The sequence below is a fragment of the Bacillus multifaciens genome, from assembly GCF_030756675.1.
GTDB classification, from domain to species: Bacteria; Bacillota; Bacilli; order Bacillales; family Bacillaceae_G; genus Bacillus_A; species Bacillus_A multifaciens.
Genome location: NZ_JAVBXD010000037.1, coordinates 1 through 44,047, shown reverse-complemented (window position 1 = coordinate 44,047; position 44,047 = coordinate 1). Strand labels below are relative to the sequence as shown.

General features: G+C 35.3%; 41 protein-coding genes and 2 pseudogenes. 8 read left to right on the top strand and 35 right to left on the bottom strand.

Translation table 11 applies throughout. From position 1 onward, the window contains the following. Nucleotides 1-116: 116 nt before the first annotated feature. From Q9306_RS19625 to Q9306_RS19565, 13 genes are all read right to left on the bottom strand, one after another. Nucleotides 117-1,145 (bottom strand): oxidoreductase, encoded by a 1,029-nt coding sequence (locus Q9306_RS19625; RefSeq protein WP_306201517.1) that lies wholly within the window; start codon nucleotides 1,143-1,145, stop codon nucleotides 117-119. A gap of 141 nt (nucleotides 1,146-1,286) precedes the next feature. Beyond that, the gene (locus Q9306_RS19620; protein ID WP_090913370.1) at nucleotides 1,287-1,988 is read right to left on the bottom strand and encodes an ABC transporter ATP-binding protein; all 702 of its coding nucleotides are present in this window, start codon (nucleotides 1,986-1,988) and stop codon (nucleotides 1,287-1,289) included. Nucleotides 1,989-2,051: 63 nt separating this feature from the next. Next, nucleotides 2,052-2,828 (bottom strand): ABC transporter ATP-binding protein, encoded by a 777-nt coding sequence (locus tag Q9306_RS19615; RefSeq protein ID WP_306201514.1) that lies wholly within the window; start codon nucleotides 2,826-2,828, stop codon nucleotides 2,052-2,054. A gap of 10 nt (nucleotides 2,829-2,838) precedes the next feature. Continuing rightward, nucleotides 2,839-4,122 (bottom strand): branched-chain amino acid ABC transporter permease, encoded by a 1,284-nt coding sequence (locus Q9306_RS19610; RefSeq protein WP_306201511.1) that lies wholly within the window; start codon nucleotides 4,120-4,122, stop codon nucleotides 2,839-2,841. A gap of 9 nt (nucleotides 4,123-4,131) precedes the next feature. Further along, nucleotides 4,132-5,118: a branched-chain amino acid ABC transporter permease gene (locus Q9306_RS19605; protein ID WP_306201509.1), complete on the bottom strand. Its 987-nt coding sequence runs from the start codon at nucleotides 5,116-5,118 to the stop codon at nucleotides 4,132-4,134. A 66-nt stretch (nucleotides 5,119-5,184) separates the two neighbouring features. Next, nucleotides 5,185-6,393, bottom strand: coding sequence for a branched-chain amino acid ABC transporter substrate-binding protein (locus tag Q9306_RS19600; protein WP_306201507.1), 1,209 nt, complete (start codon nucleotides 6,391-6,393; stop codon nucleotides 5,185-5,187). 143 nt (nucleotides 6,394-6,536) lie between these two features. After that, entirely contained in the window at nucleotides 6,537-8,960 is a 2,424-nt protein-coding gene (gene parC, locus Q9306_RS19595) for a DNA topoisomerase IV subunit A (protein WP_306201505.1), read from the bottom strand. Nucleotide 8,961: 1 nt separating this feature from the next. Continuing rightward, nucleotides 8,962-10,926 (bottom strand): DNA topoisomerase IV subunit B, encoded by a 1,965-nt coding sequence (gene parE / locus Q9306_RS19590; RefSeq protein ID WP_306201503.1) that lies wholly within the window; start codon nucleotides 10,924-10,926, stop codon nucleotides 8,962-8,964. A 525-nt stretch (nucleotides 10,927-11,451) separates the two neighbouring features. Beyond that, nucleotides 11,452-11,865, bottom strand: a complete 414-nt coding sequence (locus tag Q9306_RS19585) for a CoA-binding protein (protein ID WP_306201501.1) — start codon at nucleotides 11,863-11,865, stop codon at nucleotides 11,452-11,454. Between the two features lie 72 nt (nucleotides 11,866-11,937). After that, on the bottom strand, nucleotides 11,938-13,146 hold the full coding sequence (locus tag Q9306_RS19580) for a S1C family serine protease (RefSeq protein WP_306201499.1): 1,209 nt from the start codon (nucleotides 13,144-13,146) through the stop codon (nucleotides 11,938-11,940). 177 nt (nucleotides 13,147-13,323) lie between these two features. Beyond that, on the bottom strand, nucleotides 13,324-14,001 hold the full coding sequence (locus tag Q9306_RS19575) for a response regulator transcription factor (protein WP_020061945.1): 678 nt from the start codon (nucleotides 13,999-14,001) through the stop codon (nucleotides 13,324-13,326). 15 nt (nucleotides 14,002-14,016) lie between these two features. Then, complete coding sequence (nrdG, locus tag Q9306_RS19570; RefSeq protein ID WP_306201496.1) at nucleotides 14,017-14,469, bottom strand: anaerobic ribonucleoside-triphosphate reductase activating protein; 453 nt, start codon at nucleotides 14,467-14,469, stop codon at nucleotides 14,017-14,019. Further along, the gene (locus Q9306_RS19565; protein ID WP_306201521.1) at nucleotides 14,466-16,322 is read right to left on the bottom strand and encodes an anaerobic ribonucleoside triphosphate reductase; all 1,857 of its coding nucleotides are present in this window, start codon (nucleotides 16,320-16,322) and stop codon (nucleotides 14,466-14,468) included. Before Q9306_RS19565 ends, nrdG begins: the two co-directional genes overlap by 4 nt. 261 nt (nucleotides 16,323-16,583) lie before the next feature. On the opposite strand from Q9306_RS19565, the gene plsY reads away from it, so the two are divergent. Together plsY and Q9306_RS19555 are read left to right on the top strand one after the other, a co-directional pair. Further along, the gene (gene plsY / locus Q9306_RS19560) at nucleotides 16,584-17,177 is read left to right on the top strand and encodes a glycerol-3-phosphate 1-O-acyltransferase PlsY (protein WP_306201494.1); all 594 of its coding nucleotides are present in this window, start codon (nucleotides 16,584-16,586) and stop codon (nucleotides 17,175-17,177) included. Between the two features lie 108 nt (nucleotides 17,178-17,285). Then, entirely contained in the window at nucleotides 17,286-17,576 is a 291-nt protein-coding gene (locus Q9306_RS19555) for a HesB/YadR/YfhF family protein (RefSeq protein ID WP_306201493.1), read from the top strand. Nucleotides 17,577-17,601: 25 nt separating this feature from the next. Here Q9306_RS19555 and Q9306_RS19550 read toward each other — a convergent pair whose 3' ends face one another. After that, a complete protein-coding gene (locus Q9306_RS19550) occupies nucleotides 17,602-18,021 on the bottom strand; it encodes an acyl-CoA thioesterase (protein ID WP_306201491.1) in 420 nt (139 codons plus the stop codon). Between the two features lie 110 nt (nucleotides 18,022-18,131). Between Q9306_RS19550 and Q9306_RS19545 the strand changes: the two genes are divergently transcribed. Continuing rightward, on the top strand, nucleotides 18,132-19,421 hold the full coding sequence (locus Q9306_RS19545; protein ID WP_306201490.1) for a glycoside hydrolase family 18 protein: 1,290 nt from the start codon (nucleotides 18,132-18,134) through the stop codon (nucleotides 19,419-19,421). Between the two features lie 17 nt (nucleotides 19,422-19,438). Here the strand turns inward: Q9306_RS19545 and tlp are convergent, their stop codons facing one another. The 5 genes from tlp to Q9306_RS19520 form a co-directional block, all read right to left on the bottom strand. Next, entirely contained in the window at nucleotides 19,439-19,672 is a 234-nt protein-coding gene (gene tlp, locus Q9306_RS19540; protein ID WP_306201488.1) for a small acid-soluble spore protein Tlp, read from the bottom strand. A 105-nt stretch (nucleotides 19,673-19,777) separates the two neighbouring features. After that, complete coding sequence (locus tag Q9306_RS19535) at nucleotides 19,778-19,912, bottom strand: acid-soluble spore protein N (RefSeq protein ID WP_098918370.1); 135 nt, start codon at nucleotides 19,910-19,912, stop codon at nucleotides 19,778-19,780. 42 nt (nucleotides 19,913-19,954) lie between these two features. Then, a complete protein-coding gene (locus Q9306_RS19530) occupies nucleotides 19,955-20,098 on the bottom strand; it encodes an FbpB family small basic protein (RefSeq protein ID WP_020061954.1) in 144 nt (47 codons plus the stop codon). Between the two features lie 108 nt (nucleotides 20,099-20,206). Beyond that, nucleotides 20,207-21,097, bottom strand: coding sequence for a 3'-5' exonuclease (locus tag Q9306_RS19525; protein WP_306201483.1), 891 nt, complete (start codon nucleotides 21,095-21,097; stop codon nucleotides 20,207-20,209). A gap of 281 nt (nucleotides 21,098-21,378) precedes the next feature. Then, nucleotides 21,379-21,954, bottom strand: a complete 576-nt coding sequence (locus Q9306_RS19520; RefSeq protein WP_306201481.1) for a TlpA family protein disulfide reductase — start codon at nucleotides 21,952-21,954, stop codon at nucleotides 21,379-21,381. A gap of 368 nt (nucleotides 21,955-22,322) precedes the next feature. Between Q9306_RS19520 and Q9306_RS19515 the strand changes: the two genes are divergently transcribed. Beyond that, nucleotides 22,323-22,802: a hypothetical protein gene (locus Q9306_RS19515; RefSeq protein WP_306201479.1), complete on the top strand. Its 480-nt coding sequence runs from the start codon at nucleotides 22,323-22,325 to the stop codon at nucleotides 22,800-22,802. A 239-nt stretch (nucleotides 22,803-23,041) separates the two neighbouring features. On the opposite strand, the gene Q9306_RS19510 is transcribed toward Q9306_RS19515, so the two are convergent. From Q9306_RS19510 to Q9306_RS19480, 7 genes and pseudogenes are all read right to left on the bottom strand, one after another. Next, complete coding sequence (locus Q9306_RS19510; RefSeq protein WP_306201477.1) at nucleotides 23,042-23,548, bottom strand: GNAT family N-acetyltransferase; 507 nt, start codon at nucleotides 23,546-23,548, stop codon at nucleotides 23,042-23,044. A gap of 63 nt (nucleotides 23,549-23,611) precedes the next feature. After that, a complete protein-coding gene (locus Q9306_RS19505; protein ID WP_306201476.1) occupies nucleotides 23,612-24,283 on the bottom strand; it encodes an HAD family hydrolase in 672 nt (223 codons plus the stop codon). Between the two features lie 30 nt (nucleotides 24,284-24,313). Further along, nucleotides 24,314-24,790: a histidine phosphatase family protein gene (locus tag Q9306_RS19500; protein ID WP_306201474.1), complete on the bottom strand. Its 477-nt coding sequence runs from the start codon at nucleotides 24,788-24,790 to the stop codon at nucleotides 24,314-24,316. A gap of 64 nt (nucleotides 24,791-24,854) precedes the next feature. After that, complete coding sequence (iscB, locus tag Q9306_RS19495) at nucleotides 24,855-26,102, bottom strand: RNA-guided endonuclease IscB (protein ID WP_306201472.1); 1,248 nt, start codon at nucleotides 26,100-26,102, stop codon at nucleotides 24,855-24,857. Nucleotides 26,103-26,355: 253 nt separating this feature from the next. Continuing rightward, a pseudogene (locus Q9306_RS19490) lies at nucleotides 26,356-26,436 on the bottom strand (histidine phosphatase family protein); the annotation flags it as partial. Between the two features lie 63 nt (nucleotides 26,437-26,499). Next, nucleotides 26,500-26,850 carry an SH3 domain-containing protein gene (locus Q9306_RS19485; RefSeq protein WP_306201470.1) on the bottom strand — a complete coding sequence of 117 codons (351 nt, stop codon included), beginning with the start codon at nucleotides 26,848-26,850 and terminating at the stop codon, nucleotides 26,500-26,502. A gap of 136 nt (nucleotides 26,851-26,986) precedes the next feature. Next, a complete protein-coding gene (locus Q9306_RS19480) occupies nucleotides 26,987-27,547 on the bottom strand; it encodes a hypothetical protein (protein WP_306201468.1) in 561 nt (186 codons plus the stop codon). 446 nt (nucleotides 27,548-27,993) lie between these two features. On the opposite strand from Q9306_RS19480, the gene Q9306_RS19475 reads away from it, so the two are divergent. Beyond that, a complete protein-coding gene (locus Q9306_RS19475) occupies nucleotides 27,994-28,629 on the top strand; it encodes a CPBP family intramembrane glutamic endopeptidase (RefSeq protein WP_306201466.1) in 636 nt (211 codons plus the stop codon). Nucleotides 28,630-28,849: 220 nt separating this feature from the next. On the opposite strand, the pseudogene Q9306_RS19470 reads toward Q9306_RS19475, so the two are convergent. From Q9306_RS19470 to Q9306_RS19460, 3 genes and pseudogenes are all read right to left on the bottom strand, one after another. Further along, nucleotides 28,850-29,164 (bottom strand): annotated as a pseudogene (locus Q9306_RS19470) (GNAT family N-acetyltransferase); the annotation flags it as partial. A 685-nt stretch (nucleotides 29,165-29,849) separates the two neighbouring features. Beyond that, nucleotides 29,850-30,410, bottom strand: a complete 561-nt coding sequence (locus tag Q9306_RS19465) for a class I SAM-dependent methyltransferase (RefSeq protein ID WP_306201464.1) — start codon at nucleotides 30,408-30,410, stop codon at nucleotides 29,850-29,852. 913 nt (nucleotides 30,411-31,323) lie between these two features. Continuing rightward, nucleotides 31,324-32,343, bottom strand: a complete 1,020-nt coding sequence (locus Q9306_RS19460) for a zinc-binding alcohol dehydrogenase family protein (protein WP_306201462.1) — start codon at nucleotides 32,341-32,343, stop codon at nucleotides 31,324-31,326. Nucleotides 32,344-32,667: 324 nt separating this feature from the next. On the opposite strand from Q9306_RS19460, the gene Q9306_RS19455 reads away from it, so the two are divergent. Further along, nucleotides 32,668-33,294, top strand: a complete 627-nt coding sequence (locus tag Q9306_RS19455; RefSeq protein WP_306201460.1) for a class I SAM-dependent methyltransferase — start codon at nucleotides 32,668-32,670, stop codon at nucleotides 33,292-33,294. A gap of 157 nt (nucleotides 33,295-33,451) precedes the next feature. Here the strand turns inward: Q9306_RS19455 and Q9306_RS19450 are convergent, their stop codons facing one another. Next, nucleotides 33,452-34,732 carry an L-cysteine desulfidase family protein gene (locus Q9306_RS19450; RefSeq protein WP_306201458.1) on the bottom strand — a complete coding sequence of 427 codons (1,281 nt, stop codon included), beginning with the start codon at nucleotides 34,730-34,732 and terminating at the stop codon, nucleotides 33,452-33,454. A 1,343-nt stretch (nucleotides 34,733-36,075) separates the two neighbouring features. After that, nucleotides 36,076-36,849, bottom strand: a complete 774-nt coding sequence (locus Q9306_RS19445) for a Cof-type HAD-IIB family hydrolase (protein WP_306201456.1) — start codon at nucleotides 36,847-36,849, stop codon at nucleotides 36,076-36,078. Nucleotides 36,850-37,187: 338 nt separating this feature from the next. Here Q9306_RS19445 and Q9306_RS19440 point away from each other — a divergent pair, with 338 nt between their 5' ends. Then, nucleotides 37,188-37,586, top strand: a complete 399-nt coding sequence (locus tag Q9306_RS19440) for a hypothetical protein (RefSeq protein ID WP_306201454.1) — start codon at nucleotides 37,188-37,190, stop codon at nucleotides 37,584-37,586. A gap of 99 nt (nucleotides 37,587-37,685) precedes the next feature. On the opposite strand, the gene Q9306_RS19435 is transcribed toward Q9306_RS19440, so the two are convergent. From Q9306_RS19435 to Q9306_RS19425, 3 genes are all read right to left on the bottom strand, one after another. Further along, the gene (locus Q9306_RS19435) at nucleotides 37,686-38,888 is read right to left on the bottom strand and encodes an L-lactate MFS transporter (protein WP_306201451.1); all 1,203 of its coding nucleotides are present in this window, start codon (nucleotides 38,886-38,888) and stop codon (nucleotides 37,686-37,688) included. Nucleotides 38,889-39,025: 137 nt separating this feature from the next. Continuing rightward, on the bottom strand, nucleotides 39,026-39,766 hold the full coding sequence (locus Q9306_RS19430) for a LytR/AlgR family response regulator transcription factor (protein ID WP_306201519.1): 741 nt from the start codon (nucleotides 39,764-39,766) through the stop codon (nucleotides 39,026-39,028). Then, nucleotides 39,744-41,510 (bottom strand): sensor histidine kinase, encoded by a 1,767-nt coding sequence (locus tag Q9306_RS19425; RefSeq protein ID WP_306201449.1) that lies wholly within the window; start codon nucleotides 41,508-41,510, stop codon nucleotides 39,744-39,746. The genes Q9306_RS19430 and Q9306_RS19425 overlap by 23 nt, the downstream gene beginning before the upstream one ends. A 319-nt stretch (nucleotides 41,511-41,829) precedes the next feature. Between Q9306_RS19425 and Q9306_RS19420 the strand changes: the two genes are divergently transcribed. Beyond that, nucleotides 41,830-42,633, top strand: a complete 804-nt coding sequence (locus tag Q9306_RS19420; RefSeq protein ID WP_306201447.1) for a hypothetical protein — start codon at nucleotides 41,830-41,832, stop codon at nucleotides 42,631-42,633. 300 nt (nucleotides 42,634-42,933) lie between these two features. Here Q9306_RS19420 and Q9306_RS19415 read toward each other — a convergent pair. Continuing rightward, nucleotides 42,934-44,047: sigma-E factor regulatory protein RseB domain-containing protein (locus Q9306_RS19415; RefSeq protein WP_306201445.1), on the bottom strand; the 1,114-nt coding region annotated here is incomplete at its 5' end.

Here is a 44,047-nt window from a genome sequence, read left to right as displayed (position 1 = left end):
CATCGCTCCTTTGCATCTTTTTTATCAGTGTTGACAGATAAAAAGATGTTCAGACACAAAAACAGGCTGTGGAGAAGGCTTTCTCCACAGCCTGAGAGTCAGTGTATACACTGACTCTACCATTTCACTATAATTCCTTGCTGACTACTTTGTAAGCAAGCCGTAATAACACGAATGACATTTAGAGCTTCCTCTGCTGTAACAGGCGGCATTTCTCGGTTCATTATTGCGTCTCGGACACCTTTATAATAGTTCTCATAACATCCTATTTCTGTTGGAACACGAATCTCTTGTTCCTCTGTAGAAAGAACAGCATACATAGGCATAGCATCTTCTCCATATCCTTCATCACCAGGTTTCTTTCCTGCCTTTAGCTGTTCTTCTTGAGAATCCATTCCATATTTAACAATCGATCCTTTCTCACCGTGAATGCTAAAATGCGGTCCTGCATATTTAACGTGACTACCACTATGAAGAATTACACGCATTTCTTCATAAGAAAGAATAATATGAAAATAATCATCTATTTGCGCTCCTGGACGTTGATTGACAACATCTGCATAAACTGCTTCCGGCATTCCAAATAAATGTAACGCTTGATCTATAAGATGTGAACCTAAATCAAACAGTATTCCTGATCCTGGCAATTTGTGTTCTCTCCAACGATCGCGAACATGTGGACGAAATCTATCAAAATGAGCTTCATATGTAAAAATTTTACCAATTTTATTATCTTGTAACAGTTTATGAATTGTTCTGAAATCGTTATCAAAACGGCGATTATGATATACACTTAACACAACGCCATGCTGCTTCGCTAATTCTATCAATTCTTCTCCTTCTTCAATAGAAACAACAAAAGGTTTTTCAACGACAACATGTTTACCATGCAATATTGCCTTTTTTGTAAATTCAAAATGCGTCGTGTTAGGTGATGTAATGATGATAAGATCAATGTTTTCTTGCATAACAAGCTCATCGATTGTTGTCACAACTTCTACATGTGGAAATGATGCTTTTACTTTCTCTTCTTGTGAAGATACAATCGCACGGATTTCGTAGTCTTCGATTGTTTGCAACAGAGGAATATGGAAGGTTGTACTAGAAAACCCGTAACCTACAATCCCAACACCTATTTTGTTCATAAAACCCCTCCAAATTATGTATAGACTATAATGAATTTTTATTATATCAACTTATCTTATTTCTACATAATGTTTTGCTTTTTATAATGGCAACATAGATGAACATGCCAAAAAGCTACCCTACCTAGGGTAGCCCTCATATTACGCTAAATACGCTTCTTTCACAAATTCATTATGCAGCAATGATTTCCCTTCTCCTACCATTTTAATTTCTCCTGTCTGAATCACATAGCCACGATGTGCAATTTGCAATGCTTGATACGCATTTTGTTCAACAAGTAGAATCGTCATTCCTTCTTTATTCAGCTCTGAAATAATTTCAAAAATTTGCTCAACAATAATTGGCGCAAGCCCCATTGAAGGCTCATCTAACATAAGTAAATGCGGCCCGCTCATGAGCGCACGTCCAATTGCAAGCATTTGCTGTTCACCACCACTCATCGTACCGCCCTTTTGCTCTAGTCGTTCTTTTAACTTTGGAAAATAGTGAAAGGTACGCTCCATCCGTTCCTTCACTATTCTCTTATCCTTTACTGAAAATGCTCCCATCTCCAAATTCTCTTTTACTGTTAGGCGTGAAAAAATACGGCGTCCCTCTGGTACATGAGCAATTCCGGATAAAGCTGTTACGTGCGGAGATTGTTTCGTAATTTGTTTACCCTCAAACGAAATTTCTCCTGACTTCGGTATAACAAGGCCACTAATCGACTTTAATGTTGTTGATTTTCCAGCTCCATTGCATCCGATAAGTGTTACAATTTCGCCTTTTCCTACAGAAATATTAACGCCTTTTAACGCGTGAATCCCACCATAATACGCATTTATATTTGTAAGCTCTAGCAAAATACTCCCCCCTTTTTTATCTTTTTCGAACGATTTTTTATCAATTTTTTATTTTATTCCGTATTACTTCTCTAACACGGCACTTTTCCCTAAATACGCTTCAATAACTTTTGGATTGTTACGAATATCTTCCGGGCTTCCTTCTGCAATTTTTTCACCGTGATCTAATACAATGATATGCTCAGAAATCTCCATGACAAGTTTCATATCGTGTTCAATTAATACAATTGTAATGTCCAGCTCTTCACGCATACGATAAATAAGAGCTGTTAATTCTTTCGTTTCTTTTGGATTCATTCCGGCTGCTGGCTCATCCAATAGTAATACTTGCGGTTTCGCCGCAAGAGCTCTAGCAATTTCAAGGCGACGCTGTGCCCCGTACGATAAATTTTGCGCTTCTTCATTTAATAAGTGCGCTAAACCAACATAATCTAGAAGCCCATATGCTTTTTGCTGCGCTCGTTCTTCTTCTCTTGTTACTCCTGGCAAATGCAACAAAATCCCCAAAAGATTACTTTTCAAATGATTGTGAAGTCCTACCATTACATTTTCAAGTACCGTCATATTGTTAAAAAGACGAATATTTTGAAACGTACGAGCAATACCATGCTTTGAAATATCATGCGGCTTCAAACCAGTTATCCTTTCTTCTCCAAGGAGAATGTCACCTTCATCTGGCTTATACACACCTGTTATCATATTAAAAAACGTCGTTTTCCCTGCTCCGTTCGGTCCAATTACTGCTGTAATCGATCCTTTTTTTACTTTCATATCAACACTTTTCACTGCAACAAGTCCGCCAAACCGCTTCGTAATATTTCGAACTGTTAAAATCGTCATATTCTCACCCCTAAGCTTCAAATACATTCTCTTTTTGTGTTTGCGATTCGATTTGTTTTATCCCGCCTTTTTTCAGCTGCTCTTCATTAAATTTCCGATTTTTTGCAGGTATGAGTCCTTGTGGTCGATATAAAGCAAATAAAATTAAAATTCCACCAAAGATGAAGCGCTGCATTTTAGCTGGAGAAAGTGCATCCGGAATTGCAATCGTTCCACTTAGATTTAATTGGTTTAACCAGTTTGTTAATTCAGTAAGTACTTGTAAATTTAAAATTGTCATAACAGCTGCTCCCAAAATAACCCCTGGTACACTCCCCATACCACCAAGCAACACCATAACAAGAATCGTAATCGACTCTAGTAATGTAAAACTTGTTGGATCGACAAAAGTTTGTTTTGCTGCAAAGACAACACCCATCATTCCAGAAAATGAAGCACCAATTGCAAACGCTAACAGCTTTGTTTTCACAAGCGGAATTCCCATCGCTTGAGCTGCAATTTCATTTTCACGAACTGCCTTCCACGAGCGGCCTATTTTTGAAAACTCTAATCGTTTTACAATAAAGATTACGAGTAGTAAAATACAAAGCACAATGTAATACACTTGACTCGATTGCAAAAATGTAAATCCAAATAAAGAAGGTGGTTTTACAGAAGATAAACCCATTGCACCGTTCGTAATATTGACCGGTTTATCTAAATTATTAAAAATAATACGGATAATCTCCCCAAATCCAAGTGTCACAATCGCTAAGTAATCACCTTTCACACGCAACACCGGGATGCCTAGTAGGACCCCAAACACTGCCGCAATAAAACCGCCTAGTAAAATAAAAATCCAAAAACTTTCTCCTGACAATGGGTAATGACCAAATGGCATAAAGTTATTTGCTTGCACTGTTGCAAAAATACCATATGTGTAAGCTCCAATTGCAAAAAAAGCAACAAACCCTAAATCTAGCAATCCAGCAAAACCGACAACGATATTTAACCCCAGCGCCATTGCAATATAAATTCCAACTAATGTTGCCACTTCCATATAAGACTGATAAGCAGGGCCACCGCTTGCTGTGAAGGGAAGTAATATAATTAACACAAATAACCCTATTAACCACTTCCATTTACTGTGTAAATTTGTGTAATACAATAATAAAAGAGACAATAGTAATAGAAGAAATGCCGTTACTGACTTTTGTGCAAAATATAAACTTGCAGCAGTTATACCCAAATAAAGGACTAACAGTATAAGTTGCAACTTCGTATTATTCCTTATCATTTCTAACCGTTTTGTCATTATAATCACCTACACTTTCTCGGCAACTGCTTTGCCGAAAATGCCTTCTGGTTTAAAAATTAAAACGAGAATTAAAATTCCAAAGGCAAAAACATCCTTATATTCAGCTCCCAATATTCCAGAAGATAAAATGGATAAATTTGCAGCCGCGAACATTTCTAGCAGTCCAAGTAATATACCACCCACCATCGCACCTCGAATATTACCAATCCCCCCCAAAACAGCTGCCGTAAAAGCTTTTAATCCTAAAATAAATCCAATATACGGATCTATTGTTCCATATTGCACAGCAAACAGTACACCTGTTGCTCCGCCAAGTGCTGAACCGATAAAAAACGTAAGAGAAATTACCTTGTTCACATTTACTGACATTAATGAAGTAGTATCACGATCTTGTGCAACAGCGCGCATCGCCATTCCCCATTTTGTTTTATTGATGAAAAAGTCTAAAGAGAGCATCATAATAACCGCAAGAACGAGTAGAATAAGTGACGATGTTTTAAGCTTGGCATTATTAAAAGAAGACATAATTGCTGAAGCCTGTACTGTAATTTGATCATTGAATAAAGTAGGACCTGTTATAATGTAATTTCCTTTTTTTAATTCAGCAATAAAGCGAACGATATCTTGCAGTAGAAAAGAAACACCAATTGCTGTAATTAACGTAATCAGTTTCGGTGCTTTTCGAAGCGGTCGATACGCAACCCTTTCAATGCCCATCCCAAGAAAACCCGTTATAAGAGAGGTTACAACTAAAACAAGTAACAATGCTAACAGAGCTGGCATAACCGTCATCCACCCAAATCCCATAAAAACAAGAAAAATTGTTGTACCAATAAAAGCGCCCGTCATAAAAATTTCTCCATGAGCAAAATTAATAAGTTCTAATATCCCATATACCATCGTATATCCTAATGCAACAACCGCATACACTGCACCAAGTGTTAATCCGTCAATTAGCACTTGAGGAAGGGTATGCATTATTTCTCCGAACATAGAAATTCCTCCCCTTTACTTTTCTCTAAAAAAGGTACGGAACATAAGCACCGTACCCATATCACCTTACTTTTTCTCTACTTCTCCTTCTTGTCTTCCTGGATATTTTTGCTCTGCAAATTTATAAATATATACTTTTGCAAACTTATTATCCCCCTTGCTATCAAATCCTACTTTTGTTACCGCTCCTTCAAAACTATTTGTTTTCCGAACAGTGTCACGCACTTGTTCCCTTGTTGGCATTTTGTTGTTATTTGCTTTAATCGCATCTTTCATTCCTTGCAGGAGTACACCCGCAGCATCATATCCATAAGCCGAATATCCTTCTACCTCTTTATTAAATTTTCTCTTATAATCATCTGCAAACTTCTTTCCTTTTCCCGTCGTTTTCGGGTCAGCAGCGATAGAAGTGTAATACGTATTCTCAATAGAATTACCTGCAATTTCTACCATCGTTGCTGAATCCATACCATCACCGCCCATAAACGGAACCGTAAGACCTTTTTCACGCGCTTGCTTCACTAACAGTCCACCTTCTGCATAGAGACCACCAAAATAAATTAAATCCGGTTTTTTCGCGAGTACTTTATTTAATACACCATTAAAATCTTTCTCCCCAACCGTAATAGATTCATAACCTGCTATGGTTCCACCTAATTTTTCAACTTCTGTTTTAAATGCTTTAGCTAAACCTGTTCCATAAGCTGTTTTATCATCAATAATAAAAACGCTTTTTGCCTTTAATGTTTTCAATGCAAACTCTGCCCCAGCAGGACCTTGAAAATCATCTCTTGTACATATACGATTTACTATTTTCAAATTACGATCCGTTACTTCAACAGCAGTATTTGTAGGTGATACCATAACAACATTATTTTTTTCATACACTTCAGAAGATGGGATTGCAACTCCTGAATTCATATGTCCAACGACACCGAGTATTTCTTTATCGGCACCAATAATCTGTGCGTTTGCAACACCTTTTTTCGGATCCGCTTGATCATCATATGGCACAAACTTTAGTTCATACCCTAATTTTTTAAACTCTTCTTTTTGTTCTTCTATTTTCAATTGTGCACCAAGTTTAATTGCTTCTCCTTGCGTTGCAGAACCACCAGAAAGCGGTGATTGCGTTGCTATTTTTATGACTTTTCCACCACCGCCACCCGTACTTGCTGTATCGGTATTACCAGTTGTTTTATCGCTGCATCCTGTTAATAAACCAAACATACACACCGCCGATAGAAAGAAAGCGAAATTATTCTGTTTTCTCACTCATACACCTCCGAATTTTTATTTTTCTTAATTTTTAAAATATTTAGTTAAATAATAATAGAAGTGTTTTATTTGTACAACTACTATTCCTCATACAAATTTAGACAAAAACGCCCGACTTATTATATAAGTCGGGCGTCTTCTTACTGTTCTTTTTTCTGCGGCCACGTTTCGACAACAAGACCAACATCACTTACATCTATTAATAAACTTCCGTTACTATAACGATCTTTATTCCGAAGTGTTTGCGGATCAATTTCTTCTATCATTTGTTTTTCTGTCCGCATACACACAATTTCATCATCTCGAACGACTTCCACACCGACAATGCGATATGGATTCTTTTTCAATTCTTTAAAGATAACAAGACCTCGTTTTGCTCTTGTCGATTTTTCAATTTCTGCTGCTTTTAATCGTTTTACCGCACCTCGTTGCGTAACTAGAACGAGCTGATCTTTCTTATGATTTATAGGAAGACCGCTTGCAACAAAGTCATCCTCTTTCAAATTCATTCCTTTTACACCAGCTGCCCGTACACCAACTGGGCTTACTTCTTCTTCACTGAAAACAAGTGCATAGGCACCGTGCGTAGCAAGAAGAATATCTTGCGTTCCATCTGTAACAAAAATATCGACGACTACATCATCTTTCTTTAAATTAACCGCGACAAATGCACGTGAATAACGCTGCACTTTATATTGATTCAATTCTGTTTTCTTAATCATGCCATTTCTAGTGACAAACGTAATAAATCGCTTTTCTTCCTCAAAATTCGGAACAACAGTTGCAAAGACGAGCGTTTCATCACGGTCAAGTGAGACTATATTCGCGACGTGCTGTCCTAGGTCTTTCCAACGAATATCTGGCATTTCGTAAACTGGAAGATAAATATAATTTCCTTTATTTGTAAATAAGAGAATTGTCGCGGTTGTATTTGTATCAAAGCGTTCGAGTAAGATGTCGCCCTCTTTCATACCGAAGTCTTTTCCGTTCGATGCATTATGCGAGCGCCAACCAGTTCGCTTTACATATCCTTCTTTCGTTACAGTAACGATGACATCTTCATGTGGAATCATCACTTCCACATCAATTTTAATTTCTTCAATCTCCTCTTCAATTACAGCACGACGATTATCACTATACGTTTTCTTTACTCTCTTTAAGTCCGATTTAATCACTTGAAGAAGTCTTTTTTCACTTTGTAAAATCGCTTGTAATTCTGTAATTTTCGTTTGTAGCTCTTCAGCCTCTTTTTCTAACGCTGTAATATCTGTATTTGTTAAACGGTACAATTGCAATGATACAATTGCTTCTGATTGTGCTTCTGTAAAGGAGAATCTTGCACTTAAATTATTTTTCGCATCACGTTTATCTTTAGAAGCACGAATTGTTTCAATGACTTTATCTAAGATTGATAAAGCTTTCATCAAACCTTCCACGATGTGCTGACGATTTTCCGCTTTTCGCAATTCATACTGCGAACGACGTGTTACAACCTCTTTCTGATGTCCAATATATGCATCTAAAATCTTTGGTAACGTCATTAATGTAGGACGGCGATTATGAATCGCTACCATATTGAAGTTATATGGTATTTGTAAATCTGTATTTTTATATAAGTAATTTAAAATACCTTCTGCATTTGCATCTTTTTTCAATTCGACAACAATACGAAGACCTGTACGATCCGTTTCATCACGAACTTCAGCAATTCCATCTAATTTTTTATCTAAGCGCAACTCATCCATTTTCTTTACAAGATTTGCTTTGTTTACTTCGTAAGGAATTTCAGTAATTACGATTTGCTGTTTCCCACCACGAATCGTCTCAACTTCCGCTTTTCCGCGGATGATAATTTTCCCTTTTCCTGTTTCATACGCCTTCTTAATCCCATCAAGCCCTTGGATAATCCCCCCTGTCGGGAAGTCTGGCCCTTTAATCAGCGTTAATAAATCGTCTACAGTACTGTTTGGTTGATCAATGCGCATCATCGTCGCATCGATAACTTCTCCAAGATGATGCGGTGGAATTTCTGTTGCATAACCAGCTGAAATTCCCGTAGATCCATTCACTAAAAGATTTGGAAACATAGCAGGTAGTACAACTGGCTCTTCACTTGTATCATCAAAGTTTGAAACAAATTCCACTGTTTCTTTATCAATGTCACGTAATAACTCAGAAGCAATTGGTGATAAACGAGCCTCTGTATAACGCATCGCCGCTGCTGGATCACCATCAACACTACCATTATTTCCATGCATTTCAACTAATACATTTCGTACTTTCCAATCTTGACTTAAACGTACCATCGCTTCATACACGGACGAATCACCATGCGGGTGATAGTTACCAATTACGTTACCAACTGTTTTGGCTGATTTACGAAACGGTTTATCATTTATATTTCCTTCTACATACATGGAATATAAAATACGACGTTGTACCGGCTTTAAGCCATCGCGTGCATCTGGAAGCGCACGATCTTGAATAATATATTTACTGTAACGTGCAAAGCGGTCACCAAGCACGTCTTCAAGTGGGAGGTCATGAAATTTCTCTGCTTGCATGTTATTCCACCTCCGTTGCCATAATCATTTCATTTTCTAAAATGTTACCTTCTTCTTGCATACCAAATTGAACATTACGCTCAATCCATTTACGACGAGGCTCTACTTTATCCCCCATCAATGTAGCAACCCGGCGATCTGCTCGTGAAGCATCATCAATTTTAACGCGAATTAACGTGCGCGTCTCTGGGTTCATCGTTGTTTCCCATAATTGGTCCGCATTCATTTCACCAAGACCTTTATAACGCTGTAGAATATAACCTTTTCCGACCTTTTTCGTGACACCATCTAGCTCTTCATCAGACCAAGCGTATTCAATGACTTCACTTTTTCCCTTTCCTTTACTCACTTTATATAAAGGAGGAAGTGCAATAAATACTTTACCTGCCTCAATTAGCGGCTTCATATAACGATAGAAGAATGTTAATAATAGCACTTGAATATGCGCACCATCTGTATCAGCATCGGTCATAATCACGACTTTATCATAGTTAATATCCTCTACAGAAAAGTCCGTTCCAACACCGCCACCAATTGCATAAATAATCGTATTGATTTCTTCGTTCTTAAAAATATCCGCAAGCTTTGCTTTTTCCGTGTTAATTACTTTACCGCGCAGCGGAAGAACAGCTTGGAAACGACGATCACGGCCTTGCTTTGCAGAACCACCTGCAGAATCGCCCTCTACTAAATATAGCTCGTTCTTTTGCGGATTACGTGATTGTGCTGGTGTCAACTTACCACTTAACGTTCCTTCTGAACGCTTTTTCTTCTTACCGCTTCGTGCTTCTTCACGCGCTTTTCTTGCTGCTTCGCGTGCTTGCGCTGCTTTGACTGCTTTCTTTACAAGAAGCGTTGCCACATCTGGATTTTCTTCTAAAAAATACGCTAAATGCTCTGATACAACAGCATCAACTGCTGAACGTCCTTCACTTGTTCCAAGTTTCCCTTTCGTTTGCCCTTCAAATTGAAGCAACTCTTCTGGAACACGAATGGAAACAATTGCAGCTAACCCTTCACGAATATCCGTTCCTTCTAAATTTTTATCTTTCTCTTTTAACAAAGAAACTTTGCGTGCATACTCGTTAAAGACACGAGTCATCGCAGTTTTAAACCCCGCTTCGTGCGTACCGCCATCTTTTGTACGTACATTATTTACAAAGGATAGAATGTTCTCAGAATACCCATCATTAAATTGAAAAGCTAATTCCGCTTCTATACCGTTTTGCTCTCCAGTAAAATATACAACCGGGTGTAAAGAGTCTTTCTCTTCGTTTAAGTATGAAACAAACGCTTCAATTCCCGTTTCATAATGAAAAACATCTTCCAAATCGTTACGTTTATCTTGAAGGACAATTTTCATACCTTTTAATAAAAATGCTGATTCACGTAATCTTTCGCATAACGTTTCATAGTTATAATTCGTTGTGCTAAAAATTGTTCGATCTGGTTTAAAATGAATGGTTGTCCCAGTATCTCTTGCTTTCCCAATTTTCTCAAGCGTTGTAACTGGAACACCGCCATTTTCAAAGCGTTGTTCATATACGTAACCATCTCGTTTAATTGTAACAACAAGCCATTCAGACAGTGCGTTTACAACCGAAGCACCAACACCGTGTAAGCCTCCGCTCGTTTTATAACCGCCTTGTCCAAATTTACCACCAGCATGAAGTACAGTTAAAATAACTTCTGGTGTAGGTTTTCCAAGCTTATGCATTCCTGTCGGCATACCGCGCCCTTTATCTACTACACTTATACTATTATCTTTATGTATAATCACTTTAATTTCATCGCCAAAACCCGCTAATGCTTCATCAACGGAATTATCTACGATCTCATATACTAAATGATGTAATCCACGGCTATCCGTACTCCCAATATACATACCCGGGCGTTTACGAACGGCTTCAAGCCCCTCTAGCACTTGAATTGCATCTTCATCATATTGAAACTGACGCTTAGCCAAACTCCTTGCCCCTTCCTATCCAAAAATCAGAACATATGTTTCTTATTATAGAATAACGCCTTTCCCTTACTTTTGGCAAGTCACGTTATGTCTTTTATATACTATTTTCATAAGAAAAATCCTTGTTTGTCACAAGGATTCCTCTACGCTACTATTTCAGAAAAGTAATCGTTTGTCAACGAAACATGGATATGTATTCCAAAACAACTACATACTCCACCATTTTAAAATCAACAAAATGATAATCATCCAAAATGGAGTGACAAGCAGCAATCCCCAAAAACAACCTTTAAAAAACTTCATGATGAACACCTCGTCCATCTGCTTTTCCCTATTATATGAATAGGAGCCTAATAAACTTCACAATTTATACTTATCCCGCATTAACGGGCAGTAATACTCTCACCTCAAAATTCAGCGAAAGCAAAAAAAGTTAGGTGGGAGATAAACTGCCCGTAAAAGCCCGATTGGTTCAACTAATAATCAGTGGGGGATGAAGAAAACCCCACTGATTAAAGTTTCACTTTATCTTGTCATTGCGTGTTCAACTTTAATACAGCGGTCCATAATGACAGTATAGCCTTTTTCTTTCAAAAAGTGATATGTTTCTTCATCTTGTAAACCTAATTGTGCCCAAAATGTGCGCGCTTCAATCAGCACAAACTCTTTTGCAACATCCATTAAAAATTCAGAACGACGAAATACATTGACGATATCAACAGGCTCTTTTATTTCAGTTAGCGATTTTACCGCCTTTTCTCCCAATACAGTATCTACCGTTGGGTTAACAGGAATAATACGGTATCCTGCATCTTGCATCGCTTTTGACACCATATACGAAGTACGTTCTGGATTATCAGATAATCCGACAACAGCAATCGTCTTACTATTTTTCAAAATCTCACCAATTTCCGTTCGAGTTGGATTTTCAATTGTCATATGTAATCCCTCCTGTTCATTTAGTATAGCCGATAAAGAAAGTCTCTTTCAACATGAAAGAGACTTTCTTTACTAATTCGAGCTACCTTTATCAGCTAACGTAACTGTTTTCTTTATTTTCTCACCATTTCGGTACGCTGTTACTTCGATTTTATCGCCAACTTTTTTCTTTTCATATAAGTATTTACGGAATTGCACTGCATTTTCTATTTTTTGATCATCAAAGCTAACAACAATATCATATTTTTGCAATCCTGCTTTTTCTGCCGGTGATGCTGGTTCAACCTGCGCTAACAGAACTCCACCTGTTACATCTTTCGGTAATTTTAATTGACCTAATGCATAGCTTGGAATTTCATCAAGACCTCTTACTTGAACACCCATTACAGGGCGTTTTACTTCACCGTATTTTTCAAGAGAATCAATGACTGGTTTTGCTACATTAATTGGAATCGCAAAGCCAATTCCTTCTACTTCTTGCTGAGCAATTTTACTAGAGTTAATACCGATTACTTCACCATTTTGATTGAATAATGCACCGCCGCTATTCCCTGGGTTAATCGCTGCATCCGTTTGAATAACTTGAGCTTGCCAGTCAGGACGTTTGTCACCGTTAATATCAACTGGAATTTCACGGTCTTTACTACTAATAATCCCTTCTGTTACACTTCCATCGAATCCAAGTGGGTTACCAATTGCAATCGCAGATTCTCCAGCACGGATTTTATCTGAATTTCCTAGAGTGGCAACTTTGTTAATGTTTTTTCCATCAATCTCAACGACAGCAAGATCTAGCCATGGATCTTTTCCTACTAATTTCGCTTCAACCTTTGTTCCATTACTTAACTTTACTTCTAATTTATTCGCACCGTCAACAACGTGGTTATTTGTTACAATCAGCGCTTTATCTCCAACTTTTTTATAAATCACACCTGATCCTGATCCTGCCTCAGCTTCTTGCACTTGTGGATCGGTGGAAAATGGATCTACAGTTTTTTGATAGTTAATTACACCAACAACTACCTCTTTCGCTCCTTCAATCATACCAGGAAGATCCGTTTCACCTTTTGTTTTATTCACAACTGGAACCACTGTTCCCTCTACTTTTGATTGTGAAACGATACCGTTATTTGTCAAAGGTATATACGGAGCTGCAACGCTAATTGTAACGGCACCGATGACAGCACCGACTACTCCTGTGAAAAAATATCCTTTTTTGCTGCGTGTTTTTACAATTTCCGTCCGAGTTTCATTTGTTTCTGGTTGATCATAGTATCCCATAATTTATTTATCCCCTCTCTGCTGATATCGTATTTTTAGTATATACACGATGTGTGTCCTTACTGTGAACTCATCGTGAAATCCAAACAAAAAAATACTATCATATTCATTGTAGATAAAAGTAAAAAAAATTGTACATGCAATGAATATAAAGCTGCTTAAATGGGAACTGATATTTTACTCTTCAAATTTGTATCCTACACGAATAACTGTACTAATATGTGTTGCCTTATCGCCTAACTTATTACGAAGTTTCTTAATATGCGTATCTACTGTACGATCATCTCCGAAGTAATCATATCCCCAAAGTTGATCTAACAAATGCTGGCGAGATAGAACAATCCCTTTATTTTCCATCAAGTAAACGAGTAACTCAAATTCTTTATGTGTTAATATTACTTCTTCACCATCTACCGTTACCGTACGTGACAAACGATTCACATCAATACCAGCAAGCGAAAGCATATTTTCCTCCGCTTGCCCTACTGCACCGTCTGCACGCTTTAGTAATGTCTTGGCACGAGCAACTAAAATTTTCGGACTAAACGGTTTTGTTACATATTCATCCGCTCCTAATTCAAAACCAAGTAAAGTATCATCTTCATCGGAGCGAGCTGTTAGCATAATAATCGGTACGGCTGATTCCTTTCTTACACGTCTACATACAGACCAACCGTCAATTTCTGGTAACATGATATCTAATATAATTAAATCCACAGTATGCTCCGCAAACAGTTCTAATGCTTGCTTGCCATCTTCTGCTTCAATCACTTCAAAGCCTTCATTACGAAAATAGTCACTGACAATTTCTCGTAATCTTCTTTCATCTTCAACAAGTAAAACTGTTTTATTCAATCCTATCCCGTCCTTTTACTCTTTCAATCGAATAATACGTTGATTCGAGCTCCCACGAAACGGCAGGGTGAGATCTCGCTTCTCTAGCTCAAATCTTCCATCTACTAGCACATCAGCATATTGTAACAACTCTATCATATCATTTTTTTGCGAATTCTGTATCTCTTCAAACGTATAGCCTGTGTAAATCCACAAATTTTTTTGTAAATCTTTCACGTTTTTTGCTAGTTCTTTTATTTCAGTGGCTTGGAAAAATGGATCCCCACCAGAAAATGTTACATCAGTAAGAGGGTTGTTTTCAATCTCATTTATTATTTCTTCTTTTGTCATCTCAGTCCCATTACAAATATTCCAAGACTGTGGATTATGACAGCCAAAACAGCGATGCGGACAGCCCGCAAAAAATACGACTGTCCGCAACCCTTCCCCATCTACCACACTATCATGAATGATATTCATTACTCTCATGAATGTTTCACCCGCTCCTTTTCTTCACTACGTTTCGCACTGTTCCACTTTGACATGTCTCCTACAAGATATCCAGTAATGCGGCGAATTCTTTCAAAGTCATGTTCATTTTTATTCTCACAGCTTGGACATTCATTTCCAATGATCCCGTGATAACCACAACATTTACAGCGATCAACCGGGTGATTAATCGATCCATACCCTACGCCATACTGAGCCATTGCCTTCACAATTTGCTGCAGAGCTTTTTGATTATGAACAGCCGCTCCGTCAAGCTCAATATACGTAATATGACCACCATTACAAAGTTCGTGAAATGGTCCTTCTAAACGAATTTTATCAATAGCTTGAATAGGATAATAAACAGGGATATGGAATGAATTTGTATAAAAGTTATGATCTGTTACACCTGTAATTGTTCCAAATTCAGCTCGATCTTGTTTGATAAACTTTCCAGATAATCCTTCTGCCGGAGTTGCAATTAATGAGAAATTCAATTGATGTTCCTCTGTTGCTTGATCCATTTTCTTTCTCATATGTTCGATAATTTCATATCCAAGCTTCCATGATTCTGCGTCTTCCCCATGATGTTTTCCTGTTAAAGCAACTAAACATTCTGCAAGGCCTATAAAACCTATACTTAATGTACCTTGTTTTAAAATTTCAGCAACAGCATCCTCAGGTTGCAGTTTTTCACCGCCGCGCCATACTCCTTGAGAATATAAAAATTGAAAATCTCTTGCTTTTTTCGTTGCTTGATAGGAAAGTCTTTCTAACAATTGATCAATACCTAGATCAAGATAATAATTTAAAGCTTCAAAAAACGCTTCTTTTGATCCACTAATACATGCTAATTTCACTAAGTTAATAGAGGTAAACGATAAATTCCCTCTTCCAATCGCAGTTTCTTCCCCATGAATATTAGACATGACACGCGTACGACAACCCATATAACACACTTCACTTTCAGGACGTCCATCATAATACGCCGCATTAAATGGTGCATCTAAAAATGAGAAATTAGGGAATAATCGTTTCGCTGTCGTTTCTATTGCTAATTCAAACAAATCATAATTTGGATCTTTCTCTTCAAAATTTACTCCCTTTTTTAACTTAAAGATTTGAATCGGAAAAATTGGTGTTTCTCCTTTTCCTAATCCAGCTTGAGTCGCTTTTAATAATTGTCTAATTAATAATCTTCCTTCTTTTGATGTATCTGTTCCGTAATTAATGGAGATGAATGGAACTTGTCCCCCGCCTCTGCTATGCATGCTATTCGAATTATGAATAAACGCCTCACATGCTTGATACGTATCATTTTCTGTTTCTTTCCACGCAAACTCTTCTATTTGTTCAGCTGTTAACGGATATGTTGCTAAACGTTTTTTATTCCGTTCAAACGTTTTTCTCACATATGGCGCCAATTCTACATCGAACAGCGCAAATGATTGTCCACCATGCTGCATATTTTGATTTGCTTGGAAAATAATAGAAGAAAGCGCCAATGCACTTTTAATATCTTGCGGCTGCCTCATATGCCCGTGACCTGTGTGAAACCCGTTTTGAAGCATCTGTGCTAACGGTATTTGCGAACAAGTTGTCGTACCTGTTGCATAAAAGTCTAAATCATGCGGATATAATATATTTTGATCAATTGCTTGTTTCACTTTCTCAGAAAGCAGTTGTTCTATCGCATAATACCTTGCACTTTCAGAAGCAAATTTCCCCATCATTCCCATTGGAGATCTACCATCAACGTTTGCATTTTCTTGCATTAAATCTTGTTCATTTGCATGAACAATTTTCGCAAAAATCCCCTTTAGATTCTCATCATATTCACTGTTTTTTTTCATTTCTTGATTCATTTCTTAACCCCCAACAACATCTTGTTCATTTACTCTCAAAATGATACAACATATAGTAAGAGTGAATCTGTGAAAAATGTAACATTCCTGTGAAAGTTTTTTTAAAATCTATCGAATCTTTTTTTCTCATATTTCTGAATTGAAATTTGAGAAAAAAAGAAATGTGATCTTTACAAATGTGTGGTACAATATACGGGAAAAACTCTTTTTACCCTTTATCAACACATTTGTATAAAGGAGACTGAACTTATGCTTACATATCTTTTATTTATCGTTGCCTATTTGCTTGGCTCGATTCCATCTGCACTTGTTGTTGGAAAGATTGGTTACGGAATCGATATTCGCGAACACGGCAGCGGAAATTTAGGAGGAACGAATACATTTCGTACACTAGGGAAAAAAGCAGGTTTTATTGTTACAATTGCTGATATTTTAAAAGGGACATTGGCTACAGCCCTACCGATCATGTTCGGGTTAAATATCCATCCCCTATGGTTTGGATTAGCTGCAGTGGTAGGACATGTATACCCAATCTTTGCAAAGTTCCGCGGCGGAAAAGCAGTTGCTACTTCTGCTGGTGTACTATTATGCTACGCACCGCTTTCCTTTGTCATATTAGCGGCTATCTTTTTCACCCTATTATTTACGACGAGATACGTATCACTTTCTTCTATGATAACAGCCGTCTTCGCTGTTATTGCAGCATTTATAAACGGGGATAAAATCTTCATTATTGCCATGTGCTTATTGGCTGGTATGGTTATTTATAGACACCGTGCAAATATTGGACGAATTATAAATAAAACAGAACCAAAAGCAAAATTAACAAAAAAACAAAAATAAGATTGCGACCCACATAACGCAAAAAGAAAACGCAAAGCATATAAATGGCGTCTTTTTGCGTTATTTTTTATACTAAAAGAAAACGCGATTATGTTGGAGGAATACTAGATGAACATTTCAGTATCAAAAGAAGCACTAAACTGGTATAAAAACGAGCTTGGTTTACAAACCGGCGATAGCCTTCGCTTTTTCGTACAATATGGTGGATGTAGCACCGTGCAAAAAGGTCTTTCATTAGGAATTCGTAAAGATGATCCAGCTACTCCTGTTGTACAATTTCAAGAAGATGGTATTATTTTCTTTATTGAAGGCGATGATGAGTGGTTCTTTGATGGGCATGACTTATCTGTTACATTTAACGCTGATGATGAGTTCCCGCAATTTCATTATGTAAAATAAAAAACGTGGCCTACGCCACGTTTTTTTATTGCTTTTTAATTTTCTCGTACGTCTCATACCATTCTGGGTACAATTTTTTAAATGATACCGGACGAAAACCTTCTTTTTTGGCACAAATATTCGTTGTAAACGCGGTAATGCAACGCTCACCGTTCCCATTATAAATTTCATAGCCATATACAACGCGTAGTGGACTCACAGACTCTATCCATGTTTTCACAATAGCCTTTTCTCCGTAACGCATTGCTTTTCGATATGTAATTTGTAAATCAAGTACAGGAGATACAACCCCATCATTCTCCATTTCCACATACGAAAATCCTAAATCTTGAATTAATTTCGTACGGCCAAGTTCTAACCATACTAAATAGTTTGCGTGATATACAACACCCATTTGATCTGTTTCTGCATAACGGATGTCAATCTCCTGTTCTGCTATAAACATTATTTTAACTCCTTCTCGCTTGCATTTCTTTCTACACCTTTAATCATAATACAGAGAATCTGAAAATAAAATAGAAGCGATGGATCTTTTTCCCTTAAAGGAGTGAGCATATGCTACAAATCATAACTGTACGAAGCGGCGATAACGTGTATAAATTAGCTAAGCAGTACGGAACAACAGCTGAAACAATTGTGAAGGATAATGGGTTAAACCCAGCTGAAACACTCGTCGTCGGGCAAGCATTAATTGTGAATACACAAGGAAATACCTACTATGTACAACCAGGTGATAGCTTATATAAAATTGCCTTAACCTACAACGTACCTCTTGCCAGTTTAGCAAAAGTGAATCATTTATCATTAAAATCCAATCTCCAAGTCGGACAGCAACTATATGTACCAAAAGGGACAAAAAAAATTATTGAATCGATTGCCTACTTACAGCCATCCACAATCCCGATTAAAGAAAGCTTAATTGCTTCCACCAAAGCGATCAATTCATATTTAACCTATTTGGCTTACTTTAGCTTTGAAGCCAAACGTGACGGAACACTGAAAGAACCTACACAAACATCTGAAATTGTCGCAATTGCCAAACAAGGGCAGACGATTCCAATGCTGGTTATTACAAATCTTGAAAATGGAAGTTTTAGCTCTGAATTAGCAAGCATTATTTTACGCAACGAAACCATTCAAAATACGTTTATTACAAACATTTTACAAACCGCTCAAAAATACGGAATGCGTGATATCCACTTCGATTTCGAGAACTTTGCACCGGCAGACCGCGAAGCATATAATCAGTTTTTACGCAAAGTAAAAACACGTCTACCAAAAGGATATACACTCAGTACAACTGTCGTCCCAAAAACAAGTTCAACCCAAAAAGGTCCAGCTGCAGCTCATGATTATAAGGCACAAGGTGAAATTGTTGATTTCGTTGTCATTATGACATACGACTGGGGATGGCAAGGTGGACCGCCTCTTGCAGTATCTCCAATTGGTCCTGTCAAACAAGTCATTCAATACGCAAAATCACAAATGCCGCCGCGGAAAATTATGATGGGGCAAAACTTATACGGATTTGATTGGATTGTTCCGTTTAAACAAGGAAATCCTCCGGCAAAAGCGCTTAGTTCTATTGCTGCTGTTTCACTTGCTCGGAAATATAATGTCCCAATTCAATACGATTTCACTTCTCAAGCTCCTCATTTCAATTATTTCGATGCAAATGGAGTAAAACATGAAGTATGGTTTGAAGATGCTCGGTCTGTTCAAAGTAAATTTAATTTAATAAAAGAACAAGGAATTCGCGGTATCAGTTATTGGAAAATCGGCTTACCTTTCCCGCAAAATTGGCGTCTCCTTACTGAAAACTTTTCTATTACAAAAAAAGGCTGACAATTGTCAGCCTTCTCTTACTGATTGCGATATGCAGCTTCCTCTTTAATCTCTTTTCGCATTCCTTCGATACTTTCCATGCGGCGCTCATTTTTCGCTTCAATTGCCGCGCGGTCTTTCTCATTAGAAAACTCCGCAGCTTCCCTTGCTTCGTTCATATTTTCAATTGTGTTATATACCGCCTCTTGCAATTTTTCAACATTATCACTGCGATCATCTGGGTTTGGACTTGTTTTATATTGTTCTGGCATCCTGTCTTCCTCCTTTATTGAAATTACATACAACATTAGTTTGTAAAAAAAACCTTTAATTATGTATGCAAAAAAAGAAGGAGAATGATTCCATTCTCCCTCTTTCTAACCGTTATCAACAATCGGTTGTTTCCCTGATTTATCTTGCATTTGTTTCCCTTTATTACCGCCTGCTGCTCTTGATTGCGTCCCAAGCTGATTTGGTGCAAAATCTTTTGGATTTTTCTTTGGATTACCCATAATATCGCCTCCTTACAACTAGTATCATTCTAGTTGTAAGAATTATTCAGCCTGCTTAAAAATACGTATTTCGTAGCGCTTCTCTAATTTTTCTTCAATCCGTTCAATCGCATCACGATCATTGAGCAGTTGTTGTTTATTTTCTTTCACAAGCTCTTCAAACGATTTTCGCCGAGTTCTTCTCATACTGTTCACCCTCACTTTCGTGTTACTAGTATGAACAGTAAAAAAACACTCTAATCAGATTTATGAGAAAATTTTATTTTTCGTACTTACAATGCAACTAATTTCACTTTAGGAGCGCTGTAATGTTTGCATTCCTCTCTCATACGCCTCTAAAATCACAGCTTCAAAAGCAATTAAATCTTCAGGCTGATCAATCATGATTCTTGTAAGGCCCCATTCACTTTTCGTAGCAGCTTCACATAAAACGTTCGGATACAATGCTACTATTTCAGCTTGCTCTTTATTTGTTAATACGTATCTTTTTCTACCCTTTAGCTTAATTCTTGCAAATGAACTCATTGCTTTAATGTCCAAATAATTCCCGACACTGGCTTGACAAATGCCTGTTATATCTTTATTATGCTTTTCCAATATTTCTTTTACAATCTCATATGCTCTTTCTTCTTCCTTTGTTACTCCTTCAGAAATCACTTTTTTTACTTTTCCATCCTTTAGCTCTACACACTTTTGATATACAGCTGCACAAGTGAAACAATCATCTAATGCATTATGAGAGGCAACTTTAATTTGTAACAATCGCTTTAGAGTTTCTAATTTATGATTCGGTACATGTTTTATATATCGTTTTGCTAAACTAAGTGTATCAATCACGGTATTTTTCGGTGTGCCAAGTCTTAATCGTTCCATATTACTCTTTAAAAACCGCATATCAAAAGAAGCATTATGAGCAATAATTGTATCTTCTCCAAGAAATGAAACAAACTCTGGTAAAACAATATCAATTGTCGGCGCAACTGCAACATCAAAATTCCGAATCCCTGTCAACATTGTAATACGACTTGGAATCATTTTCTCTGGGTTCACATACGAAACAAATTGATCCGTACAGATATGATTTCGATATCGAATTGCAGCCATTTGAATAATGCTATCTTGAAAAGGATTGAACCCCGTTGTTTCAAAATCAATTACAACATAATCTCCAGTAAAATTCCCCATAACCTTCTCCTCAGCTTTTTTATTTCTATTATAACTTAATATAATATAAGAAACTCTATTATATATATCCATTTTCATTTTACAACATGACCTGCACTCGCTTACTCCTTTTCTTTTAAACCTTGCATGTGGTAGAAAAAGGACCTGACCGCTTCTATGCACGGCCAGATGCTCTCGCCCACCTATAAAAAGAAAGGGGCCTTTATGTCTTTTTTTAACTCCCTTATATAGCTTTTAAATAGAAAGTAGGAATGGTACACATTCCATTCCTACTTTTATCTTTACTTTAAATTTGCAACTCTTTTCTCCATTTCCTGCACCGTCATTGGTCCAATAAATTTATCTTGAATAACACCATTTGTATCAACAAAATATGACGTTGGAATCGTAATGACTTTATAAGTAGTTGTTACTTTTATATCTGTATCAAGAAGAACCGGGAAGGTAATCCCTTTCGCTTCTGCAAATTTCCGAACCTTCTCTTTCCCATCAGTTCCCTCTGACACTGTATAATTTACCGCTAATATTTCTACATCCTTCTGATATTTACTATAAAACTCCTGCATATCTGGCATTTCTTGCTGACATGGACCGCACCATGTTGCCCAAAAGTTCACAATAACCTTCTTACCCTTTAAATCAGAAAGCTTTACCTTAGTACCGTCAAGCTTGGACAATTCAAATTCAGGTGCCACTTTTCCAATTTCAATGCCATTTTGTGCAATTACTTCTTTTTCATCCTCTGTACTTTGCTTCTGATCATCTGCTACTTCTACTTTCTCTTTCCCAAACTGCTCATAAATTGCATAACCAGCTAAACCTAATAACACAACAACAATTGCTAATTTTCTCCACATTTACATCATTCCTTATATTTTATCTTTGTCCCCCAGGTCCTCAAAAATGAAAGTTTTACTTTATTTTAGCTTATACGGAGAAAGATGGAAATATTCTCTATGGGAAGAAAAGCATATTCTCGTGAAAATGCAGGAGTTTTCTGTTGGTGAATTGTATATTAAAAGTGTAAGATTCCTCAAAAAGGATGTGTTAGAGATAAAAAACGAAAAATATTGCAGCATATTGGTTTCTTACTTGCTCTTTGTCCATTAATCGGGAAAATTATTTTAAAACCATATACAATAAGCTTATATATTACAATTCCACTTTTCATATACGCATTTCTATTCCAATTCTTCGATACAATCATCAAACCAAAAGAAAAATAATGAAAATTAAAGGAGTGATTATCATTTCAGAGATTACACAAATAATAATTACTTGGGCTGGGTTCTTTGCTCTTATTTTTCTCTTAATAAGAAGCGTAAGAGTTATACGGCATCGTAATTGGCAAGCATTTATAACAATACATTTCGGAAAAGATTTCATCATTTCTTTGAATATATGGATTATATTACTTTGGATTTTTTATGCAAACTTTCCAGGAGAATTTACTTACATACTAGACTTCTACTCCAGAGACTCCTTTCTATTTATAGCCATGGAATCATTATTAATCGGTATGATTTGCGGAGCGGCTATTTACTTCTTTACTAAAAATAAATACGGCAGTATTTTTTTAAGTGTTCCATTTAGCGCATTATATCTTTTTATTGAATATCGTTACTCATTTCATCTGTTTTTAATGGTAATTGAATTGAGTATGTCGTACCTTTTCATTAATTGGATAGAAAAGAAATACAAATAAAAATTACAATTTAAGATTTCATATTATAATGAGATAGTTTGAATCAAAATAGTCACTCTCTATTTATTATTATTTCTACTATCTCATCTACTAATTTTATTTCATTGAAATTAAACAAATAAAAATATAGAAATCTAATTAGATTATCGATGCTCAGTTTGAAATATTTTTATAAAACAATAAATTTTAGAATCATGACTGTCTAAATCATAAAAAATACATAAAATTATATCTTTGAGTTATTGCTTTAAATACAACGCCATCAAAACATTATCCGCATATCGTCCATCCTCAAACTTAATCTGCCGTTTCTCTCTTCCTTCTTCTTTGAAACCAAATTTTTCATATACTTTTATTGCTCTTTCGTTTGTTGAGAAAACTCCTAAACAAATTTTTTCTATACCTTCTTGTGTTTTTGCCCAGCCTATTAATTGTGAAAGCAGTTTTGTTCCTACACCTTGATTACGATAGTCTTCTAAAATTCCCATTCCAAATAAGCCAGTATGATTTAAGCGTTTCATAGAATTTCTTGTAAACACTAAAAAACCAACAATACGTCCACCGTCTTCTGCAACAAATGTTACGCCGCCTTGCTGACTGTTTGTAATGGTTTTCTCTCTCTGCGCTTCAATATCAACATGAAACTCTTCGCTTGTAGGAATAAAAAACTCATTTTGAGAAATAATGCTCCTTCGAATACATAAAATTTCCGCTGCATCACTTTCTGTTGCCTCTCTTATGAACAATTCAATCCCCCCCTATACGACTTTGTTTAATTTAGCGTTTTTTTCTCTGTATCCTTTGCTTTATTAAACTTCTTGGAATGTATTAACTTTGGACAACAACTCTTGTAAATCCTCAATAACATGTTCATCCGTAAAAGACTGTCCCAAAAATGTGTCCTTCTTCCATATTGCATACATGCCTACATTTCTAGCCCCGATTACATCATTCTCTGGGTGATCTCCTATGTAAATACTTTCTTCGGGTTTGACACCTAATCTTTCTAAAGCTCTTAGGAAAATTTCAGCTTGTGGTTTTTTCATTCCTTCTTGCTCGGACACTAATATGGTATCCATATACTTCTCAATCCCAAGAGAACGAATATTCAGTAATTGAAATTCAGTAAATCCATTTGTAATCATACATAATAATAGCCCTCTATTTTTGAGCTCTTGTAAAACATTCTCCATATGAGGAAAAGGTGTACAGTGATGTTGAAAGTTGTTTATATAATCCTCTAATAATTGCTCCCAAGTTAAGCTGGAAATAGCATATTCTCTAAGTAATTGCTCATATACTTTGTCTTTCCACACATAACCCTTATTATCTAATTCAATAAACCTAGTTACATATTGTTCTTCAGATATATGCTTAAATTCATCGATATACCTTTTATATTGATCTCTAATAAAAAGTTTTAGAGAATGGTCTCTGTCTAATAGAGTTCCATCTAAATCAAAAATAACGGCTTTAATCATAAAATTTCTCCTTATTTCAAAATTTTGAGATTATTTGAAGTTGTATACTTTATATTCTCCATTATTTGATGAAATTCTTAAAATATTACTGTCTTCCAGTATCCCTTCAAAATAAGCAGCAATACAACCTGTTGTACATCTATGTCCGGATAATAAAATATTTAACTCTTTTTTGCCATATTTACTTTCAAGTTCATTCATAAAACCAAAAACTCTTTTCACATAGCTATTAGGCTCTTCAACGCCATTATAAACACTAGAATCAGGAACAGCTCCAGCTATTTTCACTTCACCTTTTTTTAGTCCGTCAGCTTCTCCTAAGTCAAAAACATTAAGTCTTTCATCAATTATTACTTTTATACCTGTTGCTATCCCCGCTGTTTGAATTGCTCTTTCTTGCGGAGATGAAAATATGTAGTCAAATTTTATATCTTTCAATTTTTCTCTTAAACCTTTCGCTTGCTCTATACCATGTTCATTTAACATATTTCCGAAAGAAGTTTCCATCTTCAAGCGCGTGACGGGCAAGAGCCCAGCGGTAAGGTGGGGATGAATTTCGGTTAAGCATAGCCTAACTGATTTGTAAGAACTTCCAATTGTTCGTATGGTGTATACATTCTATATCCGATATCTTCACTTGTTTATAAGATTTGGAAGAATTTTGTATATAATGCCCATGTATATCTTGTACGTATATCATTTTCCCTGTAAACCCTGTCACAAATCCTATTTGACCAAACACTTTCACTTTATCACCCAAATAGATTCCATCTATATGCGGTGTATTTTTATTATTCCGTTTTGCACTTGTATTCTTTGTTTTCCTTCCTTTTCTTGCGGTTGCTTCATGTAGGGACCGTTTTTTCTTTCTAAATTGCTTGATGCGAAATTCACCACTTTGATCATATTCTTGCAAATGTTTGGGACTTGTAATCGCAATTGCGTCATTTATATGTGTTTTGCCTAATCCAAGTTCTTTTCTCTTTGGCGTGGTGTAACTACCATACGTAATTTCACAATCCAAACGTTTTATGATCTGAAGACGCAATAGATTCATAAAGGCGGTCTCTTTATATTGTTTTGGTTTCTTAAAAACATGTTTGATTTTTCCTTGATGAAATTTTTGATGACATTCATCATGCACTGTTACAAGATTATCTGCCATATCTGAACCACCATTGCAGCGTTCGATAATATGATGCGTATGCAAGATGCCACCTTGTTTCTTGCAAATTTGGCACGTATAGTTATCTCTCGCAAATACGTAATATCTTGTATTCCAAAAACCAAAAGCATCTCCTTGTTGATATTCGATCCCTTGTATGTCAGGATTTTTTAGCTTTTGCGCATCAAATTTCCCTACTTCAACAATCACTTTTGGTGAAGGTAAGAGTGACTTGAATATTTCAATCCAATGAATTTGGTTATCCACTTTGCTTTGAATCGATGGTGGCAACCATCCTTCTTTCTTTTTCCGATTGAGAAAACGTGCTTTGCGATACCTTGTTTTTCGTTGTCTTCTACCTCTGCGTAATGTAGCTCTCAATGTAAGATTATCTTTGACGTCTTGACGTAACTCAATGGTTCCTTTTGCTAACACTTTGTCTTCAGTGGTAATCGCAATGCCGATATATTTTGCTCCACTGTCAACACCGATTGTAACGGATTGCACCGCTTCACCTGTGGCATATTGCAATTGAATGGTAAACGGAGTGTATCCCATAATCTTTGCTTTTCCTTGTTTGAGAAGAAGCCGCGCCTTACGATAACTGCATGGCATGAGCGGTTCTCCCCTTAAATTCTTGACAAATACACGCATGTTTTGTCCCTCCTAAGAGTTTGTTTCCCTTCGCCAATGTTTGTAGGTGTTGGCAACTTCTTATACAAGAAGGCATGTGGTTGACCGTTCCTTCCCAATCAGAACTGTTACAGAGCCACCATAGAGCCAAGAACTAGGGAATCATTCTTGGGTATGCAACCTACGAACGGAGTCTATCAAAGACTAAAGCTAGACAACCAGGGCTTTTTTCAAGCCCCCACTTCAAAACATGTTAGCGTTTAAGTGGTGGGTAGTTGACAGGTAAACCCGCTCTTCCTTGTAATCTTCCTTCTTTGTTCAAATCTGTTTGTCCGTGTCTAACTACATAAATCACTGCTTCAGCCTCCCCGTTACTTGCAAATTTTTATTTTCTCTGATTTATGGCTCTTCTTTCTATTTATATAGTAAGCTTTACATTTTCTTTTGGTACCCATCCTTTTTCTAGAGTAAGAACTCTTTGCCAAATCCATCCGTTAAGTTCTTTTAACCCGACCAGATGTTCATCTTCATCAACATTCAACTCTTTTGCAGTATAATTTCCCTTCGCAATACCTTCTGTTCCTTTCCATTGGATAAGTTGCGCTGGAACCCAACCTGAACTGTTTTTATCTACTGTTATACAAAAGTACCAATTATCCCATTTTTCAGGTCCATTATATTTATCCCCAATAATAAATGACTGTCCCTGAACTAAGCTAATAGGATTCGGATAATTCGTCCTATATTTTTGTATAACTACATAATTCAATTCGAACCCCTTCTTTCTTATTTACACTTAATTAGCAATACCATACATTTACGCCACCTATTTCCTGTAAATTCAACAAAAAGTATATCGAATCCTTTTACATAAAAAGCAAAATGTACACACCATTATCTGAAAATCATTCTTGCACTTTCACAGACATACTACCAATCGTATCCGCTCCATTTTTTAAAGTTACTTTTACATTCCCCGATTCTTTAAACGTGTAAGGAGACAGTTCATAAATTTCTTTGATTTTAAACTTCTTATTCACGTCTTGTTTCGCTGTATCCGTAAGCAAAGACATTTGCGGCTCCCAAACTTCTGCTTTTCCAGATGGATAAGTGATAACCATTCGAGCATGAGCTAGACGAATATCTTCCCAAAGTGTTATATACATGTGCGTTTCTTTTCCTTTTTTAATCAATTCATCAGAATAATAACCTAACTCCCCAATGTTTCCAAAGACAGTATATTTCTCATTACTTACTGTAATATCCATATAGGGAAGTTTATACGTCATTTTATGATATATACCGTAAGCAGTACAAAGAACACCAATTGCTGATAATCCTAAAAGAAACTTTTTCAATTGTTTCCCTTGAAAACTTACCATCATAGCAGAGTTTGGAGTGATTTTTTCTGCTAATAAATAAACGAGAACTACAATTAAAAGTCCACCCCCGATCACAATATACATACAATTCCCTCCTTTGATATAAATAAGCAATCGTTTCTTTTTTATGAATCTCGTTCCTTATAGCACTCTTTCACACCGTCCCTTCATTTTCCTGCGCATTAAGAAATAAAGAAACTTACTCATTTGCAACAATCAATCGTTACTTACAAGAACTTTCTTTAAAATAATATGTATATTATAGCTTTGAAATAAAGTTTCATTAAAAGAATGTCACTTCTTATCTGAAAAAGGATAAGAAGTGACATTTTTTGAATGCTACTAATAATGTTGCATTATGTTCACTTTAGATGTATATGATATACAACTAATTTTTCTAACCTCAAACCATCATAACATGGTAAAATTTTAAAATAGAGGGAAAATATTCTAAAATCAAATAATACTGGATGTGAATCAAATGCATGAATTGCAAAGGAGTTCCTTGTGAGATGGGGTGATAAATCGATATGAGCTACCTTATTGCTTTGGTACTTGCTGTTTTATTAGCTTTTTCATATAAAATTATTGATATTACAGTTGGCATTATTATTGGCAGAACGTTGTACCAAAAGATAGAAAATGAGATTATTTATATATGGGGAACCCTGCTGACAGTAATTAGTTATTTTTATGAAGATAATTATGTATTCCGTTTACCAATTCACTACGAACCAATTGTTCTATTAATCTTGATTACCGCGATAACGAATATTTTCATTTCGCGATACTCAGGATATAAGCCGATCGGGAAAAAGAATATCTTAAACTTTGTAATTATATATCCTATTTTTGAAGAAGTAATTTTCAGAGGGATGATTATACCAATACTTAACAATTCATTCCCAATATACCCTTTTTATGAAATAGCGTACATACCAGTTACAGTACCGATCCTAATATCTTCCTTTCTATTCGCTATAGCTCACTTACAATATTACAGCTTTAATCAGACTAGCATAAAATTTATGCTGTTCGCATTTTTCGGGGGAATCATATTTGGTATGATTACGGATTACTCACTATCAATTATTTTTTCAATATTTTTGCATGTGGAGTTTAATTTACTTTCAGTATATTACTCAAAAAAGAGTACAGCAAATTAATAAATAAGTTATTATGCTTATAAATGGATTACTAAAACCTTATTTAAAAAAAGATAAGAATTGAGATTTTTTACTACCGTTAACGAATTTTACGTCAACTAGCACCTATTGCGAGGGCTAGTTGTTTTTTTACAGTAGCAAAGATGAGATTCTGTCTTAACGTACGCTAAGGAACCGCCTTTTTTTATGTTCTTGCTTAATATTAAGTTCAATAAGATAATTAGTTTCTAAATTCACATAGAAAACGTTCTACACCTGGATACTTTTCACCTAAACTTGTTATCTCGAAACCGTATTTTCGATAAAAATCCACTGCATCATTATCCGTCTCAGCATAAATCAGTGAATATTTATTAGAGAAATAATTAACCATAGTGCTACCAATACCTTTACCTCGTTGAAAGGAAGATACTGCAATATGCTTAATTTCGCACTCTTTTACACTAGTAATTTCAATACCTATACAGCCAACAATTTCTCCTTCAAGTTCAAAACTATATAATTTTCGGTTTAATAGTTTTAAATATTTTCCGTATTCTTGTTCAACTTTAAAATCTGATGTAGCGAAGGATAAAAGTTTCCTCCTTCTATATTTATCGTTTAAAACTTATAGTTAGAGTGTTTCTTCTACGAACAAAAGTCTACTGTTTCCTATATACTGTACAGCGCCTTCTGTACTTATACTGCTTCCTAAATTGCAAAACACAACTAAAACATTTCTTTATATTTCCAATTATATCATCCACCAAAAGACAAATACCCTTTTAAACACTTGGAAGTATTTTATATTTCAAAGCTACCATTCATAGTTGTGATTGTTAGCTCTAGTTGTTTCTTAAAAATAAAGTTTGTTCAAAAGTACTTACCAATCCCTTATTTTGTGGTAAGTAAAGAAAATCCATTTTGAAAAAGGATTAATCAAAATGGATTTCTATCAAACAGATTTAAGTTTTCATTTTTAGTAAAAAAGAAATTACACCATTAGACTCCCTACGACCACTACAAACAACTTAACATTAAGAAGCCGATTGTTCCCTTAGCGTACAGGAAATAGGCTTTTTCTTTATGAAATATTGCTTAGCGTACGAAATTCGGAAAATGTGCGTCCTCCCCCTTATTGAATGAAGATATCTTTACCGCAATAATTACAGCACAAACAAAAAAAGCCGCATTTGCGACTCATGAATTTATAGAACTAACGCATGCGTTAGTTGAATTACTTACCGTTTAATCGCATCAACAATTAGCGATGGAAAACCAAGTTTATCTCCTTGATTTCTAGAATCATACCTTTTTGAACGGAAAATAACACCATCGTTCGCATCCCATTCGTTGTAATAAAATTGCCCATTTTCATCACAATATTCAAGTAAAACTACTTCAAATCCAGCAGTTTCAAACATTTTAGTTAATGTTTTATAATTATGAACTATTTTATGGCTTGCAGCTGGATGATCTTTAGGTCCAGGTCCGCCTACTTTAACTATATTTTGGTAGGTTTCATCTGGGAAAAATGCATCAGGGACACCACAACGAATATGACCTGATGGTTTTAAAAACTCATAACAAATTTTAGCTGCTTTTACACCTTCTTCAAAAGTAAGATGTTCCCATACATGCTCAGCTAAAATAGCTGAAATGGAATTATATTCAAATCTTTCTTCCCAGGTAGTTTCAACTAATAAGTTAAGTTCAGCTTCTTGAGTTTGAACCCAACCTGGATTATTGTTAAATGCTCCAGCTCCAACTACTACTTTAATTTCGTTTTGTTTTATTACCATCACTTTCACCTCACAAAAACTTTAATTCATAAATATTTTCTATGTTTACTATAAGTTTTCCTTCTTCAACTAAACTGCCAGTTAGTTCAATAAAAAAGATGAACTAAAATCCCTTCGCCACTTAGACAAGTTATTTCAGTTCATCTTTTTAATAAACGGTACGACTTTCTTTAAAACGATGCATCTTTGTTTCAAACCGACCATTTAAGTATTCAAAATGATCCCCATAATGAATAAACCATACCACCAACAAAAAATGCTAAACCTAAAGCAAAAACAGTCAAAGCGAGTATTACATTCTTATTATTTTCCATAAAATTGTCTCCTTGTAATTTTATATTTGTTTAATTTTTTATACTAAAAAAACCTTTAGTCGTAATTATGACTAAAGGTTATTATCATCATACTTCTCGGTTTATAAAAGTTTATATTACCCATTCAAATTTTTGTTAAAATATAAATAAAATGGAACGTGAATAAAAGAATGGAGTGAAAAATGTTGAAAGAGAAAGTATGTCCTAAGTGTAATGGTAATCAAATTGAGAAAGGGATTATAAAAGGAGGCAACGGGGTAGTTCATATGTTTTCCTATAACAATCCAAGAAGTCAATCTTCACCAATATCTTCACATTTTTGTTTGAATTGTGGATATATTTTAGGTTTATATGTTGAAAAACCACAAGTCTTTTAAAGTAGAATATTAAATCAGTCAGTATATTAGTTGAAGAAGGAATACAAAGCAGTCCAACTTTTTTATAAAACAACAGTTTAATTTACCATGGAAAAAGCTTGTTTTGGTAGTTTATCAAAATTAATAACAATATTTAAAACCTACACATAATAAAAATAGAGCTGTAGTACATACAGCTCCATTCTTCATATTTCATTCTCATCAATATTCACTTATATACTTTTAGAATGCCTCCAAAACAATCTTTCCAATCGTACTTCCTGTTTCAATTATCTCATGCGCTTTTCTAATATTAGCCGCATGAATTGGTGATAACGTCCTGCTTAAAGTCGTCTTAAGCACTTTTTGATCCAGTAATTCACTAACTTGATTTAACAAAAGATGTTGGTTAATCATATCTTCAGTTTGGTACATAGCTCTTGTAAACATAAATTCCCAAACAAATGCAGCACTTTTACTTTTTAATAACCCTAACTCTAACGGTTTCTCATTTTCTACAATCGAACAAATCTTTCCTTGCGGCTTGATTACTTCTGCCATGCTGTTCCAGTGTTGATCTGTATTATTTAAGCAGAAAATATAATCAACTTCATCTATTTTCATTTGGGATAATTGTTCTTTAAATGATTCATGGTGATTGATAACATAATCAGCACCGAAACTTCCCACCCATTCTCTCGTTTCTTTTCGAGAGGCAGTTGTAATCACGTTAAGGCCAGCCCATTTTGCTAATTGAATAGCAATAGAACCTACACCACCTGCACCGCCGATGATTAAAATATTTTTCTGTTTATTCTTTTCCTTATTATTAATATCAATTGCTAAGCGTTCAAACATTCCTTCCCACGCTGTAATTGCAGTTAATGGAATAGCAGCTGATTGTGCGTGAGTCAAATTTTTCGGTCTCGCTCCAACAATTCTCTCATCTACTAGATGATATTCACTATATGTACCTGGTCGAATAATACTTCCTGCATAGAAAACTTCATCACCTGGTTGAAACAACGTGCAATCTTCCCCAACTTCTACAACAACGCCGCTAGCATCCCATCCGAGTATTTTATACTCTTCCTCTTTCTTGTCTTTTGGTGCTCGAACTTTTGTATCAACCGGATTAACCGAAATAGCATGAATTTTTACGAGTATATCCCTTCCTGTCGGTACTGGACGTGGTAATTCAATATCGACTAAACTGTTCTCATTTTCGATAGGTAAATATTCTAATAAACCAACTGCTTTCATGTTCATTTCCTCCGCTTACTAAAAATTGAACTTCTCCTTACATTATAAATTGTAAAATCAAGTTATGTAAGAAGGCACATTTATGTCACATAGTATCACCAGTGTTACTATAGATTTCCACCTTTATAAGAGATATAAACCCTTTCAGAGTGTAAAACCCAAAATCCTTGAACTGATTTTTAACACAAGTGCAGAAGGTTTTCAAAATTTCAAATCGAAGTTATTCATTTAGTACATATTGATTGGAGTGATAACAATGATAAACATGAAGATTACTTATACATTGGAAACAGAGGTAACGCATTTATAAAGGAGGAAATTTATTTGCTACGGACGTTTGAAACTACTCAAAAACTTTTTAATGATTGGGCCAAAACATATGATGAAAGTTTAGAAAATCCAAATGGCCCACTTTACGGATACAATCACAGTTTGAATGAAGCAAAGCATTTGCTTCATACTAGCGATAAAGATAGCATTCTTGACATCGGAATCGGTACAGGTGCTTTTGCAGCTTTAGTAAGTAAAAATGATTCAAATATTTTTGGAATTGACTTGTCAGAAAAAATGTTAGAACAATGTCAAAATAAACATCCCAATTTCCACTTGAAAACTGGGACTTTTACGAATACAGGACAAAAAAGCGAGAGCTTCGATTCTGTTATCTCAAGCTTTTGTTTTCATGAAGTTTTACCTGAACAAAGAGAAGAAGCATGCAGCGAAGTATATCGCATCCTAAAGCCAAATGGGACTTTTCTCTTATTAGACATTATGTTCGCATCCAAATCTGCTATGGAAGATGCAAAACAACGAATAGGAAAACAGTGGGATCCAACTGAAGATTACCCACAAATCAATGAACTTGATACAATGTTAAGAGTGCGCGGTTTTTCTAGTTTAAATTGGAGACAAACAGCCCCATGTCACTGGGCCGTACTAGCATATAAATAAGCTGCAGGGAGAATAACAATGAATTTACGTTCTTTTTTCATCGGTCTCTCAGCTGTTATAACCTCTATATGAAATAAAATATATATAAAAGCTCAGTTGATAAGAAAAATCATCTGAGCTTTTATATATTTATATCTTACCCTTACTTTGTTAACTACTATTTTCTTTTATTAATCATCATCTCTAGCATGATCTTATCCATATTAGGTGAACCTTCATTTCCTAATCGGCAAAAGTTCTCAATTGTTTTATCAACATCTGCTTCGATAAATCCATCTGTAGCAGAGATGCACATTCCTTGTGAAGCTAACAGTGCAGATTGTACAGCTGCACTTGAACAAGTTGCTACTTTCATCGCACATCCTGCTTTTGCTCCGTCACAAATCATTCCTGCCACATTTCCAAGTGTATTTTGGATTGCATACTTTATCTTTTCAATATCTCCACCTAATAAATACGTAATAGCAGCCGATGCACTTGCACCAGCAACTGTTACACCGCAAAGTGCAGACAAACGTCCAAACTGATTTTTAATATAAATCGCTAATAAATGACTTAGCGTAACAGCACGAATTAGCTCTTCTTCCGAAGCATTTAATTTCTCACCTGCGGCTACTACAGGCATCGTAACAGCAATCCCTTGATTACCACTTCCTGAGTTAGCCATTACTGGCATTGTCGAACCGGCCATACGTGCATCTGAACCAGCAGCTGCTAATGCCATCGCATGAGTTGTTAAATCATCTGATAAAATTCCTTTCAAGACATTTGCCTTTAATGTTTTTCCAACTTGTAAGCCATATTCATTCGACAAACCATCTAGTGCCACATTACGATTCAGTTCAATACTCTTTTTTACAAGTGCCAATTCCTTTACATCTACAGTCGTAACAAATTCATATATTTCTGGAATCGTAAGTTCATCACGTTCTTCTTCAGAAGTGGCAAAGTGAGTATTTCCACATCCATTCTTATAAACAAGCTCCCCATTCGCTTCTACTAATGCGATAAATGTGTGATTATCCCGAATAATAGCCCTTGCATATCCCTCGTCTGTCGTAACCTTCACTTCAATGTATAGCTTTTTAGACGTATCTGCTAATTCTACAGAAACTTTCCCCGCTTCTACTAAAGAGATTGCTTGTTCTTCATCTTCTTCTGAGATTCCGGCTAACACTTCTAAATCTTTTTTGCTATCTCCTGCTAACACCCCTAAAGCAGCCACAAAGTCAATTCCAGTAGCCCTCATTCCTGGTATACCAACCGCCATTGCATTTTTAATGACATTTGTACTCGCAAATACTTCGATTGACTGTATGTCGCCCTTTATATAATCTCTTGCAGTAGCTGCGGCTAACGCAATCGACACTGGTTCTGTACACCCTAAAGCAACGACTAATTCTTTCTCTAACACACGTAACATACTATTCTTGTTCACAAATTGTCCCCCTGTCTTTCAACTACCCATCATGTGAAATGATGAACAAGTTTTCGCAAAAAAATTGTTTTTATCTTTAATCTTCTGTAAATAACAGTATATAGTTGGCTCAGATGTTTTTAACATCTTCATCCTTCATTACTCCTATACTCGCCTGTATTTAACTACAATAATAATAAATCATCATGATAATTTATTATTATAATTTAATAGTATAACAATGTGTAAGCGATTACAAAGGATTTTTAAACCCTTTTAACATTTTTTTCTATCTCTAGCTATTTGCATTGCAAGCAAGCCTTTAAGAGGGACGAAAACGATTCAAAGAATGAGGGGCACTCTGGAAAACCAATACAAACAAAGAGGTTATTTTTTAAATTCGGCGTTTATATCCCAAATTTTATTTATAAGAGGGCTTGCCGGAGAATCCAAAGAGGGTTAACATTTTCCTCATTACTAAAGCCTCCTTTATAAATATAGCAAAGATATGACACGGAATTTAGCCATTTTTCCCGACAAATGGAATCTTTACTGTTTCACAATTAGATAAAAAATCATTTATATGTATTCTACTTATATTAAGTTCATTTGGTCACAGACTGAGCAGAAAAAATTTAAGGTTAAGTCAGCCCTTCAAAGGTTCATTATTCATCTATTGAATATAATTAAAATTTTCAGTACAATAATTATAAACATATGGAATTTTATAGGAGGTTGCTTGTGAGGGACTTCATTGTAATATTTTTTTCTATTCTGCTTTCCAATCTCATTTCCAAATTCATATATTCCTATATCGACCTGAATTACAACGTATTTCGAGATAAATTCGACATTTTATTATTTACAATAGATTTCGGGGTTTATATCATCATTTTTCTAGCAATATACTCTCTTTTACGTAAATTTATAGTGAAAGAAAAAAATTGAATTGCTCTACTCCTTTTCTTATTTTATATAAAGGATTTTGTAGTTTTCAAATTAGGAAGCGATGAGGTGAAATAAAAATTAAAACATGTCCTAAATGCAGTATCAAAATAAAAATGACAACCCTCTTTTTACGAAATAACACCCATAAGCTTGTTTGCCCAAACTGCAATACAACATTACATGCAACAAAAAAATCTTTTCTCATCTATGTCCTATTTCATTTACTAACTTGTCTATTAATTTTTATAAGTCCAATGACCAATCCATTTCTTATCCTTGCCATATGGATCTTAATTTCAACTTTTATAATTCAACCAATTGCTTTTTTCTATGAAGAAACATAATATTCTTTTTCCATACTCGAATGGGCAGAAGACAATTATCTAAAGAGTTTATATGTCCTTTTTTATTAATCCTTAAATAATCCCGTACTTTCTAAGAGCAAAGTCGACCCCATCTTCACCTGACTTTTTCGTGACGAAATCTGCAACGGCTTTTAATTGTTCATTCCCATTTTCCATAGCAATCCCAAGTCCTACTAATTCCAACATATCTATATCATTTCCTCCATCTCCAAACCCAACAGCCTCTGATTTATCAATGCCAAAATACTGTAAAACACTTTTGATTGCTAAAGATTTTGATACTTCTTCTTGTAATACATTTAATACAAATGGATGCCATCTGCTAAATGTTAAATGTGGAAACTTATGAATATATTTCTCTACTGTTTCATCAGAAGCATACAAACACATCAAATAAACCTCTTGATCATAAATATGTTTATTTATAGTTGGATAAGCATTCAATGACAATGTTTCGTTCAATGCTGTTAGAATTTCTTTATCTTCTACACCGTTCATACTAAAATCTTCTGTAAAGAAGGACAGCCCGGTATTCTCGATATATGCAAATTCAACCACTTCTCGAATAATATTTTTATCCATTGGTACTTTATAAAGAACCTCTTGATTGTGCTTCACATAAGCTCCGTTTGCTGTAATAAATGTATCAACTCCTAATTCTCTTATTTCATCGCACATCGATAACGGTCTTCCCGTTGCTGCAACTACCCTTATCCCTTTATTCTTCAATGCTTTTATAGCTTCTTTCGTATTATTTGAAATACTACCATTTTCATGATGTGTAAGAGTTCCATCAACATCAAAAAATACAATCTTATAATTCATAATGTAGCTCCTTTAAAGATGAATATATAAATAAGAAGGCAAATTCCCAAAAACTAAAAAATCAGAATATTAACCCCTCTGATAATATAACCTTAAATATATTAATTTTCAACATTTCTAGAAATAAGAAAAACATAACGTGTTGTGAAATAAAATGTTTAATCCTAATGACTTGATAATTCCACTAATACATACTGGTTATCAATGGAACTATCCAATTTCTATCCCTCTTTTATTCTGCTATAATTTTATATTGGGCTTCATTATGTTTATAGGGGAATCAAGATGAAAACACTTAGATTTATCTTTTCTATCTTTTTATTACTTATAATAGTAGGGTGTCAGAAGAGATTTTAAAACAGGTCGAAAGTCTCATACAAAGCGAACAGTATGAGAAAGCAATAAATTTATCAGAAGGACCTTTAAAAGATAAAAAAAATAAAGAAGCACAATCACTTAAAGAGCAAATTACAAAGATGCAAAATGCTTTAAAAGCTGAAGATCAAAACGAATTTGATTCGGCCATATCCATATTTAATGATTTAAAAGATAATAAAAATAACATAGATAGCATTGTATCAAAATCGAAACAGCATCTTAAAGATTTAAATGATAAAAAAGAATATCAACGTGAGATTAATACTAGATTAGATTATATTGAAGAACTTATACATAATCAAAACTTTGAGGAAACTAGTAGTATATTAGAATCTCTCACAACTGAAATTTCAACATAAGAAGAGGGATTTACTTTTCATTAGAAAAGCGAATCCCTCTTCTTTTATCTTTAAACTTTAAATAAGTCTCTTTTTAGAATACAATGAAGATTGGAATACTCACGCTGCACTACGATAATCTTTTTGTTTTTCTTTTTGCTGACTAGGTGGTCGAATGAAAATAGCGATAATAAATGACACAATACACAATGCGCCAATTACCATAAAAGTTGGTTTAACCCCACCTAGAATTACACCGATAAAGGAACCTGCGAGTGCGCCAAGACCAAAGCCCTGATACACGACACCATAGTTTTTACTATGATTTTTCAGACCGAAGAAATCACCAACAATGGCCGGGAATATCGTGATATTTCCACCAAAACAAAATGCAACGCTCGCTACACATGCGAAATAGATACCATAATTTAAATCCACAAAACTAAGAACAAAAACCGACATAGCTATAATGACAAACGTTGTGGAAATAATTTTTAAACGACCGATTTTATCTGATAACGGCCCTAAAATAACCCGACCAACCGTATTAAAGATTGCAACCATAGCGACAGCATTCGCTGCTGTTGCTGCGTTAAGACCTACAAGTTTAACACCGATATCTTTTACCATACCAATTAAGTATAAACCACTCATACATGATGTGAAAAACATAATAAATAACAGATACACTTCTTTTGTGCGCAGCATTTCTCTTACTGTAAAGTCATGACTTTTTGTTTCATGAACTGTATCTTGTTCAGCCGCTTTATGAATAAAACAAGCACCGATCACTATCATAACTGCAACAATTAAGCCCCAATATAAAAACGCTTGTGATACACCAAATGACCCAATGAACTTTGCGTTAATGTATTTAAAAATTAGGCTACCCGCACCATACGCGGAGACAGATATACCAGAAATTAAGCCTTTACGCTCTGGAAACCACTTTATTAAATTGGATAGTGACGTAATATAGGCTGTACCATCTGCGTAACCTACAACAACGCCTGCTAGTACATAAAGCATTGGTAATGAGGAAACTTGTGAACTAAGCATCAAGCCAATTCCTAAAGCTAATCCGGCTATCATAATGAGTTTACGAAGCCCCAATTTCTCTTGTAATTTACCCGCAAACAAAGTTGAAAATGCTAATGAAAAGCTAGTGATTGAGAAGGTTATAGCAACAGCGTTAAGACTCCATCCGTATTTACTCACTAAAGGCTGATTGAATAAGCTCCATGTATATATCGTTCCAAGTCCCATTTGGACAATGACTGTACCGAGGACAACAAGCCATGGATTAATAGATGATTTTTTCATACTATCCTTCCACCTCTTTCGATTTGATGCCTTTATTGTATAGGATGTAAACGATTGTGTAGGCACTTACAACACAGAGCGTCAAATATATGAAATCAATTACAGAAAAAGAAGGGTGAAATGCAAAAAGCTGCCCGTTAAATACGGAGCAGCTTCTTTAATTCTTTTGCATAAGTACGGCTTACAGGCACTTTTGAATCCTCTTTCATAATTAAATTATAGGTAGAATTAAACCACGGCTGGATTTCAGAGATATGATTTACATTTACGATAAAACTACGATGCACACGCAGAAAATTCATTTGTGACAATTTCTTTTCTAATATAGCAAGCGTATCGTACGTTACATACGTATCACAAATCGTTTTCACAATTACTTTTCCGTCCACCAATCCAGCATATACGATATCTTCTATATTCACTAATACAATCGATTCATCAATTGGCAGCGCTAATTTTTTCATTCTGCTAGATACATCTGACGCATGTACTTCTTGTTTCTCCTCCATTTCATGTTGCTTTCGTTTTTTAAATTTCTTAATCGCTTGGACAATGCGCTCTTCGTCAAACGGCTTTAAAATATAATCTAAAGCATCTACTTCAAATGCCTGAATGGCATATTGATCATAGGCCGTTGCAAATACAATAGCAGGTGGATTTTTCATCTTTTTTAGTATATTAGCAATTTCAAATCCATTTTCATCCGACAGCTGAATATCTAAAAAAACAAGGTCCGGTTTACTTTCTATCAACTTCTCTAACGCTTCTTCTACACTGTCTGCCTCATCAATAATATCGACCTCTTTCGTTCGATATAATAAATATTTCAATTCATCCCGTGCCAACATTTCGTCATCAACTACTAATACTCTCAATATCACTTCCTCCTTTTCTTTGAATTGGAATCGTAAAGGAAATCTCCGTCCCTACTTCTAGTTCACTAACAATATGAAGCGTTGTATCTTTTCCAAACAAACCCATTAACCGTTCATTAATATTAAATAATGCTGTTCCCGTTCCTTTTTTTGACGATACAATTGCTTTTCCTAACCGCTCTAATCGTTCCGGTTCAATCCCTTGACCGTTATCTTTTACTTTGAAATGCACGCTGCCCTGCTTGGCATAAACATGAATTTCAACTTGACATATAGGCTGTTTTTTTGAAAATGCATGACGAAGAGCATTTTCTACTAATAATTGCAGCACAAACGGTGGAAGCAAACTATTATGCAGTTCATCTTCAATATACATTTTCACTTCATATTTATTTGGAAATCTTGCCTGTTCTAACGACATAAACGCATGAACATGATTTAATTCTTGTTCCAATGGAATAAGAAGCTGCCTTGCACCTTGTAAATTACAGCGAAAATACACGCTTAACTGTAACAATAATTTCCTTGCTTTCTCTACATCTGTACGACATAAAGCAGAGACTGTATTAATCGCATTAAAAAGAAAATGAGGGTTAATTTGTGCTTGCAGCGCCTTTATTTCCGCATCTTGCAACAATTTACTTTGCAGTTCTGCTTCTCCAAGCTCAAGCTGCGTTGAAAAGATTTTCGCTAATCCTTCTGCCAGCTCTTCCTCTACGGGGCTTAATGAATTGGGATTTTTAAAATAAAGCTTTAACGTACCGATGGTCTTTCCACGAGATGTGAGCGGAATCACGATTGCCGCTTGTAATAAACACCCTCCATGCTGACAATTAATCTCTTCGCGCGACTTTGCTTTCATAATCTCCCCGTTCTTTAACACCTCTTTTGACAATTCAGTAATTAAACTATGGGAAGAAATATGATGATCAGACCCTAATCCAACATGTGCTAATATTTTTTCTGTATCTGTTAAAGATACTGCATCTGTTCCTGTAAAGCGATAGATAATTTGTGCTACATTCATACATGATTCTTCCGTTAATCCTTGGCGAAAATACGGAAGTGTTTTATCAGCAATGCCCAATACTTTATGCGTTTGTAATGCCTTCGCATGTTCTTCTTGTCGTATAATGGACTGAATCATTGACAATAGAATAAAACTTCCGAAAGCATTTACGATAATCATTGGGATTGCAATTGTTTTCACAATGCTCCAGCCGTCATCGATTATGACAAGAATCATAAGCATTTCCAGCGATACCATACAGATGCTAAGCACTGCAGAAAACTTAGGGCTTACAACACGATTTCGTTTTTGATATAAATAGCCAATATAACCTGTCACAATTCCAGCTAAAATAGAAGAGATTGCGCAGCTCAATGCAGTCGTTCCCCCTAGCACATAACGATGAATACCAGCTATACATCCTACTCCTATTCCAACAATTGGACCTCCAAGTAACCCGCTAATCCCAATTCCCATAATACGCGTATTTGCAATCGTACTAGAAGAAGAGACGCCCCGCAGCCAGTTATCATTCAAAATCGTATTACCAGAAATCTCAATCCCTGTGTAGTTGCTTACAATTGCAAATAACGAAAATATGCCAATTAACATAAAGTTTCCTTTATAGCCCTCTTGCTTATGCAGCAGCCAACGGAATGTCTTAATATGCGAAAGTAAATATCCTAAAATAACGATTAAACCAACACGTTCAATCATCATCAATAATAAATCACTCATTTTATGTCCATCCTTCATGTATTTTTCATTCAATATATTACATCATTATGCCTATCAAGGTCTATATATAATAGAAGGAAATAGGCACCAAAAAGGCTGTTATATCAATATTTTCAAGCAATCTCATTACTTAAAAAAATACAACTCCAAGCCCTTTCGGACACTGAACATTGGTTTAATCCACTTTCCGAAATCGTGACAATCAAACACATACCTGTATCAAAATGATGTTAACACAACAATTGTTGCGTTTTAAATAACGAGAAATATTACTAGCTTAAGTTAAAAATGGTAAAATGTAGTTTAAGGAGGGGGAAGAATGAGGAAACTAAAAATAACTGTTTTTATCTTATTACTGAGCATACCACTATTCCTATTAAATGGTTGCTCTACAGACACAAAACTATTTGAAAAACCAATAGGAGATTATTTGTCCGAAAACTACGGGATAAAGAATGGGGAATTTAAAATTCTTTCTGCTGATAGTGCGTTTGGAGTTTCTGATCATAACACTTACGTGGAAATAAAAAAACCATACCACACTGTTGCTTATTTAATTGTAAACAGTGACTCCCATTATGAAGTAGTTAAAAATGAAAGCGATGATGTTTTTCTAGAAATATTCAAAGGGGCTTATGTCGAACAGCATCGTGATGTTTTGAAACAATCCGATAAGATGATAAAAAAGTATAACTTATTAAGTGAATCTCCTACCGAATATGACAAAGGGAAACAAAATTTCTATTACTATTTACATATAAATATAGATGAACAACAAGAAAAGGAATTAATTGAAAATTTCAAACGTGATCAAAAAATAAACACTGACAACATAATGAAAACGTTAAAAGATAGTACACCTAGAGATCATGCTAATTATATAGGAGTCATCAATTTTAGTTACTATTACAATACCTACAAAAATAGTGAAACTGTTCCCAATGCTCAAAATATTATGGATGATTTCGAAAAGAGCCACGTGTTAACAGAGGGTATTTATAACATAGCAGTTAAGGCCATCTATTCCAGCCCTAATGAAATATCAGAAGTAATGGATGATCGTCGTAATAATAATGTCATGTTTATCGTGGATAAACATGGGAAATTCGAAATATTAAAATAACTATAGATTCTTGATAAAATACGCCAATTGTTGTGTTTTAAATAAGGGGCGACTTCCCACCAGGAAGATAGCCCCTTTTTTTGAGTTGTGGCCACTATAATCATCACTTCTTATAAAGCTCTTAAAAATTCATCATGATGCTCAAACAGACCAACATAAGCATCTAACATGCTTGCCATTCCATCTATTCGCATCTTAGCAGCTTGATTCTTTACTGGTACAATTAAAATCCTTTGTAAGTAGTCCGCTTAAAACTCTGAGCGTTTTTTTCTTTACCTATCATTCAAAGAAGGTTACACTTCACTCGTAAACAATTTTAAGACTCTCTACCTTATATCCCTCCGCTAAGGCAGAGAAAGTAGAGTGTTCTTTTTGCGGGGATACTTTCGCTAAGAATAACGTCCCCTCTTTTCCATTAACTTTTATATAGTTAACCAAATACCCCTTTTTAGCATGAATATACCACTTACCGTCGTGCTGCAAAGTCGTTGTTTCATTTGGTTTTTTCTTTGCTTCTTCCCATTGTGCTTTAATTGCTTCAGGGACGAGATTATCGATATTCCCAGTCGTCATTTGCGGCTGGTTCTTTTTAAACATTTCTTCTTTCTGGTATCCTTTTAAATCTGGTGTAAATCTTTTACTATCAATAGGAACATTGATTTCTAGGCTTGTGGGATATAAATAATCAGCCACCTTACCAGCCGCATCGTACGTTTCATACTTCACTAGAATTCCCGTATCTTTATCAACCCAAAAACGGAAGGATTTGTTGATTCTTTTATTGATATTCCCTTTAATGACAAGCGTATTATGCCCCAATAACTGTTCGTTTTGTTTTTCAATCTCCCAAGTATTCAAATTCCTTGTATAGTTTGAAGCTATTTCATAAGGGAATAGTGAACTCATTGCTTCACCAATAGGAGGTCTCTCCCGATAATTTGTTACATCCTCCCCTTCACTATTTACTGAAAATGCATTTTCAATCTTTAATGGCTTGGAACGTTTTTCTTCATGGGCATTTCTCATTTCTCTATACATACCTGTATTTTCTTCAATGTCCCATATTGTACCATTTTTGTAATAACGAGATGCTACTTTCTCTATTTCATTGTTCACATTAGTAGTTTTACTATAACCCCCTGCTTTATTATGCAAACTGAGTTCATAGTTTATTAATCTTTCACCTGGAGCATTTGCTTGATAAACTCTAAACTCACCTTTTGCAGTTTCAAAATTATCAACTGTATTCAGCATTTTCGTAAGTATCTCTTCTTTCGTCATATCACCAACATATTCTTCTTGCTTAGGGGGAGTATATTGTTTAATGCAAAATAAAAGTACAGAGTATTGCGAAGAATTCGCACATAGCATGAGTGCATAAAAAAAAGGCTTGCAAGCTCTTCCATTACCCTCT

What these genes read in the sequence shown, in the direction of transcription:
- Q9306_RS19625 (WP_306201517.1), bottom strand. Translation starts at nt 1,145, where the DNA reads ATGAACAAAATAGGTGTTGGGATTGTAGGTTACGGGTTTTCTAGTACA.
- Q9306_RS19615 (WP_306201514.1), bottom strand. Translation starts at nt 2,828, where the DNA reads ATGACGATTTTAACAGTTCGAAATATTACGAAGCGGTTTGGCGGACTT.
- Q9306_RS19610 (WP_306201511.1), bottom strand. Translation starts at nt 4,122, where the DNA reads ATGACAAAACGGTTAGAAATGATAAGGAATAATACGAAGTTGCAACTT.
- Q9306_RS19605 (WP_306201509.1), bottom strand. Translation starts at nt 5,118, where the DNA reads ATGTTCGGAGAAATAATGCATACCCTTCCTCAAGTGCTAATTGACGGA.
- parC (WP_306201505.1), bottom strand. Translation starts at nt 8,960, where the DNA reads ATGCAAGCAGAGAAATTTCATGACCTCCCACTTGAAGACGTGCTTGGT.
- Q9306_RS19585 (WP_306201501.1), bottom strand. Translation starts at nt 11,865, where the DNA reads ATGACAATTGAAAATCCAACTCGAACGGAAATTGGTGAGATTTTGAAA.
- Q9306_RS19580 (WP_306201499.1), bottom strand. Translation starts at nt 13,146, where the DNA reads ATGGGATACTATGATCAACCAGAAACAAATGAAACTCGGACGGAAATT.
- nrdG (WP_306201496.1), bottom strand. Translation starts at nt 14,469, where the DNA reads ATGAGAGTAATGAATATCATTCATGATAGTGTGGTAGATGGGGAAGGG.
- Q9306_RS19565 (WP_306201521.1), bottom strand. Translation starts at nt 16,322, where the DNA reads ATGAAAAAAAACAGTGAATATGATGAGAATCTAAAGGGGATTTTTGCG.
- plsY (WP_306201494.1), top strand. Translation starts at nt 16,584, where the DNA reads ATGCTTACATATCTTTTATTTATCGTTGCCTATTTGCTTGGCTCGATT.
- Q9306_RS19555 (WP_306201493.1), top strand. Translation starts at nt 17,286, where the DNA reads ATGAACATTTCAGTATCAAAAGAAGCACTAAACTGGTATAAAAACGAG.
- Q9306_RS19550 (WP_306201491.1), bottom strand. Translation starts at nt 18,021, where the DNA reads ATGTTTATAGCAGAACAGGAGATTGACATCCGTTATGCAGAAACAGAT.
- Q9306_RS19545 (WP_306201490.1), top strand. Translation starts at nt 18,132, where the DNA reads ATGCTACAAATCATAACTGTACGAAGCGGCGATAACGTGTATAAATTA.
- tlp (WP_306201488.1), bottom strand. Translation starts at nt 19,672, where the DNA reads ATGCCAGAACAATATAAAACAAGTCCAAACCCAGATGATCGCAGTGAT.
- Q9306_RS19535 (WP_098918370.1), bottom strand. Translation starts at nt 19,912, where the DNA reads ATGGGTAATCCAAAGAAAAATCCAAAAGATTTTGCACCAAATCAGCTT.
- Q9306_RS19530 (WP_020061954.1), bottom strand. Translation starts at nt 20,098, where the DNA reads ATGAGAAGAACTCGGCGAAAATCGTTTGAAGAGCTTGTGAAAGAAAAT.
- Q9306_RS19525 (WP_306201483.1), bottom strand. Translation starts at nt 21,097, where the DNA reads ATGGGGAATTTTACTGGAGATTATGTTGTAATTGATTTTGAAACAACG.
- Q9306_RS19520 (WP_306201481.1), bottom strand. Translation starts at nt 21,954, where the DNA reads ATGTGGAGAAAATTAGCAATTGTTGTTGTGTTATTAGGTTTAGCTGGT.
- Q9306_RS19515 (WP_306201479.1), top strand. Translation starts at nt 22,323, where the DNA reads ATGAAAATTAAAGGAGTGATTATCATTTCAGAGATTACACAAATAATA.
- Q9306_RS19505 (WP_306201476.1), bottom strand. Translation starts at nt 24,283, where the DNA reads ATGATTAAAGCCGTTATTTTTGATTTAGATGGAACTCTATTAGACAGA.
- Q9306_RS19500 (WP_306201474.1), bottom strand. Translation starts at nt 24,790, where the DNA reads ATGGAAACTTCTTTCGGAAATATGTTAAATGAACATGGTATAGAGCAA.
- iscB (WP_306201472.1), bottom strand. Translation starts at nt 26,102, where the DNA reads ATGCGTGTATTTGTCAAGAATTTAAGGGGAGAACCGCTCATGCCATGC.
- Q9306_RS19480 (WP_306201468.1), bottom strand. Translation starts at nt 27,547, where the DNA reads ATGTATATTGTGATCGGGGGTGGACTTTTAATTGTAGTTCTCGTTTAT.
- Q9306_RS19475 (WP_306201466.1), top strand. Translation starts at nt 27,994, where the DNA reads ATGAGCTACCTTATTGCTTTGGTACTTGCTGTTTTATTAGCTTTTTCA.
- Q9306_RS19465 (WP_306201464.1), bottom strand. Translation starts at nt 30,410, where the DNA reads ATGGTAATAAAACAAAACGAAATTAAAGTAGTAGTTGGAGCTGGAGCA.
- Q9306_RS19460 (WP_306201462.1), bottom strand. Translation starts at nt 32,343, where the DNA reads ATGAAAGCAGTTGGTTTATTAGAATATTTACCTATCGAAAATGAGAAC.
- Q9306_RS19445 (WP_306201456.1), bottom strand. Translation starts at nt 36,849, where the DNA reads ATGAATTATAAGATTGTATTTTTTGATGTTGATGGAACTCTTACACAT.
- Q9306_RS19435 (WP_306201451.1), bottom strand. Translation starts at nt 38,888, where the DNA reads ATGAAAAAATCATCTATTAATCCATGGCTTGTTGTCCTCGGTACAGTC.
- Q9306_RS19425 (WP_306201449.1), bottom strand. Translation starts at nt 41,510, where the DNA reads ATGAGTGATTTATTATTGATGATGATTGAACGTGTTGGTTTAATCGTT.
- Q9306_RS19420 (WP_306201447.1), top strand. Translation starts at nt 41,830, where the DNA reads ATGAGGAAACTAAAAATAACTGTTTTTATCTTATTACTGAGCATACCA.